The sequence below is a fragment of the Bacillus sp. IBL03825 genome, assembly GCF_024712505.1.
Lineage (GTDB): Bacteria > Bacillota > Bacilli > Bacillales > Bacillaceae_G > Bacillus_A > Bacillus_A wiedmannii.
In genome coordinates this window covers 473,336-531,006 of sequence record NZ_JAMXKE010000001.1, presented here as the reverse complement: position 1 = coordinate 531,006, position 57,671 = coordinate 473,336, and the positions used below count along the sequence as shown (strand labels likewise).

The window sequence follows — 57,671 nt, the reverse complement described above, 5'->3', positions numbered from 1 at the left end:
CCTTTGACTACATTTGTTGACTTATTAGAAGTTATGTCGTCCGCTTTCTTTTCATTACAATGACCCGCACACAAAGAAAACACTTCTCTCGAAATGGAGAAGTGTTTTTCTTTCATTACTCGTTTGAACTAGAAGATTGTGATTGTTTTGCAGCTGATTGTGCATTTTGTTTTTTCACAGCATGCACGTCTGTTTCAGTTGCAAATTCTGTACCATAACTAGCGTTTGCACTTTGTGCACCAGAAGCTTGTGCTTTCTTTGCTTCTGATTGTGCATTCGCTTGTTTTACTGCTTGTACATTTGTTTCAGTCGCAAACTCTGTACCATAACTAGCATTTGTACTTTGAATGCTAGCACCAGAAGTTGCCTTGTTATAACCTTGTTGTTTTTTACTCATCTTTCTCACCTCCACAATCAATAATGTAACCAATTCAACTAGAAGCTATCCGTAATTTTCTTTTGAAAAAATTCCGCATATATCTCTTGTTACTCATTCAAACTATAGAAAATGGAGGTGGAAATATGTATATAGGACGCGATATGACTGAACTAACGATGATTTCAAAAAATGAATGGAAAGAAGATGAATTAGCTTATTTTCATCATTCATTACAACAGATTTTGCCGTATTTAAATGCAGAAGGTCAAAGTATCTATAAAGAAATTGTAATAGAAATCGAATCAAGGGGCGGCTTACAAGAAGGTGATGCTAGTTGGACTCATGGGACAAAAATTTCTTACGATTAAAAAAGTGTTCCCAATCTAGGGAACACTTTTTTTGTTTATTGCATTGTAATTTTCTCAACACAACTCTCATAAATCGTACGATGCGATTTAGAGAAAGGTAACTGTTCAAAAGCTTCTTTCGATACAAATTTCAATGTATCTGTTTCAACAATATCACCGGTTACTTTTCCGTAAAATACAAATATATCCCAAGTACGATGAGTAAATGTATGTTGTACATTCATTGCGTATTCTTCAATAGAAATCGAGAGCTCAAATTTTTCCTTCATATAATCTATAAGCTGCTCTTTCTGATTCCGAATCCCTTCCCCAAGTTCAGCATTTGGAAACTCCCACATGTTAGCTAATAACCCGGTACTTGGACGTTTATTAATGACGTAACGACCATCTTCTGTTTGAAGTACTCCTGCAACAATCGGTACCATTGTAGGAGCTTTCGCTTTACTTTTTACTGGTAGTTCTTTTTGAACACCTTCAGCATATCCCCTGCAATGTTCACGTACAGGACAAAGTAAGCATGCTGGATTTTTGGGAATACAAATTAGTGCACCTAACTCCATCAAACCTTGATTAAAATAAGATGGATTTTCAGCTGAAATAATTTCACGCACAATCTCTTCAAACACTTTTCTAGTCTTTGGTTTTGCAATGTCATCCCATACTGATAAAATGCGAGATAATACACGCATAACATTTCCGTCAACTGCTGGCTCTGGTATACCATATGCGATACTTAAAATAGCACCTTTTGTATATGGGCCAACTCCTTTTAACTTTTCAATTTTCTTTACATCACTCGGTACTATCCCGCCGTATACTTCTTTCACTTCTTTTACAGCCGCATGTAAATTTCGTGCTCTAGAATAATACCCTAAACCTTCCCATGCTTTTAACACTTCTTCATCATCAGCATTTGCCAAAGCCTCTAGAGTAGGAAACTTCCCCATAAAATTCGCGTAATATGGTTTTACAGCTTCTACCCTTGTTTGCTGCAACATAATTTCCGAAACCCAAACGCGGTATGGATCTTTATTTTTACGCCACGGTAAGTCGCGTTGCTCTTTTTCAAACCAACCAATTAAATCATTTTGAAACTGCTCTATGTTAAAATTATTTAATATTTCAAGTGTCAAACTTGATCCCCCTCATTTTTTTGCATATAAGTACTATTATAAAGATTTTAGGAAAAAATTTAAGTAAGATGACATAGGAAATAGAAGGCAAAGGACTTGAGGTATCGAATAAAAAGAGTTACATTAATAAAAAACGGAGGTGAATTTCTATGGACACAGCCACTCACCTTGTTATGGGCGTTACTCTAGGCAGTTTGGCAACGTTAGATCCAGCCATAGCACAAAGTGATATTGGGCCACAAGCAGTTATGTTTGCTACAATTGCCGGTTCCAATATTCCTGACATCGATACAGTTTTAAAATTGCGTAATAACGCTAAATATATAAGAAATCATCGCGGGATTACTCATTCCATTCCTGCAGTGATTCTTTGGTCATTCCTTATAAGTGGCATCTCTTTCGCCTTCTTTTCAGACGCTCCATATTTGCATCTACTACTTTGGTCATTTATTGCCGTCTTTCTTCATGTCTTTGTAGATATTTTCAACGCCTACGGTACACAGGCATTACGGCCCTTCACAAAAAAATGGGTAGCACTCGGCATCATTAATACATTTGATACCGTCATTTTCTTTATCCACCTACTCGCGATTGCTTGTATGCTCGTAGGTTCCCATAAAGGGTATACTGCTTTAGCAGCGTATATATTGATGATTGTTTACTATATCGGACGGATTATGATGCATAGAAACATACGTAGCATCGTATATAAACGTTTCAATCATGTGGAGAAAATAATCATTTCCCCTTCTTACAGATTTTATCATTATCATTTAGCAATCGTTACAACTGACTATTACTACGTTGCTAGATGGCATCGTGGTAACATCATGGTCTATGATAAGTTCGACCGGATACCGTTCCCAGATAATGCTATTATGCGCGCAGCTAAACAAGATGAAAACATCTCAGCATTTCTATCTTTTTCTCCTGTGTATCGCTGGGACATTTTTGATTATGATCATTATTACGAAGTTCGCTTCATTGATTTGCGCTATCGCAGTAAAGATTATTATCCATTCGTTGCAATCGTTCAACTCGACCACAATTTAAATATTATTAGTTCCTATACAGGATGGATTTTTAGTGAAGAAAAACTTCGAAAAAAACTGGAATTACTTCCACATTAAAAAAAGCGACTTAAGTCGCTTTTTTTAATGTTTCAAATGATCTTCTTGATTGATTAAATGGCTATATTTCGGATTATTTGTACGCATTTCATGAAGGCGACCTCCATGATTATTAATCCATGTTCGTACCACTTGTTCAGTCATTTCATCACCTTGATAACGACCTGATTTAGCATAAGTTGTTTGAAAGTCTTCCCACAATAATTCAACCCACGCACGAGCTTGTGCGTAAGAAAGTTTGTCATTTTTGTCTAATAGTTCTTTTGTTAATGTTTCGTGAATATCATTCATATTCCATTCTCCTTTTACCTATTTATTCCCTTAATTTCTAAAGGATAGTTTCTTCTATTTTGCACATTCTATAAGTGATACTTCTTAAAGAGGTATCAACTGATGATGAGGAGGGCGTTCGCAATGGGTAAACAAGCCGAATTTTGGTCTGAGTCAAAAAACAACAGCAAAATCGATGGTCAGCCGAAAGCGAAATCACGCTTCGCTTCGAAACGACCTAACGGCACAATTAACACGCACCCACAAGAACGTATGCGTGCTGCAAATCAGCAGGAAGAATAGTACAGGTACAACCTAAAAAATTAACTTCCTACACGAGGTGATAAAGATGAGCTACCGTGATCGCTTAGATAGTCGTTCTGAATTATTTAACCATACGTGGACTCGTCCGAAACATGCAAAAGCGCAAGTTAACGGACAGACGCAACAAACCCAGTCTCTCATTATACTGGCGAATGAATGTAAAAAACGCCAATTTTAGAATCTCCTATCTCCTGTAACGCCTACCAAAAATGAAAACCAGAGAGATATTCGCTCTCTGGTTTTCATTTTTCTTGTAATAAAGAAATCGGTATTCCAATCTCTTCATTATCATTTTGCTTATGTCCCCAAGCAAATACCCCGTTGAAATACGTAATTTCAAATAATATACCAGGTTCTTCTACTAATTCATATGTCTCACCAATATGAAATTTATTTATATCAGTCATATAAGCACGAGCCATTGCCATCTTTCGCATTAATACATCGAACTCATTTACAATACCAAGCTGCTCTGCCTTTATTGCTTGCTCTTTCAAAACCCCAATTTCTTCCCTTAGCTCATGTGGTGTCATTTCACTGTAGCGCTTTGGCATATTCATCTTATTCCCCTCATCCCTCTTCACGTTTCATCTGCAAAAATATATCTATCTCATCAATAGAGAATCCTTTGCGATATAACGCTTGTTTCATCTTATTTTCAAATGTCCATCCATCATACTTCTTATATTTCTCATAATATTTATTCCCATGATAGTGTAACGCTTCTTGTTGCTGTTCGTCATCTTTTTCGTCTTTCAATTCTTCCAAACAAATTTGAATCACATCTCTAGAATATCCTTTACGAACAAGCATTTCGTCTAACTTTAGCTTCATTTGTAAAAAGGAATGCTTTTGATAAGACCTTTTCTTCTTTTCTATAAGAAGTAAAGCATTCTCAATTTGCTTTTCCTTCGGATATTCTTGTAAACTATGTGTAATGATTAGATCCTGAACACCTTTATTTAATAACTCTCTTTTAATAACAGTTGGACCCTTTCGATTCACATTACTTTGCGTTCGCGTATATAAAACAGCGTACTCTTTATCATTAATATATCGATCATGTAATAATTTCGAAACGACTTCAGAGATGACGGCCTGTCCCACTTCTTTTTTTCGTAAATAGTCTTCTACTTCTTTTTTTGTTCTCATTTGATAGGATAGATAGGAAATTGCTTGTAAATATGCTTTTTGTACCTCTTCATTGTATAAAATATTTCCTAACGCTAGTTCATCAATTTCTAACCCTTTTTGTAATCCATGTTTCATTAAGATTACTTGATCCACACTAAATCCGTATTCTTCACCTTGACCTTTATCAATATAAATATTAAACCGTTCTTTCGATCGTTTTTGCACTTCTATTTTTGTAATGACAGCCATACTCTCACCTCTCTATTATTTTAACATAGTCAAGGAACGTTTTTGGTTTTCAAGAATATATATAATGAGGAGGAAATAATTGTGAGAATCGCAATTTCTGGTGGTACCGGCTTTATCGGTAAATACCTTTCTACTTTTTTTATTCAAAAAGGATATAATGTTTACATTCTTACTCGAAACAAAACTACTGAAACTTCCCACCCTAACCTTCAGTATGTACAATGGACACCAGATTTACAAACCTTCCCCCTCTCTTCTATCGATGTAGTTATTAATCTAGCTGGAGAGTCTATTAATAGTAGATGGACAAAGAAACAAAAGGAATCCATTTTAAACAGTAGAATTCAAACAACAAAAGGACTCATTAAACAATTGCAAACACTTGGTACAAAGCCAAATACATTTATTAACGCAAGTGCTATTGGATACTATGGAACGTCTGAAACTGAGTCTTTTACAGAACAGCATGAGATTCCTGGAAATGACTTTTTAGCAAATACAGTATATTCATGGGAACAAGAAGCATCTAAAGCACGTTCTCATGGAATGCGAACAATCTACGCAAGACTTGGAGTTGTATTAGGCGCAGACGGAGGAGCTCTTCCCAAAATGCTACTCCCCTATCAATTCTATATTGGAGGTACAATTGGATCTGGAAACCAATGGTTATCATGGATTCATATAGACGATGTCGTTCGCCTAATTGATTTCATCATACACAAAGAAGAAATTGATGGCCCTTTTAACATCACAGCTCCCCTACCTATAAAAATGAAGGAATTTGGAGAAACCATTGCAACTATAATGAAAAAACCTCATTGGTTACCTGTCCCTTCATTTATGCTTCACACTTTATTGGGTGAGATGAGTATACTTGTACTCGAAGGACAACATGTATTACCTAGTAAAGCAATTGAACATGGGTATCAATACACATTTCCGGCAATAGACCATGCATTACAAAATGTACTTTCGCATACAATGTAGTACTTCTAAAACACAGTTTTACAGGGCCCCCTTTCAAAACTTTCATTTTCTAGAATCCGGAGCATTATTACACAAATAACCTTTCAGTTACTTTCCCTTAAATTCCATTAACATTGTAAAGTAACAGAAATGAGGTACCTATGAAAATATTGCTCAAACAAGCCATTGTCTATCCTATTACATCCCAAAAATTTCAAGGGGATGTACTCGTTATAGGAGAAAGAATTGCCGAGGTCAAGCCTTCCATTCAACCCACTCAAGATATGACAGTTATAGACGCTCGTGCTCTTCATCTTTTACCTGGATTTATTGATGTCCATACTCATCTTGGTCTCTATGATGAAGGTACTGGTTGGGCTGGCAATGATGCAAATGAAACATCTGAAGTTTCAACACCACATATCCGTTCTTTGGACGGAATCCACCCTTTTGATATTGCATTTCAAGATGCTGTACAAAACGGAATCACAACTGTTCACGTTATGCCAGGAAGTCAAAACATTATCGGTGGTACGACTTGTGTAATAAAAACAGCTGGAACTTGTATTGATCATATGATTATTCAAGAACCTGCCGGCTTAAAGATTGCCTTTGGAGAAAATCCTAAAAAGGTCCATAGTAATGGAACAAAAGAATCCATAACACGTATGGGAATTATGGGGTTACTTCGGGAATCATTCTATGAAGCACAGCACTACGGACATGAAGCTGATTTTCGAATGCTTCCTATCTTAAAAGCATTACGCCGCGAAATACCTGTACGTATCCACGCTCACCGAGCAGATGATATTAGTTCTGCTCTACGCTTTGCAACAGAGTTCAATCTCGATTTACGCATTGAACATTGTACAGAAGGACACTTTATTGTTGAAGAGCTTTCGAAACACAATTTGAAGGTTTCAGTTGGCCCCACTCTTACACGCCGTTCTAAAATCGAACTTAAAAACAAAACATGGGATACTTACCATATATTATCGAAAAATGGAGTGGAAGTTTCTATAACAACAGATCACCCTTATACACCAATTCAATATTTAAATGTTTGTGCTGCTGTCGCAGTAAGAGAAGGATTAGACGAAAAAACTGCACTAGAAGGAATCACTATATTTCCAGCACGAAATTTACGTTTAGAGGATAGAATTGGAAGCATTGAGGTTGGAAAAGACGCTGATCTCGTGTTATGGACTCATCATCCTTTCCATTATTTAGCCAAGCCTGTACTAACCATGATTGACGGAAAAATAATTTACAAAAAAAATAAAAAAAACTAGTTTATTTTTTTGACTAGATAAAGTATTATACGATTATAAACTGAATGAAACCATAATCAATTTGTGTCGTGATTATCATTTTCAAATTGATGAATGGGGAAGGCAAATGGTGCGCCACCAGCGTTAGAAACTGGTTCTAGTGGGTTCGATTCCCACCCCGAAATTTTTTAAAGATTGATATAAAAATTTCGAGGGTGGGGTGTTTTTTCGTCATGCTACCCTCGTGTGAGGAGGAGTTAGTATGTTGAAAAAACGCGACTTACACGACAGCCACGTTCTATACGAGTTAATGGTGGACCCAGCTGTCTTCCCTTTTGTGCGTCAAAAGGCTTATTCTTATGAGGAGTATTTATTTTTAACGAAACAAACGATTGAAGCTGAAGAGCGTGGGGAATTAATTTCACGCACAATTTTAGATGAATGGGGTAACCCTATCGGAACAATTACTTTATTTGATGTGCAAGAAAAAGCCGGATTTCTCGGAACATGGCTTGGCAAACCCTATCATGGAAAAGGCTATAATAAATTGGCGAAAGATTCATTTTTTAGTGAACTTTTCTATGAATTAGATATTGAAACAATCTTTATGCGTATTCGTAAAATAAATATTCGTTCTATTAAAGCTGCCGAAAAACTACAATATGTAAATCTAGCAAACGAAACAAGAAAAGCCGTTTATGATGAAATTAACGCAAATGAAGAAGTATATAACTTATATGAAATCCCAAAAGATCAATATACACTTGCTACAATGCGAGATACAACGTTCCAAGATGCTCACCAATTAAAAGAAGCGTAATCTAAATTTTTAGAAAAGATAATTAATCATTAACATTTTGCCATATACGTATATCACCCCATGTCTTTGGAAACGATAGATAGTGACTTTAGGACACGAGGTGATTTGTAATGGATAAAAAGAAACGTGACAAAACAAAAAACACATTATCTAGTACACAAGAAGTTCTCTACCAACGAGAATTTCGCAAAGCAGATCGCGCAGCGGGTTATCGCTCGAAAAGTATTTAAAGTGAGAATGAATAATTAGACGTTTTCCCCCCTAATTATTCATTCTCATTACATATTTTTTCTACGTGATAGAATAGACAAAAAAGGTTCCTTATAAATAAGGAACCTTTTTTGTGTGGATAACGTTATCCACACAATTTATAGAATTGTGAATAAATTCAACAAACCCTTCACAAGTTTATATGTTGTGTCGCATAGTAAATGTTAGAATTGTGGATAGTTTTCTAAAAATTGTGGATAATGTGGATATAGTTGTTAATATTTCGACTTTACTGTTTAATGAAAGCGTAATCTTCATGTGGATAAGTTACCACTTTATCTTATAAAACAATAAAGAACCCTCTTTAAACATATAAAAGAGGGTTTCATATTAAGTAAATAATTGTGCAAGAGCAGGTGATTTAATAGGTATATGATTCGGTTCTACATGGTTTTCTGTCAAAATTGTATCCACAATATGACCAGCTGGCTCCGGACGATAAATGCTTTTCATCGCTTCTTTCATTTGAAGAAGCTTCATATCATCTTGCAATAACGCCTCTGTCTTTGCAAAAACCTCACTATCATCACGAATGACAACTGCAGCGCCTTTTCTTTCAAAGTACATCGCATTTTCATTTTCTTGTCCTGGAACAGGTTTATATAAAATGACAGGTACTTGCAATGCTGCCGCTTCACTTAACGTAATACCGCCCGGCTTCGTAATCATACAAGAAGTAACACGGAATAATTCATCGATATTTTCAACATAACCAAATACTTTTAATGCATCAGGATTTTTTTCCTGAACCCCTAATAAATCCTGTTTTAACGCTTCATTTTTTCCACAAACGACAACTACTTGTAAATCAGGTACTGACATAAATGATTGGCATAGTTCTTTTACACTTCCTAATACCCCATGAGCACCTGCTACAATTAGTAAAATCTTTTTATTCTTACATAACTGATATTTATTATATATAATGTCTGGATTGATCTTCAGCTCAAAACTACTACGAATCGGAATTCCAGTTTCAACAATTTGCTCCGCGGGCACACCAATATCAATCATAATTTTTTTTACGTGATCAGTTGCTACAAAATAACGATCTACTTCCCGATGAATCCATATTTTGTGCACACAAAAATCCGTTAATACGTTATACACAGGAATTGAAATACCTGTTTGCTTTTTTAACTCTGGTACAGCTATGATCGGAAAAGTATTAATAACAATATCCGGTTTCTCTGCTTGTAAAAGTAATTTCAAACGTTTTCTTCCAAAATTCGCATACCAAGATGCTATTTTTTTATCATAAATTTTTTCTACGCCATAATAAAACAAGCGGTATAATTCTTTTCCTATTGTATAACTTTTTAAATATAAATATTTTGTAATATCGGTTATAACTGGATGTGATTCTCCGAACAAATCGCATACAATTACATCTTTAATTCCTTTTTGGCGAAATGTTTGTTCTAATGTTTTCGCTACTTGCACATGACCATTACCGTAATGTGCAGTTAATATTAAAACCTTGGGGTTTTTTATCAAACAAATCCACTCCTAGCTTATTGTTTCTCCATATTGCATATACGACAATAGGAAAAACATTTTCCTTAAAAATTACATAAACAGATTCTAATACTTCTCTTTCAGCTATGTACCTGTCGTGGATATGCAAAGCATATAAGATTGACCCCTTAATCCTATCTGTGCTCATATCTTTACATTATACTTTCCTATAAGAGCTTTCGCAATAACTTACAAATGTTCTCTATTCCATGATACTCACTCTTTTACTTCTTAATTCTTTTTACTATTTTGATTTCCCTTTACAATTATGTAAATTTCTCCACTTATTCCTTACAAAAATATGGATATTCTATTTTCAGTATACTCTTTTCTATATACATACTCTAGGTTTTATTGTAAAGAAAGCAAAAAGCCTAATCCAATATTTGGATTAGACTGCTTGTAAAATATGTCTTGCTTGCTCTACATTTTTTTCAGTAGGTGGTTCTACATTCGCAAGTGGATACTTATGCCCAAGTGCCTCCCATTTATATACACCAAGCTTATGATATGGTAGCACTTCAACCTTCTGAACATTAGACAGGCTTTGAATAAAGCTAGATAATTTTTGTAGATCCTCTTCATTATCCGTAACACCAGGAACTAATACGTGTCTTACCCAAATTGGTTTATTTTTATCCGATAAATAACGAGCAAATTGTAAAATATGTTCATTTGGTTTCCCTGTTAATTTACGGTGTTTCTTTGAATCAATATGTTTCAAATCCAATAAAACTAAATCTGTGTAATCCATTAAAATATCTAGCTTATTTTGGAATTCTGGTTCTTCAGAATAACAACCACCCGAAGAATCAATTGTTGTATGGATTCCAACTTCCTTACATTTCTTAAATAATTCAATTAAGAAATCTAGCTGTAATAATGGTTCACCACCACTAACTGTTATACCGCCTCCAGAAGCTTCAATAAAAGGAAGGTAACATGTCACATCCTGCATTACTTCTTCAACTGTTATTTCTTTTCCTTTACCGATCTCCCACGTATCAGCATTATGACAGTATTGACAACGTAATAAACACCCTTGTGTAAATATGACATAACGAATTCCTGGGCCATCAACAGTACCACAAGACTCTACAGAATGAATTCTTCCTTTTATCATGTTACTTCCTCCTTTATTGAAGCAGCCTCCCTCTGCTATTTATAAAAAGCAGAGGGACACTTTTTCACTTACATACTTTCATGCATTGTACGATTAATTACATCGATTTGTTGTTCACGAGTTAATTTAATAAAGTTTACAGCGTAACCAGATACGCGAATTGTTAATTGTGGATATTTCTCAGGATGTTCCATCGCATCCATTAATGTTTCACGATTAAATACGTTAATATTTAAGTGATGGCCTTCTTTTACTGCATAACCATCAAGCATTGATACTAAGTTACGTACTTGTACATCATCTTCTTTACCAAGTGCTTTTGGAATAATAGAGAATGTATTAGAAATACCATCTTGTGCATCTTCATATGGTAATTTAGCTACAGATAATAATGAAGCTAATGCACCTTTTGTATCACGGCCATGCATTGGGTTCGCACCTGGTGCAAATGGTTCTCCAGTACGGCGACCATCTGGAGTGTTACCAGTTTTCTTACCGTATACAACGTTAGATGTGATTGTTAAGATCGACATTGTATGAACAGAATTTCTGTATGTTTTATGTTTACGAAGTTTATTCATAAATGTTTTTACAAGATTTACAGCGATTTCATCTACACGGTCATCATTGTTACCGTATTTAGGGAAATCTCCTTCGATTTCAAAGTCAACTGCAATACCGCTTTCATCACGAATTGGTTTTACTTTTGCGTGTTTAATTGCACTTAACGAGTCTGCTACTACAGATAGACCCGCGATACCTGTTGCCATTGTACGAAGAACATTTGTATCATGAAGTGCCATTTCAATACGTTCGTAGCTATATTTATCATGCATGTAATGAATAACATTTAATGTGTTTAAATATAGACCCGCTAACCATTCCATTGTCATATCAAACTTATGCATAACTTCTTCATAATCTAATACTTCAGAAGTAATAGGTGCGTACTCAGGACCAACTTGTGCTTTAGATTTTTCATCTTTACCACCGTTAATCGCATATAGTAACGCTTTTGCTAAGTTTGCACGTGCGCCGAAGAATTGCATTTGTTTACCAATTCTCATTGCAGATACACAACAAGCAATTCCGTAGTCATCACCGTAGTCAGCACGCATAATGTCATCATTTTCATATTGAATTGCTGATGTTTTAATAGACATTTTTGCACAGTAGTTTTTAAAGTTCTGCGGTAATTGTTTAGACCAAAGAACTGTTAAGTTTGGTTCTGGAGCTGGTCCTAAATTATCTAATGTATGCAAGAAACGGAATGAGTTCTTTGTTACTAATGCACGTCCATCTAATGCCATACCACCGATAGACTCAGTTACCCAAGTTGGATCACCAGAGAATAATTCATTATAATCAGGTGTTCTTGCAAATTTCACAAGACGTAATTTCATAATGAAGTGATCCACAATTTCTTGTACTTCTTCTTCTGTCAAAGTACCATTTGCTAAATCTCTTTCAATATAAATATCTAAGAATGTAGAAGTACGTCCAAGACTCATTGCAGCTCCATTTTGCTCTTTAATCGCTGCAAGATATGCGAAGTATAACCATTGGAATGCTTCTTGTGTATTTGTTGCAGGCTTAGAAATATCAAAGCCATGAGAAGCGGCCATTTGTTTTAACTCTTGAAGTGCACGCATTTGCTCAGATAACTCTTCGCGTAAACGCATTGTATCTTCGCTCATTACACCGCCAGTTAAATTCAAATCAGCTTTTTTCACTTCAATTAAATGATCAATACCATATAATGCTACGCGTCGGTAGTCACCGATAATACGTCCACGTCCGTATGCATCTGGAAGACCAGTAATTACACCTGATTTACGAGCCGCTTTCATTTCTGGTGTATATGCATCAAATACACCTTGATTATGCGTTTTTCTCCAGTCTCTGAAAATACTGCTAAGTTCTTTATCCATTTCGTATCCATAAGATTCACAAGCTTGTTCCGCCATACGAATACCACCATATGGTTGTAAAGAACGTTTAAATGGTTTTTCAGTTTGGAAACCAACTACTTTTTCAATATCTTTATTTAAATATCCTGGTTCATGTGATGTAATAGAAGAAACAATTTTTGTATCCATATCAAGAACGCCACCGTTTTCACGTTCTTTCGTTGTTAAATCCATTACTTGATCCCAAAGTTGTTTCGTTGCTTCAGTTGCTCCCGCTAAGAAAGATTCATCCCCTTCGAAAACGTTTACATTATTTAAAATGAAATCGCGAACATCAATCTCTGCTTTCCATTTTTCACCTTTAAAGTTTTCCCATGCGTTTTTAACATTTTCTAATACTTGAGTCATCCTAATCTCCTCCATTTTTGATTAGTACAGGACTAAGATTTTTTATATAACAGCTTACACACTTAGAATACTACTTTTTTGCTAAAGTGAACGAAATAGTTGTGACATGTTTGTGAAAAGTTGAGCAAAATACTATATGCGTAGTGTTAACTTCACTTAAAAGTCTTTATAATTAACCCTTTTCTTAATTGTATTTTTTTGGTATCCTTATATACGAGTCCTATTTTGTAATATAAGAACAATACCCATTGTAGAGCTGTAATACTCTTATCTCCTAATCTGTTATAGTTTTTATAACAGAACAAAAAAGTGTACATATGTTGTACACTTTTTTTGTTACTACTCTAAAACATCTCTTTTTCTATTCCCATCATAGAATCCACCACGGCTGCCTTCTAATACAATTAATTGCTCTAATCCTTCTATATGATCACCTATAATTCGCAAAACAGCTGGAGGATGACCTATTTTTGCAAAATGTTCACTGGGACGAATGCGGTTCATCTTATCGACCTCTACACGACTTACACACGCAATTTCGAATCCTGACAGAATAGCTTTCACTTGGGCTACACAAGGTGACAGTAAAGATCTATACCCGATTTCTTTCAAACACTTACGGCTAAACGCATTCGGTACAGCGATAAGAGAGCCTACTCCTAAATCTTTTCTATCACAAGCTAAATTTAATGCATATTTAAATGCAGTTACAAGATGAAGCGGTACTCTTAAATCTAAATAATGATTTAGATCATTTAATGCGACATCCATTCCATCTGCAATAGCTTTTGCAAATGGATATAGCTCACTAGCTGGAATAACAAAATCACCGTCTATAAATAACAGAATTTCTCCTTTGGCGAAATAAGTTCCAAGTGAACGCCCCACATCGTTACCCAGTGCTTCTTTATATACAATTGTTGTTGCTCCCTTGTCTTTTGCAATCGTTGCTGTTTTATCAGATGAACCATTTACAACAACGATAATTTCAAAAGGTTCAATTTTGCGAAGCTCTTCTATTACGTTTCCAATTGTTTTCTCTTCATCTTGTACAGGAATAATGACCGATAATTGCTTTCCTTTATACAACTTAGATGTAACGCCCCATCCTTGATAAAAATCTTCGAAACTTAAAGTATGATAGACACACTCTCTTTTCCTATTTCCATCATAATACCCTCCGCGCTCATCACTGCCTACTATTCGCTCCGCTACAGCTTCTATATGATCACCTATCATCCGTTTTTCAGATTGAGAAAGACCCGTTCCATACGCAGCATGCTCGGTTGGCCGAAATTTATTCGGCGTAATAACGTCAATTGCACAATGACGACTCATTCTCCATTTGCTTTGTACTAGGCGTAAATGAGCTACAATAGGATTAACGAAACATTCATATCCAATGCTTTGAACAACTTCTTTCGTCAACGCATGAGGTACAGATAATAAAGAATCAATTTTTAACTCTTCACTCTCTAACATTGCATTTAATATTTGGCGCCATACTGTCACAGAGTGCGGTTTTTGTTTCTTTAAAAATAATGCGTCCAAATTATTTAAAACGATGTCGGCTTGATCATGTAAAATTGGATTCAGGAATAATTGTAATTTTGAAGTTTGAATAGCAAAATCTCCATCTATAAATAGTAATACATCACCTATCGCATGTTTTGCACCAACCGCACGGCCAACATCATTCCCTAGTAGCTCTGTATACTTGATTACTTTACACCCTAAACGATCAGCAACCTCTTCTGTACCATCATTACAACCGTTTGCTACTACAATAACCTCTACTGGATTTAATCCTTTTACCGATTGAATAACGTCCGAAATCGTATCCGCTTCATTACATACAGGTATAATAACCGACAGCGACTTAGCCATTGTTTTCTTCACGAAACCATTTAATAGTTTCTTTCAATCCTTGTTCCCACGTTACTGTCGCTTGAAACTGCACAAGTTCTTTTAATTTCGTTACATCTGGTCTTCTATTTGGAATTTCTTCAAAGCCATGTGGGTATACCTCTTCGAAAGGAACTTGGACAATCTTTGAAGAAGATTTCGTTAGCTTTTTAATTACTTCTGCTACATCTTTTATACTCTTTTCGTTCTCAGAACCTATATTAATAATCTCACCATTTACCTTCTCATCCATTGCCCGAATCGTTGCCTCCACCGCATCACTTACATACGTAAAGCAACGTGTCTGCTTTCCATCTCCATATACGAGAATGTCTTCTCCTTGCAGGGCCGCACTGATAAATCGTGGGATTACCCCTGCATACGGACCATCTTTCGCTCTTGGACCATAAATATTAAAATAACGAACAATCGTTACCGGTAAACCTTCTAATGCGTAGCCTAAACATAATGTTTCTTCTAACGTTTTACACACTGCATAACTCCAACGTATTTTAGAAGTTGCCCCGTATAATCGATCCCCCTCTTCAGAGAAAGGTGGGTTTGCCTTACCATATACTTCTGAAGTAGACGCAAAGACTACTTTCTTCTTTCCTTTTAGCGCTGCTTGTAAAATGTTTCTCGTTCCATCAAAATTCGTTTCAATAAGCTCTATACTCTTTTCCATTGTCGTTTTCACACCTAAAATTGCTGCTAAATGAAACACTACATCATGTTGATTTACTAATTCATAAATAGAATTTTTATCTAAAACGCTTATTGGAATAACCCGAATTTCTTTCATTAACTCATCATGATATTTATTTTTTCCTTTATAGAAGTTATCCACAATCGTGACTTCATTTCCTCTTTTCACCAATTCTTCGGCTAGATGCGATCCAATGAATCCTGCTCCACCTGTAATTAAACATTTCTTACTCATACACTCACCTTCTTTATAATTCCACGTGTATCTATTACTCGCTTCATTCCTTTAAAAAGCTTCCAATCGATATTAGAGTGATCAGTTAAAATTAAAATACAATCCGCTTGTTTAATGACTTGTTCATCCAAAGAAACAGATTGGTACAACTTATCTCCAAATTTTGCAGAAGAAATATATGGATCGTGATATTCTATCTCGTATCCTTCTTTTATTAACAATTCAATAATTGGTAAAGCCGGTGATTCTCTCAAATCATTTACATCTTTCTTATACGCAATTCCTACAATTAAAACTGATGCAGGTGATTGCACCATGCCTTTTACTTTCCGGACTATTTTCTCTGGCATTTCTTCATTAATCACATGTGCTGCTTCAATTAATTTACTAATTGTCCCATTCTTTTTTATTCTCCATTGGAAATATAAAGGATCTACTGGAATACAATGTCCCCCTATTCCTGGTCCTGGCCAATATGGGGTAAATCCAAACGGTTTTGTAGATGCAGCTTCAAGCGCCTCATAAAAATCAATTCCTAAACCTTCACATAGTGTGTTTAACTCATTTACTAATGAAATGTTGACTAGGCGCTGAATATTTTCAAATAACTTACACATTTCCGCTACTTTTGGAGAGCTAACAGGAACGACTACATCGAAAATTGTGCTATATAAATCCTGTACCTTTTGTTTGCACTGTTCAGTTTGTCCACTAATAACCTTTGGAATATCCTGAACGGAATATTGACTATTTGCTGGATCAATTCTCTCAGGAGAATATCCGATATAGAAATCTTCTCCTACCTTTTGGCCGCCTTGAGAAACAATCGGAATAATAACTTCCTCGAGCGTACCTGGATATGTGGAGCTTTCGAAAATGAAGGTTTGTCCTTTTTGAAGATTTTGTTGTATATAATGCGAAGCTGAAATGAGGGCACTTAAGTCTGGTTCTCTTTGTTCATTAATTGGAGTCGGGACAGTGACAATAACATAATCACTATTTTGAAAATCAGCAATACCTTGATCCGGTGTATTTACTATTAATTTTTTTTAGCCAATAAACTTTGTAACAATTTAGAAGAAACATCCGGAATATAACTTTCTCCTTTTACAATTGATTCTATTTTTCTAGTATCTTTATCTAATCCAAGTACTGTATGTCCTCTCTCTGCAAAATGGACTGCCAAAGGAAGGCCAACATATCCTAATCCGATAATGGCAACTGTACTACTAACATTCATTTGTATTCTCTTCTTCCTTTCTCAATTGTTGAATTATATTTCTATCCCGCTCTCCATCTGTAAAACTCCCGCGTTCGTCTGTGGATTGTAATAAATGTGCAATCGCCTCAAGTTGATCACCGAAAATACGGTCAAATGCCGGAATACGTCCATTTACAAATTCATGTTGCTCTGGGCGTACTCGATTTGTTTTTATTACATCCACAAATTCTACTGCTGTAATAGAAAATCCCTCCAAAATAGCTTTCATTTGAGCTAATGGAGGAATAACGAGAGAGTCATATCCTATTTGTTCTATTACCTTTTTATGCATAGCATGTGGTACTGCCGTTAATGAGTTATTCCATAAATCTGGTCGTTTTGCTACTAAATTCACAAAATATTTCCCCATGCTAATTGGATCTGCCGGATGAAACATATCTAATAAACACTGTAAGTCATTTAATGCCACATCATACCCATCTTCAATAGCATGTAAAAATGGAATTAGTTTTTTTCCCGGAATAACAAAATCACCATCGACAAATAAACAAATATCGGCCGTGGCATGCATAGCGCCTATCGCTCGGGCCACATTATGCCCGAGAGCTTCCTCGAATTCAATAACGATCACATTCTCTAACTTTGCTTGTTTACTTGTCTCAATATCAGCTCCATTCGCAACCACTATAATTTCATCTACACCTGCTTTTTTTACTTCTTGTATAACAGACCTTATCGTCATTTTCTCTTCTGATACGGGGATGATCGCACTATATTTCGCTTTTTTCTTTTGTAATACAACTGGTTTATACTTTCCTATAAACCCTCTATCCCTATTTCCTTCCGAAAAACCACCACGCTTACCATATATTTCGATTACGTATTGCAAAGCACGTAAATGATCTCCCATAATACGACTAGTCGCTTTCGGATAAGGCGAATCGGGTGATGTACCAGTATGCACAGGACGCACTTTATTTGTATGAATAACATCGACCGAAGCCGTATCGACAATATCTACTCCTCTAGACATCGCCATCGCTTGAAACAGCGCTGGATCTGCTAAATTCCACCAACCAAATTTCTGAATAACTTCCCTACTCATTGCATGTGGAATTGCGATTAAAGATCCAACAACAAGATCTTTTTTATTCAAATAACGATTCAACATACACTTGCCAACTGTCGTATAATGCGGTCTCATCTTTAAATAAACGGACCATGTTAAATTATTCACAAAAATTTGGTGGCCTTGCTGAATTCCTTTTACGAAACGTTGCAACTCTTTGCTATCAATGACGATATCACCATCTAAAAACAAAACAATGTCACCTTTCGCTTCTCTTGCTCCAATTGCCCGTCCAACATCATTGCCAAAAGAATATTGATAATAAATTACTTGGCAATGATGTCGTGACGCTATTTCTTTCGTCCCATCTGTCGATCCATTATCTACTACGATAATTTCATATGGTTCAAGCTTCTCCACTTCTACTAAAACTTGTGATAAAGTACTCGCTTCATTATGCACTGGAATAACAACTGATACTCTCATACTTGTATCACGCTTACCCTTCCAAGCGAACATAAGAAATAATAGGAATACGTACAACTACATCTTCCGGTGGTCCATAAGAAGGAGAAGTACGAACACTTACTACCCCGTCTGTCACAGATAACAGAATACCTGCAACAATTTCAACAGCTGTCACAACTTGCACTAACTCACCAACATGGTTACGCAATTCATCAGTAAATAACATATATAAATCTCCTTTCTTACGCTTCTTTAATTGATATAATACTTGTAAATGGTAATAAAACTTCAGTTCCGATTCCTTCTTGCAGTGTTAAGAAATCATCACCAACTGCTACAATCACACCTGTTAGCTGTCCAACCGTCACAGTAATTTCAACGTTTTTACCTAAATATTGCTTTGCAATTTCTTTAAACGGTGATGTATTACATTCTTTTAATATGTTACAAATAATAGATTGAAATTGACTTGATTCAATAAATTCTTCCGTAGCTTTCTTTGAATTTCTTTGAATAAACCTTGCAAAGTTTTGCGAAAATAAAATTCGTTCCACAGCAGGTAATAATTTGTCATCTAAAAAATAGCCTAATTGTCTATTAAATAATCGAGATAATTTATGCCAATATTTTTTGAACAGACACATATACTTCTCCTCCTATTATTTTTTAAAGTTTAAAAATTACATCCATACATCTTAATGTATACAGAGCAGGCTTTTTTTGTGATAGGTAAGGCATACATTTTCAAAGAAACAATCTTTTCTAGTCACATAAAAAAGATAGATGGTATTCCATCTATCTTTTTGTATATTTTAATTTTCAATTATAACAATAGCAGCTACACTATAATAAACCGCTCGTGGTAATTCTGCCTGCTCACTTATAGAAGCTGTAACAAGTGAACCACCACTTACCGAGAAATACTTAACAGCTTCTAAAGGAATACCATCTTCTTTTACATCAATATGCGTTCCATCTCGCCAATCTATTTTCTGCATTGTTGCTGAAAGGTCCCCAGTCACTTTACCAAATTCTTTACCATCCATCCCTAAAAAGATTCATTCCCACTTTGTTAAACTTAGTACTTGTTTCAACTCTCCAATTTTCTTTCCATCTACATTAGAAAAAGTATAGAAATTGCGTAATCCCTTCTCCTTTTGAACACGCAATAATTTTTCTCCCGAGTGATTATACAAATAAAATTGTTGCTTATGTAGTCCCTTAAAAAGAAACGAAAGTACAGCTTGCCATACACGTTGGATAACCAAATCATACTCTTCTTTTAAAAATCCTAATGCACTGCCATCTAATCCAAAGTACGTTATTACTTGAAATACACCTACCTCTTTGCGAACAACAAATTTTTTTTGCTCAAATAATTCAGAAGTCTCTATATTATAATTTTCCTGTTTAAGCATTTTTGACCTTCGTTTTTCCATAAAACTATATATTAATAATCCAAATGCTGGTAGTACAACACTTATTAATTTCAGATTTTCTTTCTCCGAAGTGAACAGCCTCCCTTTTTTATATTCCATCACTAATACAATTGCGACGATAATCCATACAATGACAGATACAAAAAATATGCGTTTTGCATTACGTGCGTGATGCTTATGTATACTCATGTCCCTCCCCCTTTTCCATTTATCCCGCATTAACTGGCAGTAAGACCCCCACTGATTAAAGTTTCACTTTATTTCATTATCTCATTGCCCCCTACACTTCCTCAATAAAAAAAGACCATCCAATAGGATAGCCTCTTACACTTCAATATTTCGCAACATCGTATAAATGTCGTTATTCACTTTACCAAACGATTTAATGTTGTTTTGAATGTTAGATAATAAAACGACATACACACTTCCGTTTTTACTAAATCCATTTAAGCAATTCCATCCTGGCATTACACCGTGATTTGAATAACTACCTGGGTCTACGTACCAACCAAATCCGTAATCTTTTTTTCCGCCTGTAAACATTTGATCATAGCTCTCTTTTGAAATTAACTTCCCAGAGAAGAGTGCTTCATTAAATAAATATAAATCATGTGCACTTGTATATATATCACCACAACCATATAGTTGTGACATACTTGGAATATTAGGTGTTGTCATATTGTTATTTACTATTTTATAACCTGTCGATGGAAACCTTGTTTGCTCTAACGCTTTACCGAAACCAGAATGTTTCATACCCGCAGTAGCAAAAATATGTTGTTTAATATATTCTTCTAACGGTTGTCCACTTACCTTCTCAGCGATGTAGGCAAGTATCGAATAGTTCGAATCGGAATATTTCCATTTCTCTCCTGGACCCCCAACACGCTTTTGCTTTCCTATTCGTTTTATCAATTCTTCATGAGAAATATCCTCTGTTCCCTGCTCATACTCTGGGATTCCTGATGTATGTGTTAGTAAATGTTTTAACTGAATACCATTACCTTGAGGGAAATCTGGAATATACTTTGCAACCGTATCCTCTACGTTTAATTTATTTTGATCCTTTAATTGCATAATAGCAGTCGCTACAAATGCCTTTGAAATAGAACCAATATAAAAAGTTGTCTCTGAATTATTCGGTACTTGTTTCTCTTTGTTCGCCATACCGTATCCCTTATTTAAAAGAACTTTTCCGTTCTTCACAATAACAGCCGTCCCGCTAAATCCTGCGTTTTGTAAATATTGATCTAATTGAGCGTTTTCATTAATTTCTTGAGGTGGTCCCTCAGCAGGCTTTTCCACAGCTTGTACTTGCTTTACTTGTTCTTCCTGCTCTTTTTGTTTTTGTGCTTCTTGCTTCTTCTTTTCTTCTTTCTTTTTTAGCTCTTCTTGTTTCTTCATTTCTGCTGCTTTTAAAGTTTCTTCTTTCTTATTATGCGCAACAATTTTTGTATACATGAAATATACAACTGAAAATAGTAAGACGAGAATGATTGTTCTTTTTATGTATACAATCGGCCGACGTGCTTTCCCATTCGCATTATTTTTTTCCTGATCCATGATTGCTTTTTTCCCCTTATTTACCGATAATTTAATTCCACTACACAAGATTCATTCCGGATCTTTTTCATAGATTTTTGACATTCCATTCGACGTCATCCCTACTTTATCACGCACTACACATATTACCAACCTATATGTATGAAAAAGAAAAAGAAAATTTACAAAAGTAAGATTCCCGTTAAATTGTTAACAAAAAAAGAGGATATCCTCTAAAAAAATTGATGTTATCAATCTTTTGGGATATCCTCTTATCTCATTATTTATACGTGTTTTTTCATATCATCGGCAACGGATTCAACATTTGTACCTACGATAACTTGGACACTCGTGTTACTTAATTTCATAACACCTTTTGCACCAGCACGTTTTAATGCTGCTTCGTTTACTTGACCAGCATCTTTCACTTGTAAGCGTAGACGTGTTGCACAGTTATCAATAACTGTTAAGTTTTCTTTTCCACCTAAAGCTGCTACGTAAGTTTCACCAATTGAACCTGCAACTGGCGCATCATCCTCTTCAGCTAACTCATCGTCATCTTCACGACCAGGAGTTTTTAGGTCGAATTTCTTAATTAAGAAGTAGAATACTACAAAGTAAATTACTGCGTAAATTAAACCGATTCCCGCTAGCAATACTGGTTTTGTTGCAATACCGAAGTTTAAGAAGTAATCAATTGCACCGGCACTAAATGTGAAACCATCGTGAATGCCAAGTGATGTTGTTACGAATAAAGAAATACCTGTTAACACGGCATGAATACCATATAATACTGGTGATAAGAACATGAATGAGAATTCAATTGGTTCTGTAATACCAGTTAAGAATGAAGTTAATGCTAGACCACCTAACATACCTGTAACCATTTTACGTTTTTCTGGTTTAGCAGCTGCAATCATTGCGAAACATGCTGCTGGTAAACCGAACATCATAACTGGGAAGAAACCAGTCATAAACATACCTGCTGTTTTATCCCCTGCAAGGAAGCGAGCAATATCACCATTTACAACATTACCTGCTGCATTTGTAAAGTCACCAAATACGAACCAGAAGTATGTGTTCATCACGTGGTGTAAACCAATTGGAATTAATAGACGGTTTAATAAACCAAATAGACCTGAACCAACTGCACCTAAATTAACAATTCCATGAGCTAATGCATCGATAGCATTTTGAATTGCTGGCCAAATTTGAGCGAATAGAATTCCTAATATTAGCATCACAACCGATGTAACAATCGGAACGAAACGTTTTCCAGCAAAGAAACCTAACCATTCTGGAAGTTTAATCTTATGGAATTTATTATAAAGGAATCCTGCTATAACGCCGACAATAATACCACCTAAAACTTTCATATCCACTTTAGTCGATAATTCGGCGGCCTTAGATACTTGTGTCATTGTATCTGCCAGCTTAGATGGATCTACATTTGCGCTATTGCCTATTAAATCTTGAACTTTACCTAATTTATCTTGTAATTCTACAGTAGAATATCCCTTACTAAGTGCATCAATACTGTTTTTCATAACCAGATAACCAATTGCACCTGCAAGACCTGCTGCACCACTACCATCAACTGAAAGACCGATTGCAATACCAATTGCAAAAATAAGTGCTAAATTATCAAAAACCGCTGCGCCGGCCTGTGCCATAACAGGAATATCAAATACATCCGGTTGCCCTAAACGAAGCAATAATCCTGCTGCTGGTAGTACGGCGATTGGAAGCATTAACGCTTTACCAATACGTTGTAAAAACTGCAACATTTTAATTCCCCCTATCAAATTTATGAAATCGTTATCATTATAAGTACGCCTTAGAAAACGCTTTCTATTTACATAACCATAATAACATATAGTTGTATAGATGTGTAGTTTTTATTTTCGAATTTTTTATGGATAAATCTCCTATTTCCAAACTGTTATATAAAAGGAAAATTATCCTTTTTTAATATAGAATACTCGAAACGAAATACCTACTATAGTACATATAACTTTCGTTTTATCATTCCACCTTTTCATGTTATTATTTATTTCCGAGCATATCGGGAAAAGTAAACGTAGTTAATTCGAAATAGGAGCGTTGGTACTATGCAGTGCATTGAAACAAACAACTTACAACAGTTGTTAGAACAAGTAAAACCATATACGAAAAAAGGAAAGCTTGCTACTTATATCCCCGAACTAGGAAATGCAAATCCGGCTGATTTAGGGATTGCCATTTTCCATAAAGAAACAGAATACATCCATGCTGGCAACTCACAAACACTATTTACTCTTCAAAGTATTTCAAAAGTAATTACACTTGCACTTGCCCTTTTAGATCGTGGTGAAGAATATGTATTTTCTAAAGTTGGAATGGAACCAACTGGTGACCCATTTAATTCTATTATTAAGTTAGAAACGACAAGTCCTTCTAAGCCACTTAATCCAATGATTAATGCAGGGGCACTAGCTATTACAAGTATGTTAACCGGAAACGATAATGAAGAAAAAATGGAGCGCATCCTTCATTTTGTACGTGAAATAACAGATAATCCTACTATTAATTATTCTTCTAAAGTTGCCAATTCAGAATTAGAGACAGCTTACTTAAACCGTTCACTTTGTTACTATATGAAACAAAACGGAATTATCGATTGTGACATCGAAGAACTTATGGATTTATACACTCGTCAATGTGCAGTTGAAGTAAACTGTATCGATTTAGCGCGTATCGGCTTAATTTTTGCGATGGATGGCTATGATCCATATAAGAAAAAACAAATTATCCCTAAACATATTACAAAAATCTGTAAAACATTTATGGTTACATGCGGTATGTATAACGAGTCTGGTGAATTTGCGATTCGTGTTGGTATTCCAGCCAAAAGTGGTGTAGCTGGTGGTATTTTCGGCTGCGTAAAAGGAGAAATGGGAATTGGTATTTTCGGACCAGCTTTAGATGCAAACGGAAATAGTATCGCCGGTTTTAAAATTCTTGAACTTCTTTCTGCTCAAGAAGGTTGGAGCATTTTTTAATTCAGAGTTATCCTGCTATACTAGCAGGATTTTTTTATTTCATAAAACCCTCAATTTTATCAGCTATCCATATCCTTACAAAAACCGTACTGAAAGTTTCTCTATATCATGCATATTTGCTCCCCCCTCCTGAATAATATAGTACAACCTAGCGCTATATGTGGAGGTGTGAAAGATGAAACTAATATTTCAAATGGAAAAACAGCCTGTTCTTGAAAAAACAATTCTCCTTTTTATATTGAGTATTGTAGAAAGCTTGAAGTTAAAAGTTGTTTCACTCGATGAAGCTCACCGATACATATTCAATTTAGAAGTGCTTGAACTACTAATGGATCGAAACATCGATGATCAAGTACTTGAACTCATCCACTTCGGAATGGGACTTGAAGACATTCATCATGTGCTTCCTGAAGAACTTGAACATACTATTGAAGAATTAAAGTGGCTTTGCATTCAAGTGTTAAGTGAGTACAGTATGCATGAAGAATCGGAACAATTAATTGAAGATATACGTTAAAAAAGCACCTATGTAGGTGCTTTAATATTTATAAAAACAGTAACGTTTCGGTAATTGCGCATCCGGTGTCGATATATGCAATTCATTCGAATATTTCCGAGGAAATGCTCGAACATTGTATGTTACAATAACTGATCTATCCCAATAAAAACTAATAGCATGCCCGCAATAACAGTAGCCCATTTCCCTAAGTATGCTGCTAAAAATCTTTTTCCTACATACGCAAAACCACTAATACAAATAAAACTAAACACCCCAGAAATAGTTGCTGTAAGCCACAGATTCAAGTTTGTTACCCCAGCATCAAATCCACCTGCAATATTATTAATAGACAATGCAATCCCTAAAACAATTGCTTCTGAAAAACTAATTGTTTTAGAACCATCAAAATCTGCTTTTTCTGGATCACGTAAAATTCCCATAAGTACATTACCATCGTTAGAACCTACAGTATTTCTTTGCCCCAAGAAAGGCTGACACAAAATAAACATCCCGATTATTCCTAAAACGATTGCTCCAATCAGGTTTGCAGTAAACTCTGAAATAAGTAACGCTATCCAGTTCCCAAAAAATCCAGCTAACAAAGTAAATAAAAACCCAAAAAATGCGATGATAAAATTGTTAAGCCACGAAATTCGAATTTTACGAATGCCATATGCAATCCCAACACCTGCATTATCTAAATTAGAAGCAATCCCGATTAAAAAAATTGAAAATAGACCTGCCGTACTCATAAACAGCCACCCCTTTTTCTCACTTTTCCATGCATCTTATGAAAATGTTGAGCAACTGTGCCTGTCTGTTTCATATACATGTAATAAATGCTCAACATTTTTTCAACAATAAAAAAGGAGTGCCTTCACTATGCCTAGAGAAAATCCAAATGAGCGGCTTAGTACATTAATAAAAAAACTTTTAAAAGAACGTGCCTTATCCATGCGCCAATTAGGAATGCATACAAATATTGATCCCGCAACAATCTCAAGAATTATGAATGGTAAACAACCGCCAAAACAAAAACATCTACAAAAATTTGCAGAATGTTTGCAAGTTCCACCCCAATTGTTATTTGATGAAATGTATCCTGATTCTCCTCACATTAATAAAGAGAAGACGGATATGTACACGTCTCTTGATACAATTCAGCAAACGCTGCAATCCTCTAACTTATTCGATTTCGACTATACAACAACTCGCGTAAAACAAGAACTTGAAAACTATGAACGCTATGCTCAGACAACAGAAGGCGAAAAACGTATTCATGAAAGTTTCGCCAGTAAATTAGAACAAATTGATAGCGCTGGTCCTTTTATTGAACAATTAACCGATATGTATCAACAATTTTGCAATGAAACTATCTCAAAAGAAGAACGTGCAGTTCTTGGAGGCGCATTACTGTATTTCATTTTATCGACAGATATTATTCCCGACTATCTCTTTCCAATTGGCTATTTAGATGATGCAATTGCTGTTGAATTAGCGAAAGAGAAATTAATCGAACTAAAACGAAAGACATAGAAAAATAAAGAACTATTTCAGTTGTTTCTGTTCAACTCTGAAATAGTTCACTAAAAAATCGTACAAGTATACATACCTGTACGATTTCAACACACTAATCTATTTTTTTGTATGACACCATTCATATATAAATGCTGTTATTACTTTTGTAAATTCAATTAACTGTTCTACTTCAACTTTCTCATTTATTGAATGAGCTTCTTCTAATGTACCTGGTCCGTAAATAACAGCTGGAATATGAAATTCACTAAACCAACCACCATCCGTTACCGTTGCAGACATATCTAAAATTGCATTTTTAGATAGAATTGATTCGTGCACTGAGCTAAGCGTTTTTACTGCTGCATGTTCACAATCTACTTCTAAAGAAGGGAAAATTTCGCCACGATCCACAATCATTGATTCTCCGCCCCACTTAAATTGTGGTGGATTTTCACTTAACCATGGATCGGCAGCCGCTACTTTCTCAATATACTCTTCAATTTCTTTTATTATTTGTTCATATGTTTCATTCGGATAGAAGTGCACCGTTATCCATAACCGGCACTCATCTGCAATAAACGCTGCATGACGTCCGCCTTCAATAACAGCTGGATTAATTGTTGTTGTTCCAGATGGATAGCCTTCATATGTTTTCATGACTGCCCAATGACGCTCTAATTCTTGTAAACTTTGCACAATTTTCATCATTTTTTCAATTGCACTCGCTCCGAATAAACGTCCTCCAGCATGAATCATTTGCCTGCGTGTTGCATCATGAAACGTCTGGGGGCTTTTCACAGTAATCCATCCAGTAATTACGCCGCCCTGTCCTTGCATATGTAAATCACTTGTATCCACTACGACTGCAAAATCAGCATCATAACCTCTTTTGCAGCATTGAAGTGTACCTGCCTCTCCCACTTCTTCCCCAATTACGGATTGAAAGATTAAATCTCCAGGTAATTCAATACCAGCTTCTTGTAAAAGCTGAATAGCAAATAGCGCTCCAGCCAGTCCCCCTTTCATATCTGCCGCACCACGTCCAACTAACCAACCATCTTTTATAAATGGTTCAAACGGATTTGTATCCCACGCCTCATCTGCTGACACTTCAGCTACATCCACATGTCCATTAATAATAAGACTTTTATGTGTGTCACTTTCTATCCCTTTTCTCACCCCAACAACGTTCGGGTCATTCGGATATACATCCCATTTATCAACACTAAAATTTCGTTTTCTTAGAAAATCTGCAACAAATTCTTGCACCTCATTTGTATTCCTCGCCGGCGGTGCTGGTGTTTCAAAGCGAATTAAAGTTTTTGTAAGCTCTAGTAACTCATCTTTTCGTAAATCAATCTGTTCTAATAGCTGTGAAACTTCTTGATTCATCGCTAATTCCCCTTTGCATACATAGTATGTTTCCAGCTTTATTGTCACAAAAAAAGAGACTGTTTACAATTTTACAGTCTCTTTTTTTAGCATAAGTTTCTAATATATTTATAAACTTTCTGCCTCTGTTTTATTTGTTTTTTCAATATGTTCTACCTTACGTGCCTGATTTCTTGTCGCACGGTAAAACAGTAAACAAACAATCATAAATGGAATACCACAATATAATGCCATTCTTTGTTCTGGAATAAAAGCCATACCAACAATTACTGTTACATTTAATACTAACGCAAGCAGTGGTACAAATGGATACAGCGGTGTTTTAAATTTCAAGTCCTTCACATCCCCGCCCTGCTTAATGTATGACCTTCTAGCCAATAAGTTAGATAGAGCAATAGATGCCCAAACTAATATCGCCCCAAACCCAGCAATAGAAAGTAGCCATAAATAAACTGTATCTTCCGCATAAATACCTGATAGTAATGAAAGGCAACCTACAATTGTACTTACAATCAATGCATAAATAGGAACACCATTTTTAGATAACTTACCGAAAATTGGACTAATCATGCCTTGGTTAGACATAGACCATAGCATACGAGAAGTTGCATATAATCCTGAATTCGCAACGGATAGAACCGCTGTAATAATAACGAAATTTATAATATCGGCTGCATAAGGAATGCCAATTTTATCAAATACAACTACGAATGGACTTTCTATCACTCCTGCTTGCTGCCAAGGGAATAAGCCTGCAAGAATGAAAATAGATAATACAAAGAACACAAGTATACGCCAAACTGTATTATTAATTGCCTTCGGGATCGTTTTCTCTGGATTTTCACTCTCTCCAGCTGCAATACCAACTAGTTCCGTTCCTTGGAAGGAAAAATTAACTGCAATCATCGTAATTAAAATGGCTGATAATCCATTTGGAAACAACCCACCATAATCAGTAAAGCTAGAGAACATCGGTGCAGGTTCGTTTCCTTTCATATCTAGAAAACCAAACATTGCTGCCCCGCCTAAAATAATAAATGCAATGATTGTAATTACTTTAATACTTGCAAACCAAAATTCAACTTCTGCAAAACTTCTTGAAGATAACGCATTGATAGCAAAAAGAAGCACCGCAAACACTACACACCAAATCCATGACGGTACATCAGGAAACCATCGTTTCATTAAAATACTAACTGCAATCAGTTCAATACCTATCGTAGCAGACCAGTTTAGCCACGACATCCAGCCGACTACATAACCCGCTGCAGGGGAAATGTGCTTTGTAGCATACGTTTGATAAGATCCTGCGTCAGGCATCGCAACAGCTAACTCTCCAAGACAGAGCATCGTTAAATACATAACAAATCCTCCAACAAGATACGCTACAATCGCTCCTCCAGGCCCAGCTTCATGAATTGTATACCCAGATCCTAAAAAAAGACCGGTACCAATAACTCCTCCAAGTGCAATCATAAATATGTGCCTGCTTTTCAATTCCCGTTTTAACCCTTGGTTTTGATCCATCATATAAATCCCCCCTTTTCCCTTTGGAAACCCATTTCATGTAAGCGTTTTTAAAAATATTCATAATAAGAATAATTATTGAAAAGAGCAAAATACATAGTATCAATCACTACCTGTTATTAAAAGATCATCCCTCACTGTTATTAATAAATTTTTATCAGCGATAGCTTGTCCTTCTACTACTTCTAATGATTCGATATATCCACTGATCCCTACTTTAATTTCTACTTTCTGTTTATCTATTGTTTCAATTAACGCTAATTTCTCCCACTCGTATACGTAAGAACTTTCCGTAACAAATAACTTCTCTACTTTCCCATAACAAGGACTATACACGCCTTCTATAACCATCTTCACTTTATAAACTCCTCCTTCTTATTAATTGGTACTGAAACGTTGCATATCCCTCCTTTAGAGATTTCAACTATTATTTATGCAAAATGCGTACCAATCTCCAATTCCTATTTAAAATGAAGGTTTCTCAAAAAAAAATCTTCATAACCGCAAAATTTTTCTATCATTTGAGAAATTTTAAAGAGAAAATAGCAAAAAAATTTTGCGATTTTATAAGAATTTTAATAAAATTATAAAAAGTCAGTCTTCATAGGGTGAAATGAGGAGAAGATAATCTATGCGTACAGAAGAAATTAATTTTAAACAGATCATTGAAATGAATATGCTATATGAAACTTTACTTAATGAGCTCGATATCGGGATTCATATTATTAATGAGGAAAGTAAAACGATTATCTATAACCGCAAAATGATGGAAATTGAATCAATGGAACGCTCAGATGTGCTATATAAAAGTCCTATAGAAGTATTCGCATTTGAAGAAAATAAAAATAGTACTCTTATAGAGGCATTAAAATTAGGAAAAACAAACAAAAATATAAAACAAACGTATTTTAACAATAAAGGGCAAGAAATTACAACGATTAACAATACTTTCCCTATAATAGAAAACGGAAAAATTAAAGGCGCTATTGAAATTTCAACAGAGATTAGCCATTTCAAACAAACGATGAAAACGAACCTTTCTCGAAAACAAAATAATAAATTTACCTTTGATCACATAATCGGTGATTCTAATGCTCTTCAATCTGTCATTACAGAAGCAAAGAGAGTAATTCGTACATCCTCATCCATACTTCTCGTAGGAGAAACAGGGACCGGTAAAGAACTATTTGCACAAAGTATCCATAATGAAAGTCAACGTTCAACAAAACCATTTATTTCACAAAACTGTGCCGCTATACCTGATACACTCATGGAAAGCTTATTATTTGGTACGAACCGAGGTGCATTTACAGGAGCTATCGATAAAGCTGGTTTATTTGAAGAAGCAAATGGAGGAACTTTGTTATTAGATGAGATCAACTCATTAAGTCCAGCACTTCAAGCGAAGTTACTACGAGCTATACAAGAAAAAACAATACGAAGAATCGGAGGCACACAAGAAAAAGAAATTGATGTTCGTATTATAGCAACTATTAATGAAGATCCTCTTGAAGCTATTACACACAATCGATTACGGAAAGACTTATATTACCGATTAAGCGTCGTTACTTTATGTCTCCCGCCTTTACGTGAACGAAAAGAAGATATTCCTGATCTTGTGCAGCACTTTATCGAAAAGTACAACATTCAATTTGGACTTGGCGTAACGGATCTAGATGTACATGTAAGAGAATTCTTGTATGCATATGATTGGCCTGGAAACGTACGAGAATTGGAACATATCATTGAAGGTTCAATGAATTTAGTTGAAGATGAAAATATCATTACAGCTTTTCATCTTCCCACTCGCTTTCGTGAACAAATAAAAAAAGAATTCAATATGCAACCTTCCCTAACTAATAACGATGCTGATGCACCTAAAACGTTAAAGCACACAATAGAGGCAATGGAGAAGAACTACATCAATCAAATTCTGACAGAGTATCACGGTAATATCTCACAGGCTGCAAAGTTTTTAGGATTAAGTAGGCAAAACTTACAATATCGAATTAAAAAATTGCATTTACACATATGAAATGAAGTGAAGTGAAGCTTTAATCTGTGGAGGTTTTGTCTACCCTCACCAATTGGACTTTTATTGCCTGTTAATGCAGGATAAATCTGCTTCCAAGCGCAAATATAAATTGGAAAAATATGCTACAATAAACATATAACATACTAGAAAGGAACGATATATATGAGTAATGATAACAAATTAAAGTTATTACAATACTTAGCCTTCTTCCCTACCATTGTATGTATGATGTTACTAGTTGATATGAATGCTTATCCTTATGCAAAACTATTAGCAACAATTAGCGGCTCCTTTGCAGCTATTATGCTTGCTGCTTTTTGGAATTTGAAGATACGTATGAAGAAAGAAAAATCTTCTTAATGCCAAAACAATAAAAAAATCGAGCTTACACAGCTCGATTTTTTTACTGTTTATTAAAACTCAACATTCTCCAAATACAAACCACTTGCCTCAGCAAGACAATTAATTTGATTACGTTGTTTTTCCTCTAAAATATTTGGGATTGTGTCCGCATCTAATTGTCCTAATCCAACTTCAATTAATGCTCCAACAATTTTTCTTACCATGTTATGAAGGAATCCGTTACCACTTACTCTAATTTGTACAAATCCTGCTTCTTCCATCACTTCAAGTGTATATACTTCTCGAACCATAGACTTTTTCTTTGATTTCGCATTTGAAAAAGCAGTAAAATCATGTGAACCAACTAAATGTTTCGCAGCTTCTTTCATGCTTTTCACATTTAATTTTTTATTCACATGCATGCTGTATTTACGCATAAATGGATTTGTATGCTCTTCATTCCAAATTTTATAAAGATATGTTTTTGCTTTAGAATTGTAACGAGCATGGAAGCGATCTTGTACTTCTTCTACACTCGTAATGCTAATATCGTTGGGTAAATATTGATTTAAATATTTTTTCACTTTATGTTCCACTAACTTCTCATCACTTTGAAAGTTAGCAACTTGATTCAAAGCATGTACACCCGCATCTGTTCTACTGCAACCGATAATTTCAATTTCTTTTCCGATCATTTCAGATATGACACTCTCGATTTTTCCTTGAATTGTATTATCGTTATTACCGAGACGTTGCCATCCTTTAAAACGTGCACCATCGTACTGAATCGTTAATTTATAATTATTCATTTTACTCTCCTTCATAGAAAATATTCCCTCATATCGTGAGGGAATATGAATACACTTTACTTTCTAACAAGCTTCACTACATTTTCTACATGAGCTGTATAAAGTATAGTACATCATTTAGTGTAACTTGTATTACTGTTGTTCATTCTATCGCAAATGAAATGAAATGTAATGTCTTTTTCGTGCGTTTAATGTATTTAATTTATTTTAAGTGTGTGGTCATCTTTGTGGTCAGTGGTCAAATGAGAGTGAGCATTTTATATGCCACTCTCTTCTTATTTGCATTTCTATTAAATATTTTGATTAAATCAATACAAAATCACACTTTTAAAATATTGTATAAATTGGTATGATTTATTTAATTTAAGGGGGATTATTATATGAAGGTTGTCAAATCAATATTTAGAGGATTTCGTTTGATCAGTAGGATTGTTAATCCAATATTAAAGGCATTATCTAAAAGCAAATTTTAATTACATAAAAATAAAATAGAGCCACATCGTAAAAGATAGGCTTTTTTTTACACCTTCCAAAAGAACAAATGTTCGTGTATAATGAGCATAAATTACACGAATCGGGGGATCATCATGGAAAATCAAAGTTGGGGTACACCTAAGTTACGAGGGAGAGGTATGGTGAAGTGGCAGCCTTTCGCAAGTATGCCGGAGCAATATGAAGTTATCAGAGAAATGATTAGTGATTTAAATAAAGTTCCGAAACCAATAGTTACCAATGATATGAGAGAGCAAATTGAACAAAGTCTCATCCATTCAATGCAAACTCATGAAGAAATATCAATTTCTTACTATCGTGACGGTATGGTGCAAGACATGTACATAAATGTATTACATATTGAACCGATGACGAAAACTGTGTACTGTACGGACGCTTTCGGTTTGAATACTGAGTTTAAATTTGAAGAGTTAGTAAATATAAATTAAAAAAGCCGCCCAACAGGACGGCTCTTATTTTTATTTAACTTCATAATACCAATCTTTTTTATCCAACCATTCTTTTGCGGCTTTCAGCTGTACATCTGATGTTGGATCTGTGACGATATAAGCTAATCCATCCGACTCAAGTATGAACTTACCAGTCATCTTTAACGATGTAAGAGCTTGCATGGCATTAAGTACTTCATACGGCGAAAATGCTCCTGTTTGAATGATGTTTTGTTTTGGTGGTGTAGTTACTTCATTCGCACTTCCACCTACAGTTTGTCCTGTAAGAGCATAAACAATCGAATTAGCAATCTTATCAACATCCCATTTAGCCATATCCGATTCATTATCGATGAATCCAAGTTCGATTAGGATTGCTGGTGCTTTTGTCTCAGCTAAAACATACAATCTTTCATTACCATAACGTCTTTCTTTTGCGCCACGATTTGCCCAACCAATATCCTTTGAAAGTTGTGCAGATACTTTCGCTGCTAAAGCTTGTTGGTCATAATAACAAACTTCCACGCCATTCGCTTTTCCGTCATATGCATTTAAATGGAACGAAATAACAAGGTCAACATCATGAGAATTGCAGTTACGAACGATGTTACTTAAATTTTGTGCTTGAGTAGAACCTGTTTCATCTGTATCGTCATAAACTGTATGTCCTAAAGCTCTTAACTTAGCTGCAACTGCATCCTTAACAAGACGATCCATAATATGTTCTTTGCGACCTCCATAATTAGCACCCTGTACGATATTATTGTGACCACCATGTAAACTATACTTAGCCATTACTCAACATCTCCCTTTTTGATTTCTTGTTTTTGTTTACCGCCTAAAATTTCAACTGCATTCGTTAATGCTGAAGGTAAAGTAATTCCCATACGTCCTGCGTTTTCTAAAAGAGACAACAGCTCATTCCCAATGAATAGAAAGATTGTCGCTTCGCGAACTGCACTATTTGTCCCCATAATCACATCAACTTGAGTGGCTGCTGCAACTAAAAGAAAAAGCACCACCTTTTTGGCGATGCCTTTGAAACCAACTTTACTTTTTAATTCACCGTGGAATCCCGCTGCGATCACCCCTGTTAGGTAGTCAATGATTGCCATCGTAACTAAAACTTTCAATGTTGCATCCCATCCTCCCAAGAAATACCCACAGAAGCCACCGAACGTAGCTATAAATGCTTTCAGTAATACATCAATACGATCCATCTTTTCCTCTCCTTTTTAAGCTACAAAGTAACTTGGATCCATTCCGAAAATGTCTGCAATATCTTCTTCGCTTCTATCCTTTAAATAAGACTGTGTTGTTGATATATCTGAATGATTTGCGAGAGATTTTAACTTTTCTAGTGGTACACCTTGTACTTTTAAATTATCTAATCTGCTATGACGGAAACAGTGAGGATTGATTTTAAATTCTTTACCTTCTTTTTCGTGTAGCATCTTAGCAAATATTTTGCACCAATAATTAAATACGCTCTTATTTAACGTTCTTCGTTGACCATTCTTATAAACTCTTACAAACAAATCTGGAATAGTATCTTTACCTCGTTGATCTATATATAAACGAATACATTCCTGTACTCGGGGATTGTAATACAATCTGAATTTCTTGCCTCGCTTACCACATACTACATTTGTAAAGTAACGTTCTGTTAGTTCCTCTTTTTGAACTTGATAAACTTCATTTTTTCGTGCTGCACTGTAGTAAGAAAGTGCTAAATAAGTTGCTAACATATATTTCTCTTGTGCAAGTAATTCATCGATTAACCACTCAATCTGTTCTTCAGTTATAAAAGTGATTTCTCTAACTGGATTTTTAGGTAATCCTCTGACCCGTGAACCTACATTAAATTCATAATCATAGTCGTCATCATCCGCACAAAATTCTAAAGCGGACCTTAATGCACTCATCAGTCCATTTACACGTGCATTAGATATTCTCAGCTCTTGAAAAATAATAGATAAATTTCGAATATCCTTACGTGTTAATTCAATTAGATTTTTATTTTCGAAGTGTTGATGTATTAGAAACAAAATAATTCGTAAGTCCCAATGATATTGCTGTAAAGTGCTTGCCGCTTTCCCTTGTGATTTCTTTTCAATTAGAAAATCTTTGACTAGGCTTTTATTTTCTTGGCTAACATGCTTTTCATAAATTGCTTGGTCTACTATTCGTTTCACACTGATCATCTCCTCAAAATAAAAAGAGAAGCGAAGTCGCTCCTCTTGATCTATGAATTGAAGTTATTCAAAGCCGTATTTTGTGCAAAATAAAAAACAGCTTATAGCTGTTCTGGTTTCTTATCAATTAAATTTTGAACTAACAATTGTTCTAACACTTCAATTCTACGGTTCATTTGTTTATTCTCTTCTTTTAACTCTTCAATCTCAGCATCTTTAGCATGTTTTTCTTCTTGGAATGCTTTTATTTGAAGTGCTATTGAAGAATATATTTCAGCTGCATTTTTTTCTTTTGTAACAAAGCATTCAGGATTACTTTCATCATCTGCAATCCAACCATATCGAGTTTGAATATCATTAGTAGTAAGTACCGAATCGTTATCTTGACGATTCATTCGCATTTCATATAGTTGTTCCATATCCGTTTTCAAATTGTATTGTTGGATATTTAACGCCATAATTTTTTCTAAAGCGCTAAACTGTACATCTCGAATGTTTGTTTTATACTTACGTTGCGATGATGTTTCAAAATTACTTGCCACTACAGGCGAAAAAGAAGTACCTGAACCGGATTTAACCTGTAATTTACCCGCATAGCTAGAAGGTCCATTTCTAAGCGTTAGTGTTTGGAACCGTAAATCCGTATCTCCATTGTAGTCCACTACATCAAGCATATTTTTATCTTTTAAGCTGAAAATAATAGCTGTTCGACTGTCTATCAATACGTTTTTATTTCCACCTTTTAATCCGATACCACCAGTAGCTTCTACCCAATACGAGCCACCTTGCGCATAATGATTTATACCTATACCAGATTTAACAGTTACATTCCCATTCATTCCTGCGTTAAGGTTCAAATCACCTGATCTTTTGAATATAACTGAGCTTACAAAATAAGGGTCTCCGTTAGAATCTTTTCCGTTTATTACTCCTAAGAATCCTTGTGTTGGTTGTTTACTTAAGACAACCGAACCGTCTTGGAAATCAGAATCTCCCCCTAATACAACTGTTGGTTGAATTTGGCTTGTGCGATCTTTATAGTATCCAAGGTAAACTCTGCTTACATTTGACTCCATTAAACGGATGAATTGCTTTTGAATGTGGACATAATTAACACCATTGTCTGTTCGTATTGTAGTCCCTTTAAGCTCCTGCGCTTCTAGATACTTTGCTATAGTTGTTCCATCTAACTCTATTTTACCTGCTTGAATTTTAATAGTTTCTGCTGTTTGATTGATAGATGAAATAATACTTCCTTTGGTCACCCTCGAATTTATTTCAAAAGCCTGAACATTAAATTGAGCATTCATAGTTTCTACTATTGCATCACTTCTATTATCGACTTCATCTTTTGTATAAACATTCCTCGCTTCTGCTTTTAATTCTAGCGCTTTAGAAGTCTGGGTAAACTGAGTATTCATTTGTGTCATTTTCTTATCGTAATCCTCAGTTAAAACACGACTCGCTATATCATCAACTAACTTGTCATAGTCAGTGTAGTCTTTAGGGTGTAATGTGAAATAACTAGCTACCTCTCCACGTTGTAACATCGGCTTAGAGAACCACAATTCTCCGTTTCTCGTTACGTATACACGTAATTCCATTCTTACAGCGGTGTCTGGAACTGTTACTGTATGGGATGTTTTCGTCCAAGTATTATCTGCTACCTTAGTATTCCACCCCATCGCTGTTAGTTGTTGATTATTACTATCCCAACAAACAACAGCACACGTTAGATAAGGATTGATATGTTCACTTAACTTTTTTGTAAAGAGCGCTACAGAAGCCGTAATTTTTTCTCCTGGCGTAACAGGTATCTTAGTGGTCGATGTCACATTTGTACTAACGTTCGCCGTCTGATTAACCCCTTGTAAACGCATTGATGGACTACCGTTATATAGATTAGTTGCATCTACTTCAGCAGTGAAATTTGCGTTATTAGATTTATACCAATACTTGAATCCATCAGTAAATTCAGCATCCCTTAACAGCTGAGTGCTGCCTAATCCACCTGTATACTCCTCGACAAATTGACTATCAACCTTCGTTTGAATAGCTTTCGCATTGGCTTCTATTTTAGAACTCTGCTGTTGTATTTCAGTTGTATGCCCTTGTTGAATTTTAGAGATATCTGATACATTGACTTTTAATCCGTCTACCGTTTGTGATACGTCAGAAACCTTCTTAATCGTTGTAGTTATTTGTTCATTAGCTGTATCAGCTTTCTTTTCAACTACTACTACTTGTTTATTTGTCTCTGTTAGAGTTGAACTAACCTTATCAACGCTCGTAATAATTTCAGCGGTCTTCTTTTTGAACTCTGTATTAGTTGTGATGTCCCCGGGTGATTTAGACCAATTGTCTTTCATATTACCTTGAGCAAGTTTTACACCTGTTATATAAACAGCCGATCCAACAGGCGTTCCTTGACGTTGGCCAAAATAAACACGTACTTTCCCATGTTCAATTTTGCAATTTAAATGGAACTGATACCATTTACCATCTCTCATTTCTCCTGGTACATTACTTATGAAGTATTTAACACCAGGCTGACCGGTTAACCCATCTGCATTATCCTTAACACCTAAAGCTGGTACGCTCTTAGAATCATTGGTTTGAGACCTTGCCCACATAGAAATAATTCCATCTCCAAGTGGCGTTTGTAAATCTTTATAAAACCATATATCACCTGTCTCACCTGTTCTTTCAATCTTCACATATTTATTAAAACCAGGCATCTCAGAATTATTTACCTCAGCAAACGTACCAACAGTAACTTTAACATTAGCTCCACCCATGAGCTTCCAGCCTTCTAAATCAGCTTCAAAATCTGAGTTATCTAGTAAGTTTCGCGATGTAGCTAATTGATTTTGCATTGTAGTTTGTATTTCAGTAATCGTTTGCTTTGTCCCATTAGCATCTTGAACAATTTCATTTGTTTTCTTTTGAACTTCATCAATCGTATTTCCTTGCAAATTAACTTTTTTATTCGTAACACTCAATTCTTCAATTTGTGTTTTGATCTCTTTTTCTGTTTGAGTAATCTTAGATTCATTTTCAGTAAAACGTTTGATATAGTTCTTATCATTTGCGGTAATTATATTGGCATTATTTGTTATGCCTTCCTGTAATGCCTTTTTATCAATCTCATACGACTGTACTTTGACATGACCCTCTAAAGCTTTATCAATTTCAGTTTTCTTGTAAACATCTTTGATATCAGCTTTATTTTGGATGTCAGTTTGAATTTGTTCCTTAACCCATTGCTGATTAACTTTAGAGCCAACTTCAATTTGGAGATTCTTAATCTCTTCCTCAATACCTTTTATATCAGCGTCTATAATAGAAGTGTCAGGGGTTAATCTGTCCCACTTCGTTCCATTCCACAGATAAAGGATCGGCTTTTCCGAGTTACTTATGTCTAACCATAATGTCAAATCTTTAATAGGATTAGAAGGCGGTGTTGTACTTTTTATAATTTTCGTTTGAAAATCTTTTTGTTTTATTAAAACAGCATCTGCGATATCCTTTGCTATTTGCGCTGCTGCGGACGCATCGTCAGCAGTCTGTTTAGAATTGTTAGCCGTTTCTTTAGCTTCTTTCGCCAGTTTTTCGAGTTGTTCAAGGGTTTCTTTACTTGCTTTACTACCTAATGATCCAAGAATTTTATTATATAATTTTCTTAATTCCTCATTCGGATCAATAATTTCATGATAATCACCAAATACATATTTATCTTGTAATGGATTTTTAAATGATTCATCACCTGCAATTGCTCTTGCTTCTAGATAAAGTTTAGGTGTGAATCCAGTATCTTTAATTCGAATCGTATCGCCCTCATTAATTAACTCATGAGCTAATCCAAAAACACGACCAATTGATTGTGCTTCAACTTCATAAGAGACAGATGTATTTACACGCTTTTGCAACTCCGTCTTCATAAGAGTCATTAAACGTTTTGGATCCATGTCTTCATTTTCTGTCTCGGGACTATAGAATCCAAATTTATGTTGCCCTTTCTCATTCCACCTTTGAAATGCATCGCTGTCCACAAGATAAGGGACACCACCATTTATTTCTGTAATAGTAACAAACTCTTCGCCTTCTTTTTTCACGAAACCTAGTAAAGCTGTACAGATGTTTTGAGAGTTTTCAATCCTTTTAATCCCCATCAAATCTTTACCAAGGGTTATTTCTTTTCCTGTTTCTCTACCACGCTTCTTTACCATATCTACATAACGCCCAACGATTTGAGAGCCTACAACTTCAGCGCGGTATTGTATTTCTAGTTCAAATAATGATGCTATCTTTTTTAGAAAACTTAATGGATCAATGAATTCATCAATAGTCATGGAACGGAAACTAGCATATTCTAAATTTCCTTTTTTCCACTTCGTACCCGCAAGAGCTATATCCATCATTTCTATTAAGGTCTTACCTTCTAATTTTTGTGGAGGGATAATTCCAGCTTTAGCAAGTTGAATCCATTCACCAGATGCATAAGCGATTACTGATCTATCATCAGAATTCTTTTCAATTTCAGTAATTACATAAGGAACGATACGACCATCGCGCACTTCTTTTAATACTAAGTTTTGCTGCATAAGTGTGGATGAATGCCTTGTATTATCAAATACTCGAAACTCTAATGTATCAATGTTATTTTTGATTTCCCAATGTCGTTTATCATCCCAATAATCTGTGGGTTGAATAGATGCTACAATTTGTTCTGTTTTAAAATCAACAACATGCAATTCACCACTTGGCGTTCTCATCTGTATCGCTCCCTGTAACTAATTGTTGCTCTAACATCTGGTGGCGTAATATCAATACGATTATCTCCACGTATGATCTTAGGAAACTCACTAAATATATCTTTAATATTGATAGCATCTTTTCCGTTAATCGTAACAAGGCTTCTTTCTGTATCGATAATTACTTTATCACCTGTATCGAAAATATAAGGCTTTGTATTAGAAGGGACCTTGTTTACCTTCCAAATCTTTAAATCATCAAATTGCATTTCGTTAATAGGTTGGTGATTGTCCCACTTACAAAGTGCAATCATAACTTGTGCAATTTTTCGGTTTGTCATTGGATTACTGTTGTCAACATCGTTCCATTGTTCAACTAGGGATGCTCCGTCTATCTCTTTACCATCTATAAATTTAGCTACATATACAGACCATTGTGTCCCTCTTCTAGCAATACGCAGGCGCCCCCGAAATTGATTGAAAGTAGATGAGTAAAAGCCGCTTGTATCTACTAATTTCTTAATACTATTAGGCGTTCCGCTATTCCCAATTTTCATATGCGCTTTTGTAATTTCGGCAGTGACATATAGATCATTCATGTTAATACGAGCTACCAGGTTGCTTGCATCATCTAACAGGAGAACCTCACACCGCCCCATTTCTTCAATATTTTTGGACTTTAAAGTCATCCATGCTTCCATTTCAAAATCTTGTAATGGACCGCCTGGAATACTTTTCTTAGCTATTGCGCCGTAAAATCCTTTCTCTTCTCCGTATTCTTCACAATATAGTGCGTAACCGCCTCTTGATTTAAAACTACCTGTCCCTTTCATATCATCAAATTGTCCAGTAACAGGAGTCCAACCAATAGGTGAAGCCATTTCATCCCATAGCACACGCTCACGCTCTTGTACCGTTGTTTCCTCCACAGTTAGGGGATAACCAATACGGAAATAGTTTCGTTCTAAAGGATATTTACCAAACCATACATCTAAAAAAGTGCTTGGTTCTTTTACAGTCATTTCAATTAACGCTGGAGCTTCTACACTTCCTTTATTCGTGAACTCTGAGGTAATCTCAGTTGACCAACTTTGAGTGAATGTGTGAGTCTGTACTTTCCCTAATTTATATGGTGTGGGACAAACAAATTTAATTGTACCGATGCCAAGCGTTACAAATTCATCTGGATCAAAACTATCATCCACTACTGCTAAATATGTTCTATTTGGTTCTACATCGAAAGTAAGCTCTGCTGCTTGATCTGTAATTAACCAATCTGCAATTTCTTCTTTTATGATTTCTAAATCTGATCCATCAGGAACGATAATTCCTACAGGGATTGATAAAACACGCATTTCCGTTTGTGTGTTTAATAATCTTGCACCTGGATATCCAGGAACACTTAAAAAATTCCTTTTTAACGGTGCCCAAGCTGGTCTTTTCCATCCTTTTGCAATTTGAATAAAGTTTTTACGTTCCTTGTTAAATGTAAAAGAGCTCACTTTAACACCCCATTTCTTAATAAAATAAAAGAAACCCAAACCTAAAAGTCTGCGTTTCTTTTTGCTTCTCTTTCTTGATATTCGGTTGTATAGCGATAAGTACCGCGTGCTACATCTCGCCCATCTAAAACAACAGGAACTTCTACTACTAATTCGCTGCCCTGCATTGGACTTACCCTGTTATCACCGGATGATCCAGGAGAGTAATTGAATACTTGATTTGCAACGCCGCTGGTCATAGCTTGTCTACTATTTGACATATTTCCATATACACCACTCATAACAGTCTTTAGACCTGACAACTGACTCATAGAACTAGCCATCATACGACTCATATCCCCCATCAATTGATTCATTGTTCCTGTTATACCAAGCGATTTTTCTTTTGATGATAAAGGTGTAACCGTAATGGAATTACCTTTCTTAGTAAATAATTCTGGTCCGGCTTCTCCGGTAATAAATGAACCATCGCCTACAGGTTTTCCACCTTTAGCAAGCATCGGAACATATGGAATCGTTGGGGCGCTCACTCCAGGGATTTGATTTAATAATTGTGCTGGTGTATTGAATGCGGCAATAAATTTATTTATCATATAAATAATTCCGTTAATAGCTGATTTTATACCACTTTTAAGACCACTCCATACACCAAGCACAGCCGATTGCATACCGTAAAAAGCTCTGTTAACAGCGTTAGTAACCCAATACACAGGAGTCATTATTGCGTCTGTCAACCCAGTCCAAATCGATGATGCTGTTGATGTAATACCACTCCAAATACTAGAAAGCGTGTATTTAATTCCATTCCACACGCTGCTACTCATACTACTAATCACATTCCATATAGATGAAATAACTTCTTTAATATTATTAAAAATAGACCTTGCTGTTGAAACCATTGAGTTCCATAAACTAGATAAGTAGTTTGTAACAGCGCTCCATACTGCACTTGTAGTAGAACTAATCGTTTTCCATGTATTTATAATCCATTCTTTTATTGAATTAAAAATTGGTACCACAAAAGCAACTATTCCGTTCCAGCATGATTGCAAGAAACTCTTAATTGCATTCCATACATTTACTGTTGTTGTACTAATTGTATTCCACACCGCAATGATCCAAGTCTTGATTTGTTCAAAAATCGGCACAACAAATGCTACAAGCCCATTCCAACAGGAAACTAAGAAATTCTTAATCGTTTCCCACACAAAACTTGTAGTAGAACTAATCGTATTCCAACATTCAGTAATATAATTCTTGATACTTTCAAATATTGGAGTAGCAAAGTATAAAATAGCTGTCCAAATTGCTTGCAAGTATTGAGTAATGAAATTCCATACAGTTTGAATAACTGTTGTAATTCCATTCCAAATAATAGAAAAGAAATCAGCAATTCCTTGTAGTACAGGAGTTATAAAAGCAACTAGTCCATTCCAGGTGCTAATGAAAAACTCACTAATCGCTGTCCACACTTCAGAAGTTGTTTGTTTAATACTGTTCCAAGCTGCTGATAATGTCTCAACTACACCATTCCAAACTCCGGTTAAGTATTCGACAATTGAACTCCATATTTCTGTAGTATTTTCAACCATCGTATTCCATGTTCCAGTTAATAAATCCCTGATTCCATTCCATAGCTCTATTAAATATTCTTTAATTGAATTCCATATGGATGATGTGGATTCACTGATACTATTCCATGTATCACTCGCCCATTGTGCTATACCTTTCCATATTCCTACTAAGAAATCTCCAATTGCCTTCCAAGTATCAATGGTCCATTTCGTGATAGAATCCCAATTTTTATAAATAACTACACCTAAAGCAACTACAGCGGCTACAATCAAAGCGATTGCTGCTATCCATCCCATCATTGCGGCCCCTATGGTCGATATGACAACAACTATTGGTGCTAAAGCCATAAACGCTCCTGAAATTACACCTATAGCTACTGCTATAGCTGCTAATGTAGCTGCTAACTTTGGATTATTAGAAATCCAATCCGCAATTTTAGCAACAACATCAGCTATAACTCCAAGAACAGGTTTGAGGGCCATTTGTAAATCTTGCATTGCTTTTTGGAATTTAACTGCTGGGTTTGCATCCATTTTCTTAATGGAATCATTCAATTTATCCTGTTGCTTTCCAAAATCAACTGTTTTCTCTTTCGCACCTAGCAAAGTATTAATGATGTTTTGCCCTTGATCTTCATACATTGTCATTTTGTTATCGTAAAGGCTTTTTATCCTCTACTTCCGGGGATTTCTCCGCATTATAGGATGTTAACTCATCCTCGGCTCAGCATATATTTTCAACCTATAGGGTTGTCGTTCACTCGTGGGAGTATTTTATTCTGTAATACAGGTTCAACTCCTATGCGTTACGGTGAGCCACATCTTTTAAAATGTGCTTTACCACGGTATTAGCACCACCTTTACATGCTGAGCTTTCACCGTTTTTGAACGATTTTATTTCGGCACAATTTATCATCTACCGAAAAATTTAACACCTAATTCATTTCGTTTTGTTTCATCATCAACCTCTGATAAAGCTTGTGCGATTTCAGTCATAGCTATTGAACCTGCTTTACCACCGTTAGCTACAGCTTTCCCCCATACCTCAACTTGTTCTGCTGAAATTTTTGTACCTTCAAGAGCTTCTGTCATAGCTTTATCGACACCTTGACCGAATTCAGCCGCTTTGATACGACCTTCTTTCAAACCGTCTAAGAGATTATCAATCATTTATATTCAACGTGATTCGCAACGTCACGCCCGTTCTCTTATGAACTGCTATACGTCACCGCATAGATTAGACTATATCTTCAACTACTTGAGTTGCTCCCCATTTCGAGTGTCATTTGCTTACACCCTACGTCTTTCGACTAGTCGTTGCACGTTCCTTAACTAAAAGGCTTCGCTCAGTATTGTCTCATTTGAGAGTTTCACTGAATTAAAGGAGTTTTTCATTGTACGTCGCCATACAAGGGAACTATAATCTAATTCCAGGTTCCTGTATCAACACCAGCTTCCATAATTGCCTGTACTTCTTCAGCGCTGTATCCTGCCCTTGTAAGCTGCCCTCCATATTCGGCAATAATGTCTAGCTGTTCAGGCGGAAACCCTATGCCTAACAAAGTATTCGTCATAGATAGGGCATGCTCTTGGGATAGCCCCAACTCATTGCCAATTTCATTTGTCTCTTGAATTAACTCAGTAAAATCAATACCTGCATATGATTGAGAAATAACAGCTGCGCTTTTTACAAAAGAAGCATTAGCTTCATCACTAACACCTTTATTTAATGCCCATTGTCTCCTTACACCTTCAAGAGCTTCTTCAGCATCTAATCCATAGGCTGAAATACCTCTTGTGGCTTCCTCTACTGATTTTTTTGAGGACTCAGGAACATTGAAGCTTATGTCAATTTTGGTTTGCAATTTTGACATATCCATCGATTTTTCAATAGCGGCCGCAATTCCGCCACCTGCTGCCATTCCACCGATGACATTTTCTAATCCTATTTTTAACCCCTCAAATTTTTTCTCTGTTCTACCAGCTTCTTGCTGTAAGTCCCTTAATTCATTTCGTACTTGTTGAATGGAATTACCAGAATCTACAGAGCGTAGCGCTCGCTGTAATTTTTCAATGTCACCTTCCGCTCCTAACGCCTCACGACCAATAAGGCCAATCGCTTGGTCTAATTGTCTACTTGTTGCTGTGCCGCTTTTAATCGCATTCACAAGACGATTCCCTAATGCTCCTGCAAAATCATCAACACTTTTCCCAGTTGCGCTAAACAATGTTTCTAATTGCCTTGTGGAACTCGCTACATTATCTTGTTCAGCCTTCATGTTTCCAAGCTTATTTTTCAGACCATTAAGAGACCCTTCTGTAAATTCAATCTCACGCCTAAAAGCACGATATTGTTCTTCAGAAATTTTACCGTTTTGAAATTGGGCTTGTACTTGTTGTTCCGCTGCCTTTAATTTATCTAATTTCTGCGTTGTATTTTCTATTTGTTGTGTGAGTAACTGTTGTTTTTGCGCTAATGCTTCCAAATTACCAGGATCAAACTTTAGTAACCGTTCAACATCTTTCAACTCTTTTGTTAAATCATTACTACGTTTATTTACGTCTTTTAAAGCATTTTGAAGACCTGTAGTTTCACCAGCAATTTCAATCGTAATACCTTTAATTCTTCCCGCCATTTTCTCACCCCTTTCTTAGAATGAATCGAAGTCTTTTTGATTTGCTTTTCTAACTTCTTCTTTGTCCGGATTCTCCATTTCGGCGAATTCAGCAATGTAGTCAAAGCAATCACCAATTGTCATATCTTCTAAATCCCAACTTGTTAGTTTCGCTTTATAACAAAGAGCAAGGAACGTATCAGTGGTTAATTCTTCATCACTGAAAGTCCCTTGCTCTCCATTACTTTTCTTTATTTTTTTTTTGCGCCCATCGTACTTTGAATCATGTCCATAATTTCTGGAAGAATCTCAGAGATAGGGAACTCGTCAAAACCATCTAACCATGTAATTGGATCAGCAATTTCTGGATTTGCTGCTTTCGCATATAACCAAACTAGATCATAAACAACCTCAAAATCTACTTTACTTAAATCTGCATTTGCTAAATCAATAGTAGCGTCAGCTTGAGGATTTGAAGGAGCAATAACTCCTAATTTGAACATATCTGCAAATAAATCACGTCTAAATTGTGCTTTATACTTTTTAACTGTTGCCGCTGTACTTTTTAATCTGACTTGTTTTCCGTCTATTGTAATTGTCTTTTCCATTTATTTACGCTCCTTTTGATGCTGCTGTTTTCTTTACGTACACTTCTTTGTACCAGTTATCGTAAAGAGCTTGAGTTGTTTTAGAAGTTGTTTTTGTTTTAACCATACGTTTTCCATTAATATCAATAGGGCTTGATACAAATTTAAGTTCATTTGTATTTGGCTCCGCTGAATTGGTTTTAGTTTTAGATGCAATAGTTGGTCGGCTTGCTGAATTATTGTACATAACGTGTCGAGTCGCATTTACATCACCATCAAACTCAAACAATAAGGCGAATGGATTACCTTTCGCATCAGCTAACTCATTTAATACCCCATCTGTTTCATCTAACTGTTCACCTAACGCATCAATAGCAAATTGTTCAGGAACAGTCGCAATAGATAACGTTCCATCATACCCCTGGTTATTACTCGCTGCATAGTAAAGCATGTCATCCGCATAGAATTCAATTAAATCTCCGCGTGGATCAAATGTTAATTCAACAGCACCTGGAATCGGTATTGGTGTTTTAAATGTAACAACCCCATCCGTAACGTCATAAAGTGCGTAATAAACATTTTTCAAACCAAATGCGACTTTATTTTCTTTAGTCATTTACATCAACCTCGTTTCATATATTTTTTGAAATAATTTCTCAGATTCAATAAAAGTCCCATACGATTCATAAGGAATATCATGATCGTCTAGGACTTTTTCAAGTTTTGCTTCTGCAACTAAATCTTTTTTAGTTGTGTAAAGCTCAATATTTGCATCGTCTATCTTGTGATAAACCTTGTTATCAGCCATTAAATTTGCTGATCCATCCACAAGGATACAAATATAAGGTGGTGCTGGCACTGACTTACCTGGCGTTGCTATGAAATGCGAATAAGCCACAGGATAACCTGTAGCTTCAAGGATTTTTGTTAATTCACCTAATGTCATTATTCAAGCGCCCTTTCAATCTGTCTCGGTAATTCATTAATTACATACTCTTCAACTGGACGAATATGTACTTGAGCCGGAACACGTCCACCACCAGCCTTTGCATGGCCATTTTCCAAAAGATGCGTTAGTTGTCCTTTGGTATTGTGGACGACAACGCTATTACCTTCTTTTTTCTTACGCCACCCTTTACGATAAGCACCTGTTTTTTTAGGACCACTTTGTCTTAATTTACTTACAGCAAGATCGGCTACTTCTTCTTGTGCTGTTAGCAATTCTTCTTCTACAACATTTGCATACCTTTGTAATTCTCTAGCAAGATCGCTCGCAAAATCGTTCATATTAAACATGCTCCTTTGCGATAATAGTCAATGTTTGATACATTTCATCATCATTCATTGGAGGTTCGATAATGTCAAAGATACGACCATTCATTTTAATTCGCATTAATTCTGTAATACCTGTCGTATGAGGAATTACAAACCGATAAATTCTTGTAGACTGTGAAGCCGAAGCTTCAATGTATTCCGAACCTTTTACCGTTTTTATCATCGACCATGCCTTTTTTACTTCTTGCCAAATACCTGTTTCGACTTCTTGATTCAATTCATCTTTTATTACTTCAGGTTGTTCGATGATAATTCGATTTCTAAAATCACCTGTATTTAGTGGTTTTTTATACTGAAAGGGACGCATATTAATCACCGTCCAATTTAATTTCTTCTAATGCTTTATCGATGCCTAAACTATTAATCTGACTTAAAAAATTCTTGTCAAAATACTCTAATGCATCGTTATAAACATAACGAGAGCGTTCAAAGACTAATTCTTTGAACTCCTCGTCATTATTTAAATCATAATCCCCACAAACCCTAAGTAACGCCTTATTAGACGTAGAAAGGATGCGCTTTAGGTTATCATCTTCCTCATCACCTAAGTGCATCCTCTCTTTAAACTCCTGTATAGTTACATCTGAAATTACTGTATTCATTCACATCATCCTTGTGTCGGTGGCGTTACTTCCTCAATTTTCAATTCATAAACTTGTGCTGCATATTTATCTTTTGGTTTACCTGTAGCATATTGTTTAGCGATATAAAGTGTTGCATCCTCTAACGCTAACGTTTGATCAAACTTTTTAATCGGCTCCGTTCCACCCATTGCTGCAATATACTGCCCTTTAACAAAAAACAACACTTTCCCTTGAGGTACAAACACTGATTCTGTAGGTGTTGGATTAAATGGTAAGCTCGTTACATAAACCCCAGCTGCATTTAAAGTTGTTGCATTTGCTTGAACATCAAATGTGTCAAAGGGATTCGTCACCATAACTACTTTTCCAGCAATATTCTTCGGCTTATCTGCATCTTTACCATCAGCTTTTAATTTTTTAGCAAGTAACTTAACAACATTTTTTAATTCATTAATTGTTTTACAACCTGGCTCAAACGTTAAAGTACCAGCAACTTTTTTATCTGGATACACTCCACCCGTAACACTTCCACTGGGATCTTTTAATAATCCAATAGGTTCATTTTTACCTGTACCTACTACAAATCCTCTTTCTAATCCAACTGCCATTGCTTCTGTAATCATTGCACGTACATAACGTTCTACCCATACTGGTCCTAAATTTAACATATCATTTGATAATGGAATAAATGCTGTTAATTTAAGTTGCGTAATAGGTTCTTTTCGGAATGTAGCATTTAATTGTCCTTGAATATCACCAAATAATGGTCCCCATACAGCTGCACCTTCTGGATCTCCATAGATAAGTTCTGTAACAGCTCCTAAATTTTCTAACCCAATATGTTCTAAGAATGGATGTCCACTTACTAAATCATCAAAGATTCTCTCCTGCGTTGTTTTAGATAGAATCTCAGTATCTTTAAATCCACCATCTTGCACAACCGCGTTAAAGAACTTCATTTCCTCACTCGTTAATACATTGGAACCACGAGATTGCATAATAGAACGGTCTACCATAGATTCATTTACTTGATTTAAAATATCTACTCGCACATCTGTAGCAAGCGCTTCAATCATCGAATTTAACGCCGCTGATTGCTCTTCTGCTGTTCCCTCTTGTGTTGCTTTCGCAAATGCTAATTTCTTTTCTTCAAAATTATTAAATTTAATCACCATATTTTATTTTCCTCCTAAAGTTAAAAAGAGCGTACTCAGATTCTGTTTTGTATTAACAGGCTCTTGAATAGGCTCTTTTAGATTTTGATTATTTGGTTGTTTTGTATATTTAGCTACTAAATCTTCTTTGAAATTTTCTACAACTTCCACTTCTTCATCTTCTTGCGTGTCATCAATTTCAATTTCATCCGCAATTTCATCCGCTAAACCAAGAGCAACTGCTTCCTCTGCTGTTAGCCAAGTTTCATCTTTTAAAAGTTGTTTTAGCTCTTCATCTGTTCCAACAAAACGTTTCTTATAAGATGCTGCTAAAGCTGAATCAATCTTTCGTAAATCTCGTGCTGTTTTTTCAAAAAGATCTGCATTTCCATATTCAAAGGTACTCGCTTGATGAATCATCATCATAGTATTACTAGGCATAATGATTTTATCACCAGCCATTGCAATTACAGATGCGGCACTAGCTGCCCAACCATCAATATGAACTATAATTTCTGCACTATGCTGCTTTAACTGATTACAAATTGCTACACCATCGAACGCGGAACCTCCACCCGAATTAATATGAACGTGAATTTTTTCTGCTTTAACATCTTGAATTTTTCTTCTTACTGCTTCAGCATTATTTTCACTAAACCATCCGCCAATTGATCCATAAACGGTTAATTTGTACTCATTTTCACCTTTAGCTTCAAAACGAATATCTCGTTTTAAATTCAAAAGCTTATTCATATTCACCTGCTCCATCATTCCTCACCTCCTTTTTCTCCATTCATTTGAGTATAGTTTTTTGTAATATAGTGTTTATCCAAGTTCGGATCATTTGAAGCTTCATATCCTCCCTCCAATCTAATTTCATTACCTGTAAAGGCACCAGAAGAAATAAGTTTATCAATGCTTGTTGCAAGATCAAAAATACTTTGATAAGAAATAGATTTAATTTCTATCCTTTGTCCTCCAAGATAATCTTTCATCTCAAAAAATTTCACATTTGATTCATCGGATAATTTCTTTAGTAAAGGATTTACGGTGAATAGCATGTAGTTTTTCGTTTGCTTTTCTACATCAGCCATTTCCCCATATATCAAAGCAGTAGGAATACCCATCGCCATTGCTACTTGATTTAAGAAACCATTTGTTACTTTATTGATTTCTTCCACACTCGGACCATTAGCGGAGCCGTTATATACTTCATCGTATTTTATCCCTTTTTGTTGCGGCACAATAGCTATATCTTTCGTACCTATCGCCTTATACATGTTGTCTATGAATTCTTGTAACTTTGTTATTTGTTCCTCAGTTTTAGCACCAATCATATCCATGTCAACTGTTCCGCGAACTTGGTTTTTACGTTTTTGAGAGTTCAATATCCTACCGAACAAATCCCCATAATCTGCAAATAATCCATCAATAAGTGGAGATAATTTATCATTCCGATACTTCAAATGAATAACTTCGCTTTGCTTAAAACTTCTCTTAAACGTATAATCTTTTACTATTACATCGGTAAAATTATCTTCAAACACAGCATATTCATTATGTTGAAATCCATCTGCAATGAGTAAATCACCATCATCTGCTTGTATAACTAAACACTCATTATCATAAATAAGTTTACGAATAAATCTTTCCCAAAAGGTGCTCGCGGTCATATTTTTGTTTGGTCTTACGTTTAATCGATAATAAAGCTCATTCTTCTCAAATGCTTTACCATGTCTTACTCTGAATTCAGATTGACTAATGGTTCTTCCTAAAAATGATACACATGTATCAATTGCCAATCGTTTCATATGAACCCTGTTTGCTGTATCAGCAATTAAGTCCAGATCAAGCATAAATTCCAGCTCTTTATTTCTTTTAAATACAGAACCTAACCAACCAATGATTATCACCCCCTTTTTTAGAATTTTATATCGCTTAGTATGAAGTCGGTTGCTTCTTGTATTTCATCTGCTCGATAAAGAGCATGAACAAAACACTGAAATCCATCTGTTTTTCTACGAACAGGCTCTTTCTTTTCATATATTTTATTTCCATCACCTTTTATAACAACCAACACGTTTTGAGTATACCAACGCATTAGCGGATTATCATCAAATATAATTTGTTTATTCGCAAATGCCATTTCAATACGTGGAGCTAATAAACTATGAATTGCTTTTGGATTTCGTATTACTTCTATTTCAAACCCTTCCGCTATTAATAATGGTCTTATTGCTTCCATTCTGAAATTATCAGCTATAATCTTTTTAACCCCATATTGTTCTCGCATTTCTACAAACCAATCAACAATATGCTGAGGATTAATAGTTGGTTCATCCACAACAGTTAGTAGTCCTTGCTCTTCCCACTCTTTTATAGGAGCAAATTTCTGCTTTTTAAATTCACCTGCTTTTTTAGAATATCCGTAATAGATATCAACAAATTCTTTCCGAACAAAGGAATGAGTTTTAAAAATGTATTCACCATTTTGTCTAAATAAAAGACCACATGCTGCAAAGTCTCGAATACTTGCAAAGTCTAATGCCCCTATACATTCTTGAGCATATAAATCAGGAAATGGACGATTTGTAGCAAGAATTTCTGACCATTTCGCAACAGATCGCTCCAAATTTGTAACTGGCAAGTTCATTCGTTTTGTCATGAACTCCTCTCGGTTGCTTGGATCATCCTCTAAATCCTCGTATTCTTCTTTTATCGTTTCAAGTAACCCCTCAGCATACTCACTTAAAGGATGAGATAACATTGGATTCGCCATTTCCCAATTATCGATATCATCGACTTCTTTTTCATCATTTAATTTACAAATGAACGGAAATATAGCATTGGGACGGGCTTCACCATTTAAAACTTTCATTGCTTTTTCTTTTTGCTTATCTAGAAATCCGTCTCTTACATACCCGTCTGTACCAATGTAAAATTCACGAGGGTTTTTCTTTTTCCCTAAACCGCTAATGTGGACTCGAACATCTTTATTGCTTTCATATTGATGTATTTCATCAAATACAACCGCGCCATCACGCAAACCATCCTTTGTATCTCCATTAGACGTTCTAAACTTCAATATACTTCCTGTAGCTTTAGAAACAGTTTGGGTTAATGTGGTTTTAAATGCTCGTTGCAATATTTCATTTCGTTTGACGCATTTATGAACTTCATCTGGACTGGTTTTTGCTTGCTCTTCACTGTTTGCAACAACAGAAATGTTATACTCCGTGATACCATGCATTTCACTAATTAAAAAATGAATGATGACTGATATTAATCCGTTTTTACCGCCACCACGTCCTAGCATCCACAAGAATTTACGATAAAATACACGTCCGTTTTTCTTATAAAACAAAAAAACGAATGCTATTAAGAATCTCTGAAATGATTGTAGCGGGAAGTACCATTTCTCCCCAAAGCGGATACACTTCTCAATCATTTCATCATCAAAATACAAATCGTCTCTGTTTAAAACATACTTTTCTAGATAGTCAATTAACAGTTCTCTTTCTTTGTTGAATTTAATTTTTCCACTTCTATAAAGCTTAATGTATTCATCTACATACTTTTGCCTGATCATATTAAATCACTTGGACTGTATCCCGTATTAGAAGCACCAACTTTAGGAACAAATTTTATATCTCTTCCTAAAGCAATTAAAGAACTGTTAATTTTGTTCCGCTCACTTATAAGAGGGTGGGCTTTAACAAAAACTTGAGAACCATTTTTTACTGTTACAGATTCACCTTCTTTATTAATGGTTTTATTTATTTTTCTAAACGCTTTGACCAGATCAATATATCTTTCTACTTTTTCAACTTCGATTAAATCTGTAATATCAATATTATTCATGAGCTGTTCTTTTAACCTCACAATACTAACAGCCATCTACCCACCCCCCCTTACGTGCGTAATTTCGAAAAAAACCTGACAGTTAACCCCTCCTCCGGTGCCCCTTAGAGCATTTTTTGATGAAATTTTTTAAGGGGGGGTGTTATTATCGAATCATTTTTACCACTTTTCATCGTTTTCCCATTTATTCGGTCTCTTTTCAAAGAATCTTCCATGTTCTTTATTATGGCAATCCACACAGACTGTTTCGAGATTATCCATTTCTAATGCAAGTTCTGGATGATGTTCAAGCTCTTTGATATGATGGACAACGAGTTGTATCTTCTTACGCTTGGCACTCTCACTGTATTCATTAGTGTCCACACGAACACTACCATTGCGCTTACACTCTTGGCATTCATAGTTGTCACGCTTCTTTACTTGTTCACGTATACTCTTCCACTCACCACTGTCATAGAACTTACGCTTCTGTTGTTTAGTTTTATATTCATTCATCTGTCTTTACCCAACGTATTTGATTCTCTCTATCTCTTTCCAATAAATCTTTTATTGGCGTTTGCGTGAGATATTCTATCGAGTAAAGCATAGGTTCCTGTCCGTACAGTTTGTAATACTTGAATCGATTAACATCAATACCAGCCTTCTTATTTACTTTCTCATGTGGCTTAAGGTATTTGATATATGCTTTCTTATCAATAGGCATAAGACCAAGCGCGGCAATCTTACCGTTTAAAACGCTATTCAATTCCCTTCACTCCTTTACTTTATTCTTATAAACCTTACCAGCAATCCTCATTGTTACTAACGCTGGCCACACAGGTGTGAAGATACAAATAAGAAATAACATTACCGCAATTGTTATCATCTCCTGATTAGGATCACCCTTATCATCTTTTAACAACTTGCGTACAGTTGAATGCATCCCTGAAGAAATGTAAACCATACCTACAATAAGATAAGCTAATAACCATAGCATTCTATCTCACCCCTTGTTGTTTAATAAATCATCCATCAACTTACTAATTAAACTTGTTATAGCTTCTTTCTTCTCTTCCGTCTTTGTTCTCTTGTTTAATCTATTTAATACTTTAACTACTGGTCGCAACGTTTCTAATTCCACATACTCTTCAAGCTTGTCTTCATCAATAGCATTAAGGGTTGTACCAAGAACGATTGCCTTCTCGAGTTTCGTTAATTGCATCTCTTCTTTTCTCCTTCCTCAATCTTTCCACGGAATTGAATATCAAGACATTTTTCGCAATAGAAACTCCCAAAGATATGGATAGATACTTGTCTGTTATCAGCTTGTATCTGTGTTGTTTTACTATCCATCAATCGATATTTATGTTCACATTCCTTATGCTGATTGATGTGTTTCTCATACTTCCCTAACTTCCACATATCTACAAAAGCACCGTTACATTTCGGACAAACAGTTACTTCTTGATATTCTTCTTTGGATGAATGATGCACTTTGTCTTGATGCCCACACACTAGACATACAGCTTTATTAAAATATCTTGTTTCTGTACGTACCTCACACATCTATACTCACTCCTTAATCTCAAGGAATTCATCTATCACTTTATCTAATACATTAATAAGCGCTTCACGCGTTTGCTTTGGTGTCGTAATATCATTTATTTCGTTATGCAAAGCTACCGCCTTTTCAAATTTCTGTGGATCAATGTTCTCCTTGGCTAATTCCAATCCAAGAACGTTATTAATCAACTTACCAAAAACAGCTGTTTGTTCTTGTTTAGTTAGTTTCATTTGTTCTCACCTACAATAGTAATTTTCTCCGCTTTAATTAAAATTCGTTCCGCACTCTGATCCACGACCGAAGTTTTACCATCTTTGCTAATAGTAGTGACTAAATTTGTTTTCATCCTTCATCCTCCTCAAAAAAAGCACCCGAATGGATGCTTTTTTCATCATTTTCTTATTTACTTTTTAATTACGGTATGTGAAGTTTTATTCTTCTCTCAGCTAACAACCACGACAGACACCATCGGAAAACTTATCAGGTTCTCCTAATTCTGTCTACCTAGGATGTTGTTAGCTCAAAGAAGAGCAAAAGCTCTCCTCATTCACGGTAACATTCAATCAGTACCATCTGCTGGTTTCGGATTTTATGTGCCGCATAATGAAGCCGTTTAGAAAATTAGAAACAACATAGTGAGTTGTGTTTTCCGCCACTTCTCACAATACAAATATATCACGTTAATTCCAAAATAACCGGCACATTTCCTGCCAAAAAGCGGTCACGACTCTGCCACTTATTTTATATTTCCTAACTATCTCTCACTCTTATGTATTTTTTACTAATGAGTTACCCATATCTTGTATTGTGTGTAACTGACCCCTTCGCTAAATCCCTTGGTATTATTGACTTAATTAAACTTTCCCTTTTGAGTTACACAGTACGAAATTTATGAGTAACTGTATAGATTTAAAAAGAAAAAGCAATGCTTAGATTTTAAACCTAGTCATTGCTTTGTCCATTGCATCTTGATTTACCCCTATATAACGTAATGTAACCTTCTCTGACGAGTGATTGAATATCTCCATGAGTAATGCTATGTTTTTCGTTTGCATGTACATATGATACCCGTACGTCTTTCTCAATGTATGCGTGCCTATTTCATCTAATCCAAACTCTGATGCTGCTCCGCTTAGTATCTTATATGCCATACTACGACCAATAGGACGATTCCTACCTTGTCTACTTTGCAATAGGTACTCATTATCTTCTCTTTCTTCAATAAACCATTTAAGTTCTCTTTTCAGTGCTGCAGTAATTTGTATTCGTTTCTGTTTCCCTGTTTTCTTTTCCCTCATAGATATATGACTGCCTTTGACATCCACTACCTTCAATTTCAAAATGTCCGAGATTCTCAGGCCTGTATTGATTCCCATAATGAAGAGAATGTAATTACGTAAGCTCTTTTCCTTAAAATAATCTTTTAGCTGCTGTATTTGCTCCGGATCACGTATCGGTTGAACAAAATTCATTATTCATTCCCTCCCGTTTCTTCTGTCTCGTAAACTTCTAATCCAAGTGCAAAAGCAAGCTTATAAAACGCTTTAGACTTCCAACGTCGATAAGTACGCTCTGACATCCCTATTTCGTTATAAACCATGTAATCGCATACGTCCTCTTCTTCTAAATAACGTTTATAAATAATATCTCTTTGAATGCTTCCTGCACGTCCGTTCCCTAATCGTTTTAGAAACTGCTCAATACGTACTGACATTCTTTCAAGCCACTCTTCTCGTTTACTTTGTTGGATATTTGCTATAGCAACATCTTCTAATGGTTTTCCAACTGTATGTGTAGGACCATGCTCACGTATTTCATAAGAAGGAGTGACTTTCATTTCTTTACGCATCATCCCAAATTGTCTATGTATGCGTACGCTTTCCAACACACCTTCTAATTCCTCTTGTGTTGCTACTCTATCGATTTTTGGTAAGAAAGATAATTGTTTAGTCATGTAAGACCACTCCTTTTTATTTTTAAATTACTTTTGTCTTAATGCTCCACG

The 57,671-nt window shown here is 35.5% G+C and carries 62 protein-coding genes and 3 pseudogenes (1 of these 65 cut by a window edge); 14 read left to right on the top strand and 51 right to left on the bottom strand.

What is annotated here, in order from left to right; translation table 11 throughout:
• Window positions 1-115: 115 nt before the first annotated feature.
• Complete coding sequence (locus NHG49_RS02840; protein WP_000039038.1) at window positions 116-397, bottom strand: gamma-type small acid-soluble spore protein; 282 nt, start codon at window positions 395-397, stop codon at window positions 116-118.
• 125 nt (window positions 398-522) lie between these two features.
• Between NHG49_RS02840 and NHG49_RS02835 the strand changes: the two genes are divergently transcribed.
• Window positions 523-747 (top strand): hypothetical protein, encoded by a 225-nt coding sequence (locus NHG49_RS02835; RefSeq protein WP_000275431.1) that lies wholly within the window; start codon window positions 523-525, stop codon window positions 745-747.
• A gap of 35 nt (window positions 748-782) precedes the next feature.
• On the opposite strand, the gene mutY is transcribed toward NHG49_RS02835, so the two are convergent.
• Window positions 783-1,880, bottom strand: a complete 1,098-nt coding sequence (gene mutY, locus NHG49_RS02830; protein ID WP_064477268.1) for an A/G-specific adenine glycosylase — start codon at window positions 1,878-1,880, stop codon at window positions 783-785.
• A gap of 149 nt (window positions 1,881-2,029) precedes the next feature.
• Here mutY and NHG49_RS02825 point away from each other — a divergent pair, with 149 nt between their 5' ends.
• Entirely contained in the window at window positions 2,030-3,010 is a 981-nt protein-coding gene (locus tag NHG49_RS02825) for a metal-dependent hydrolase (RefSeq protein WP_064477267.1), read from the top strand.
• Between the two features lie 24 nt (window positions 3,011-3,034).
• Here the strand turns inward: NHG49_RS02825 and NHG49_RS02820 are convergent, their stop codons facing one another.
• A complete protein-coding gene (locus NHG49_RS02820; RefSeq protein ID WP_000997857.1) occupies window positions 3,035-3,301 on the bottom strand; it encodes a YfhJ family protein in 267 nt (88 codons plus the stop codon).
• Between the two features lie 123 nt (window positions 3,302-3,424).
• On the opposite strand from NHG49_RS02820, the gene NHG49_RS02815 reads away from it, so the two are divergent.
• Both NHG49_RS02815 and NHG49_RS02810 read left to right on the top strand, forming a co-directional pair.
• A complete protein-coding gene (locus tag NHG49_RS02815; protein WP_000517891.1) occupies window positions 3,425-3,583 on the top strand; it encodes a small, acid-soluble spore protein K in 159 nt (52 codons plus the stop codon).
• Window positions 3,584-3,629: 46 nt separating this feature from the next.
• On the top strand, window positions 3,630-3,782 hold the full coding sequence (locus NHG49_RS02810; RefSeq protein ID WP_000122093.1) for a YpzG family protein: 153 nt from the start codon (window positions 3,630-3,632) through the stop codon (window positions 3,780-3,782).
• 64 nt (window positions 3,783-3,846) lie between these two features.
• Here the strand turns inward: NHG49_RS02810 and NHG49_RS02805 are convergent, their stop codons facing one another.
• Window positions 3,847-4,164: a YfhH family protein gene (locus NHG49_RS02805; protein ID WP_001057030.1), complete on the bottom strand. Its 318-nt coding sequence runs from the start codon at window positions 4,162-4,164 to the stop codon at window positions 3,847-3,849.
• A gap of 10 nt (window positions 4,165-4,174) precedes the next feature.
• Window positions 4,175-4,987, bottom strand: a complete 813-nt coding sequence (recX, locus tag NHG49_RS02800) for a recombination regulator RecX (RefSeq protein ID WP_088046950.1) — start codon at window positions 4,985-4,987, stop codon at window positions 4,175-4,177.
• A gap of 81 nt (window positions 4,988-5,068) precedes the next feature.
• On the opposite strand from recX, the gene NHG49_RS02795 reads away from it, so the two are divergent.
• The 4 genes from NHG49_RS02795 (at window position 5,069) to NHG49_RS02780 (ending at window position 8,274) form a co-directional block, all read left to right on the top strand.
• Window positions 5,069-5,974 carry a TIGR01777 family oxidoreductase gene (locus NHG49_RS02795; RefSeq protein ID WP_064477265.1) on the top strand — a complete coding sequence of 302 codons (906 nt, stop codon included), beginning with the start codon at window positions 5,069-5,071 and terminating at the stop codon, window positions 5,972-5,974.
• A 140-nt stretch (window positions 5,975-6,114) separates the two neighbouring features.
• On the top strand, window positions 6,115-7,245 hold the full coding sequence (locus NHG49_RS02790; RefSeq protein ID WP_000698308.1) for an amidohydrolase: 1,131 nt from the start codon (window positions 6,115-6,117) through the stop codon (window positions 7,243-7,245).
• 241 nt (window positions 7,246-7,486) lie between these two features.
• Window positions 7,487-8,044, top strand: coding sequence for a GNAT family N-acetyltransferase (locus NHG49_RS02785; protein ID WP_000914737.1), 558 nt, complete (start codon window positions 7,487-7,489; stop codon window positions 8,042-8,044).
• Between the two features lie 110 nt (window positions 8,045-8,154).
• Window positions 8,155-8,274 carry a YfhE family protein gene (locus NHG49_RS02780; RefSeq protein WP_000358487.1) on the top strand — a complete coding sequence of 40 codons (120 nt, stop codon included), beginning with the start codon at window positions 8,155-8,157 and terminating at the stop codon, window positions 8,272-8,274.
• Between the two features lie 370 nt (window positions 8,275-8,644).
• On the opposite strand, the gene NHG49_RS02775 is transcribed toward NHG49_RS02780, so the two are convergent.
• The 13 genes and pseudogenes from NHG49_RS02775 to NHG49_RS31415 form a co-directional block, all read right to left on the bottom strand.
• Window positions 8,645-9,811 (bottom strand): diglucosyl diacylglycerol synthase, encoded by a 1,167-nt coding sequence (locus NHG49_RS02775; RefSeq protein WP_064477264.1) that lies wholly within the window; start codon window positions 9,809-9,811, stop codon window positions 8,645-8,647.
• A gap of 412 nt (window positions 9,812-10,223) precedes the next feature.
• A complete protein-coding gene (gene pflA / locus NHG49_RS02770) occupies window positions 10,224-10,955 on the bottom strand; it encodes a pyruvate formate-lyase-activating protein (RefSeq protein ID WP_000589742.1) in 732 nt (243 codons plus the stop codon).
• Window positions 10,956-11,023: 68 nt separating this feature from the next.
• A complete protein-coding gene (gene pflB / locus NHG49_RS02765; protein ID WP_154131344.1) occupies window positions 11,024-13,273 on the bottom strand; it encodes a formate C-acetyltransferase in 2,250 nt (749 codons plus the stop codon).
• A gap of 339 nt (window positions 13,274-13,612) precedes the next feature.
• Window positions 13,613-15,160, bottom strand: a complete 1,548-nt coding sequence (locus NHG49_RS02760; protein WP_258125533.1) for a glycosyltransferase family 2 protein — start codon at window positions 15,158-15,160, stop codon at window positions 13,613-13,615.
• Window positions 15,153-16,118 carry an NAD-dependent epimerase/dehydratase family protein gene (locus NHG49_RS02755; RefSeq protein ID WP_103655469.1) on the bottom strand — a complete coding sequence of 322 codons (966 nt, stop codon included), beginning with the start codon at window positions 16,116-16,118 and terminating at the stop codon, window positions 15,153-15,155. The genes NHG49_RS02760 and NHG49_RS02755 overlap by 8 nt, the downstream gene beginning before the upstream one ends.
• A pseudogene (locus tag NHG49_RS02750) lies at window positions 16,115-17,358 on the bottom strand (nucleotide sugar dehydrogenase). The gene NHG49_RS02755 and the pseudogene NHG49_RS02750 overlap by 4 nt, the downstream one beginning before the upstream one ends.
• Complete coding sequence (locus tag NHG49_RS02745; protein ID WP_258125532.1) at window positions 17,348-18,895, bottom strand: glycosyltransferase family 2 protein; 1,548 nt, start codon at window positions 18,893-18,895, stop codon at window positions 17,348-17,350. The pseudogene NHG49_RS02750 and the gene NHG49_RS02745 overlap by 11 nt, the downstream one beginning before the upstream one ends.
• 13 nt (window positions 18,896-18,908) lie before the next feature.
• Window positions 18,909-19,103 carry an LSm family protein gene (locus NHG49_RS02740; protein ID WP_064477260.1) on the bottom strand — a complete coding sequence of 65 codons (195 nt, stop codon included), beginning with the start codon at window positions 19,101-19,103 and terminating at the stop codon, window positions 18,909-18,911.
• Between the two features lie 16 nt (window positions 19,104-19,119).
• Entirely contained in the window at window positions 19,120-19,521 is a 402-nt protein-coding gene (locus NHG49_RS02735; RefSeq protein WP_064477259.1) for an LSm family protein, read from the bottom strand.
• Between the two features lie 168 nt (window positions 19,522-19,689).
• Window positions 19,690-20,505: pseudogene (locus tag NHG49_RS02730) on the bottom strand (sugar ABC transporter ATP-binding protein).
• A 135-nt stretch (window positions 20,506-20,640) separates the two neighbouring features.
• Window positions 20,641-21,879 (bottom strand): serine hydrolase domain-containing protein, encoded by a 1,239-nt coding sequence (locus NHG49_RS02725; protein ID WP_088046945.1) that lies wholly within the window; start codon window positions 21,877-21,879, stop codon window positions 20,641-20,643.
• Between the two features lie 263 nt (window positions 21,880-22,142).
• Complete coding sequence (gene nagE, locus NHG49_RS02720) at window positions 22,143-23,645, bottom strand: N-acetylglucosamine-specific PTS transporter subunit IIBC (RefSeq protein WP_064477256.1); 1,503 nt, start codon at window positions 23,643-23,645, stop codon at window positions 22,143-22,145.
• A gap of 171 nt (window positions 23,646-23,816) precedes the next feature.
• Window positions 23,817-23,900 carry a transcriptional regulator gene (locus NHG49_RS31415; RefSeq protein ID WP_081257449.1) on the bottom strand — a complete coding sequence of 28 codons (84 nt, stop codon included), beginning with the start codon at window positions 23,898-23,900 and terminating at the stop codon, window positions 23,817-23,819.
• Between the two features lie 69 nt (window positions 23,901-23,969).
• Here NHG49_RS31415 and glsA point away from each other — a divergent pair, with 69 nt between their 5' ends.
• Both glsA and NHG49_RS02710 read left to right on the top strand, forming a co-directional pair.
• Window positions 23,970-24,899: a glutaminase A gene (glsA, locus tag NHG49_RS02715; protein WP_001149843.1), complete on the top strand. Its 930-nt coding sequence runs from the start codon at window positions 23,970-23,972 to the stop codon at window positions 24,897-24,899.
• 175 nt (window positions 24,900-25,074) lie between these two features.
• On the top strand, window positions 25,075-25,416 hold the full coding sequence (locus NHG49_RS02710) for a DUF3969 family protein (protein WP_000766602.1): 342 nt from the start codon (window positions 25,075-25,077) through the stop codon (window positions 25,414-25,416).
• Window positions 25,417-25,538: 122 nt separating this feature from the next.
• Here the strand turns inward: NHG49_RS02710 and NHG49_RS02705 are convergent, their stop codons facing one another.
• Entirely contained in the window at window positions 25,539-26,150 is a 612-nt protein-coding gene (locus NHG49_RS02705; RefSeq protein ID WP_064477255.1) for a manganese efflux pump, read from the bottom strand.
• Window positions 26,151-26,280: 130 nt separating this feature from the next.
• Between NHG49_RS02705 and NHG49_RS02700 the strand changes: the two genes are divergently transcribed.
• Window positions 26,281-26,934, top strand: coding sequence for a DUF1232 domain-containing protein (locus NHG49_RS02700; protein ID WP_001136878.1), 654 nt, complete (start codon window positions 26,281-26,283; stop codon window positions 26,932-26,934).
• 99 nt (window positions 26,935-27,033) lie between these two features.
• Here the strand turns inward: NHG49_RS02700 and NHG49_RS02695 are convergent, their stop codons facing one another.
• The 3 genes from NHG49_RS02695 to NHG49_RS02685 all read right to left on the bottom strand — a co-directional run bounded on the left by NHG49_RS02695 (window position 27,034) and on the right by NHG49_RS02685 (window position 30,192).
• Entirely contained in the window at window positions 27,034-28,308 is a 1,275-nt protein-coding gene (locus NHG49_RS02695) for an acetylornithine deacetylase (RefSeq protein ID WP_149173990.1), read from the bottom strand.
• A gap of 108 nt (window positions 28,309-28,416) precedes the next feature.
• Window positions 28,417-29,838, bottom strand: a complete 1,422-nt coding sequence (locus NHG49_RS02690) for an amino acid permease (RefSeq protein ID WP_149173991.1) — start codon at window positions 29,836-29,838, stop codon at window positions 28,417-28,419.
• 99 nt (window positions 29,839-29,937) lie between these two features.
• Entirely contained in the window at window positions 29,938-30,192 is a 255-nt protein-coding gene (locus NHG49_RS02685; protein ID WP_258125529.1) for a biotin/lipoyl-containing protein, read from the bottom strand.
• A gap of 274 nt (window positions 30,193-30,466) precedes the next feature.
• Between NHG49_RS02685 and NHG49_RS02680 the strand changes: the two genes are divergently transcribed.
• Both NHG49_RS02680 and NHG49_RS02675 read left to right on the top strand, forming a co-directional pair.
• Window positions 30,467-31,870, top strand: coding sequence for a sigma-54 interaction domain-containing protein (locus NHG49_RS02680; RefSeq protein ID WP_064477252.1), 1,404 nt, complete (start codon window positions 30,467-30,469; stop codon window positions 31,868-31,870).
• Between the two features lie 162 nt (window positions 31,871-32,032).
• A complete protein-coding gene (locus tag NHG49_RS02675) occupies window positions 32,033-32,230 on the top strand; it encodes a hypothetical protein (RefSeq protein WP_000063919.1) in 198 nt (65 codons plus the stop codon).
• Between the two features lie 53 nt (window positions 32,231-32,283).
• Here NHG49_RS02675 and truA read toward each other — a convergent pair whose 3' ends face one another.
• Window positions 32,284-33,021, bottom strand: coding sequence for a tRNA pseudouridine(38-40) synthase TruA (truA, locus tag NHG49_RS02670; protein WP_064477251.1), 738 nt, complete (start codon window positions 33,019-33,021; stop codon window positions 32,284-32,286).
• Between the two features lie 587 nt (window positions 33,022-33,608).
• Here truA and NHG49_RS02665 point away from each other — a divergent pair.
• A complete protein-coding gene (locus NHG49_RS02665; protein ID WP_258125527.1) occupies window positions 33,609-33,962 on the top strand; it encodes a YolD-like family protein in 354 nt (117 codons plus the stop codon).
• Window positions 33,963-33,992: 30 nt separating this feature from the next.
• Here the strand turns inward: NHG49_RS02665 and NHG49_RS02660 are convergent, their stop codons facing one another.
• From NHG49_RS02660 to NHG49_RS02525, 28 genes and pseudogenes are all read right to left on the bottom strand, one after another.
• Complete coding sequence (locus tag NHG49_RS02660) at window positions 33,993-34,757, bottom strand: N-acetylmuramoyl-L-alanine amidase (RefSeq protein WP_258125526.1); 765 nt, start codon at window positions 34,755-34,757, stop codon at window positions 33,993-33,995.
• Complete coding sequence (locus NHG49_RS02655; RefSeq protein WP_258125525.1) at window positions 34,757-35,182, bottom strand: phage holin family protein; 426 nt, start codon at window positions 35,180-35,182, stop codon at window positions 34,757-34,759. Before NHG49_RS02655 ends, NHG49_RS02660 begins: the two co-directional genes overlap by 1 nt.
• A gap of 15 nt (window positions 35,183-35,197) precedes the next feature.
• Entirely contained in the window at window positions 35,198-36,157 is a 960-nt protein-coding gene (locus NHG49_RS02650; protein WP_258125524.1) for a tyrosine-type recombinase/integrase, read from the bottom strand.
• A 101-nt stretch (window positions 36,158-36,258) separates the two neighbouring features.
• Window positions 36,259-40,932: a phage tail spike protein gene (locus NHG49_RS02645; protein ID WP_258125523.1), complete on the bottom strand. Its 4,674-nt coding sequence runs from the start codon at window positions 40,930-40,932 to the stop codon at window positions 36,259-36,261.
• On the bottom strand, window positions 40,929-42,413 hold the full coding sequence (locus NHG49_RS02640; RefSeq protein ID WP_258125522.1) for a distal tail protein Dit: 1,485 nt from the start codon (window positions 42,411-42,413) through the stop codon (window positions 40,929-40,931). Before NHG49_RS02640 ends, NHG49_RS02645 begins: the two co-directional genes overlap by 4 nt.
• A gap of 41 nt (window positions 42,414-42,454) precedes the next feature.
• Window positions 42,455-44,635 carry a phage tail protein gene (locus tag NHG49_RS02635; protein WP_258125521.1) on the bottom strand — a complete coding sequence of 727 codons (2,181 nt, stop codon included), beginning with the start codon at window positions 44,633-44,635 and terminating at the stop codon, window positions 42,455-42,457.
• A gap of 264 nt (window positions 44,636-44,899) precedes the next feature.
• Window positions 44,900-45,157 (bottom strand): hypothetical protein, encoded by a 258-nt coding sequence (locus tag NHG49_RS02630; protein WP_098198824.1) that lies wholly within the window; start codon window positions 45,155-45,157, stop codon window positions 44,900-44,902.
• Window positions 45,158-45,414: 257 nt separating this feature from the next.
• Window positions 45,415-46,623 (bottom strand): annotated as a pseudogene (locus NHG49_RS02625) (DUF2207 domain-containing protein); the annotation flags it as partial.
• Between the two features lie 230 nt (window positions 46,624-46,853).
• On the bottom strand, window positions 46,854-47,210 hold the full coding sequence (locus tag NHG49_RS02620; RefSeq protein WP_258125519.1) for a hypothetical protein: 357 nt from the start codon (window positions 47,208-47,210) through the stop codon (window positions 46,854-46,856).
• A 4-nt stretch (window positions 47,211-47,214) separates the two neighbouring features.
• Window positions 47,215-47,805, bottom strand: coding sequence for a major tail protein (locus tag NHG49_RS02615; protein ID WP_258125518.1), 591 nt, complete (start codon window positions 47,803-47,805; stop codon window positions 47,215-47,217).
• Window positions 47,806-48,135 (bottom strand): hypothetical protein, encoded by a 330-nt coding sequence (locus tag NHG49_RS02610; RefSeq protein ID WP_258125517.1) that lies wholly within the window; start codon window positions 48,133-48,135, stop codon window positions 47,806-47,808.
• On the bottom strand, window positions 48,135-48,476 hold the full coding sequence (locus tag NHG49_RS02605) for an HK97 gp10 family phage protein (protein WP_098111310.1): 342 nt from the start codon (window positions 48,474-48,476) through the stop codon (window positions 48,135-48,137). Before NHG49_RS02605 ends, NHG49_RS02610 begins: the two co-directional genes overlap by 1 nt.
• A 1-nt stretch (window position 48,477) precedes the next feature.
• Window positions 48,478-48,831, bottom strand: coding sequence for a phage head closure protein (locus tag NHG49_RS02600; protein ID WP_063221082.1), 354 nt, complete (start codon window positions 48,829-48,831; stop codon window positions 48,478-48,480).
• Window position 48,832: 1 nt separating this feature from the next.
• The gene (locus tag NHG49_RS02595; protein ID WP_258125516.1) at window positions 48,833-49,126 is read right to left on the bottom strand and encodes a hypothetical protein; all 294 of its coding nucleotides are present in this window, start codon (window positions 49,124-49,126) and stop codon (window positions 48,833-48,835) included.
• Between the two features lie 5 nt (window positions 49,127-49,131).
• Window positions 49,132-50,283 carry a phage major capsid protein gene (locus tag NHG49_RS02590; RefSeq protein WP_258125515.1) on the bottom strand — a complete coding sequence of 384 codons (1,152 nt, stop codon included), beginning with the start codon at window positions 50,281-50,283 and terminating at the stop codon, window positions 49,132-49,134.
• Between the two features lie 3 nt (window positions 50,284-50,286).
• On the bottom strand, window positions 50,287-51,030 hold the full coding sequence (locus tag NHG49_RS02585; protein ID WP_258125514.1) for a head maturation protease, ClpP-related: 744 nt from the start codon (window positions 51,028-51,030) through the stop codon (window positions 50,287-50,289).
• The gene (locus NHG49_RS02580; protein WP_258125513.1) at window positions 51,030-52,175 is read right to left on the bottom strand and encodes a phage portal protein; all 1,146 of its coding nucleotides are present in this window, start codon (window positions 52,173-52,175) and stop codon (window positions 51,030-51,032) included. Before NHG49_RS02580 ends, NHG49_RS02585 begins: the two co-directional genes overlap by 1 nt.
• Window positions 52,176-52,183: 8 nt before the next feature.
• Entirely contained in the window at window positions 52,184-53,851 is a 1,668-nt protein-coding gene (locus tag NHG49_RS02575; protein WP_258125512.1) for a terminase TerL endonuclease subunit, read from the bottom strand.
• Window positions 53,848-54,159 (bottom strand): P27 family phage terminase small subunit, encoded by a 312-nt coding sequence (locus NHG49_RS02570; RefSeq protein WP_258125511.1) that lies wholly within the window; start codon window positions 54,157-54,159, stop codon window positions 53,848-53,850. Before NHG49_RS02570 ends, NHG49_RS02575 begins: the two co-directional genes overlap by 4 nt.
• A 123-nt stretch (window positions 54,160-54,282) precedes the next feature.
• A complete protein-coding gene (locus tag NHG49_RS02565) occupies window positions 54,283-54,618 on the bottom strand; it encodes an HNH endonuclease (RefSeq protein WP_258125510.1) in 336 nt (111 codons plus the stop codon).
• A complete protein-coding gene (locus NHG49_RS02560; RefSeq protein ID WP_258125509.1) occupies window positions 54,611-54,868 on the bottom strand; it encodes a hydrolase in 258 nt (85 codons plus the stop codon). The genes NHG49_RS02565 and NHG49_RS02560 overlap by 8 nt, the downstream gene beginning before the upstream one ends.
• A 6-nt stretch (window positions 54,869-54,874) precedes the next feature.
• Window positions 54,875-55,099, bottom strand: coding sequence for a hypothetical protein (locus NHG49_RS02555; protein ID WP_258125508.1), 225 nt, complete (start codon window positions 55,097-55,099; stop codon window positions 54,875-54,877).
• 6 nt (window positions 55,100-55,105) lie between these two features.
• A complete protein-coding gene (locus NHG49_RS02550) occupies window positions 55,106-55,324 on the bottom strand; it encodes a hypothetical protein (protein ID WP_258125507.1) in 219 nt (72 codons plus the stop codon).
• Window positions 55,315-55,668: a hypothetical protein gene (locus NHG49_RS02545; protein ID WP_258125506.1), complete on the bottom strand. Its 354-nt coding sequence runs from the start codon at window positions 55,666-55,668 to the stop codon at window positions 55,315-55,317. Before NHG49_RS02545 ends, NHG49_RS02550 begins: the two co-directional genes overlap by 10 nt.
• A 6-nt stretch (window positions 55,669-55,674) precedes the next feature.
• Window positions 55,675-55,896 (bottom strand): hypothetical protein, encoded by a 222-nt coding sequence (locus NHG49_RS02540; RefSeq protein WP_258125505.1) that lies wholly within the window; start codon window positions 55,894-55,896, stop codon window positions 55,675-55,677.
• Window positions 55,897-56,595: 699 nt separating this feature from the next.
• Entirely contained in the window at window positions 56,596-57,138 is a 543-nt protein-coding gene (locus tag NHG49_RS02535) for a site-specific integrase (RefSeq protein WP_258125504.1), read from the bottom strand.
• A complete protein-coding gene (locus NHG49_RS02530; protein ID WP_258125503.1) occupies window positions 57,138-57,620 on the bottom strand; it encodes an ArpU family phage packaging/lysis transcriptional regulator in 483 nt (160 codons plus the stop codon). The genes NHG49_RS02535 and NHG49_RS02530 overlap by 1 nt, the downstream gene beginning before the upstream one ends.
• A gap of 27 nt (window positions 57,621-57,647) precedes the next feature.
• Window positions 57,648-57,671, bottom strand: the 3' portion of a protein-coding gene (locus NHG49_RS02525; protein WP_242289963.1) for a hypothetical protein. 147 nt of this gene lie beyond the right edge of the window; 24 of the gene's 171 nt are visible here — the last part of the coding sequence; its start codon lies off the right edge, out of view; the stop codon is at window positions 57,648-57,650.

Bases quoted from the DNA above. Each gene is read 5' to 3' on its own strand.
- NHG49_RS02570 (WP_258125511.1), bottom strand. From the start codon at position 54,159: ATGGCTGTTAGTATTGTGAGGTTAAAAGAACAGCTCATGAATAATATT.
- NHG49_RS02760 (WP_258125533.1), bottom strand. From the start codon at position 15,160: ATGGCTAAGTCGCTGTCGGTTATTATACCTGTATGTAATGAAGCGGAT.
- recX (WP_088046950.1), bottom strand. From the start codon at position 4,987: ATGGCTGTCATTACAAAAATAGAAGTGCAAAAACGATCGAAAGAACGG.
- NHG49_RS02700 (WP_001136878.1), top strand. From the start codon at position 26,281: ATGCCTAGAGAAAATCCAAATGAGCGGCTTAGTACATTAATAAAAAAA.
- NHG49_RS02565 (WP_258125510.1), bottom strand. From the start codon at position 54,618: ATGAATGAATATAAAACTAAACAACAGAAGCGTAAGTTCTATGACAGT.
- nagE (WP_064477256.1), bottom strand. From the start codon at position 23,645: ATGTTGCAGTTTTTACAACGTATTGGTAAAGCGTTAATGCTTCCAATC.
- NHG49_RS02815 (WP_000517891.1), top strand. From the start codon at position 3,425: ATGGGTAAACAAGCCGAATTTTGGTCTGAGTCAAAAAACAACAGCAAA.
- NHG49_RS02780 (WP_000358487.1), top strand. From the start codon at position 8,155: ATGGATAAAAAGAAACGTGACAAAACAAAAAACACATTATCTAGTACA.
- NHG49_RS02810 (WP_000122093.1), top strand. From the start codon at position 3,630: ATGAGCTACCGTGATCGCTTAGATAGTCGTTCTGAATTATTTAACCAT.
- NHG49_RS02535 (WP_258125504.1), bottom strand. From the start codon at position 57,138: ATGAATTTTGTTCAACCGATACGTGATCCGGAGCAAATACAGCAGCTA.
- NHG49_RS02595 (WP_258125516.1), bottom strand. From the start codon at position 49,126: ATGAATACAGTAATTTCAGATGTAACTATACAGGAGTTTAAAGAGAGG.
- NHG49_RS02690 (WP_149173991.1), bottom strand. From the start codon at position 29,838: ATGATGGATCAAAACCAAGGGTTAAAACGGGAATTGAAAAGCAGGCAC.
- NHG49_RS02725 (WP_088046945.1), bottom strand. From the start codon at position 21,879: ATGGATCAGGAAAAAAATAATGCGAATGGGAAAGCACGTCGGCCGATT.
- NHG49_RS02635 (WP_258125521.1), bottom strand. From the start codon at position 44,635: ATGACAATGTATGAAGATCAAGGGCAAAACATCATTAATACTTTGCTA.
- NHG49_RS02740 (WP_064477260.1), bottom strand. From the start codon at position 19,103: ATGTTATTTACTGATGAATTGCGTAACCATGTTGGTGAGTTAGTGCAA.
- NHG49_RS02605 (WP_098111310.1), bottom strand. From the start codon at position 48,476: ATGAACGATTTTGCGAGCGATCTTGCTAGAGAATTACAAAGGTATGCA.
- NHG49_RS02610 (WP_258125517.1), bottom strand. From the start codon at position 48,135: ATGACATTAGGTGAATTAACAAAAATCCTTGAAGCTACAGGTTATCCT.
- glsA (WP_001149843.1), top strand. From the start codon at position 23,970: ATGCAGTGCATTGAAACAAACAACTTACAACAGTTGTTAGAACAAGTA.
- NHG49_RS02655 (WP_258125525.1), bottom strand. From the start codon at position 35,182: ATGGATCGTATTGATGTATTACTGAAAGCATTTATAGCTACGTTCGGT.
- NHG49_RS02645 (WP_258125523.1), bottom strand. From the start codon at position 40,932: ATGAGAACGCCAAGTGGTGAATTGCATGTTGTTGATTTTAAAACAGAA.
- NHG49_RS02825 (WP_064477267.1), top strand. From the start codon at position 2,030: ATGGACACAGCCACTCACCTTGTTATGGGCGTTACTCTAGGCAGTTTG.
- NHG49_RS02735 (WP_064477259.1), bottom strand. From the start codon at position 19,521: ATGTGTCTGTTCAAAAAATATTGGCATAAATTATCTCGATTATTTAAT.
- NHG49_RS02755 (WP_103655469.1), bottom strand. From the start codon at position 16,118: ATGAGTAAGAAATGTTTAATTACAGGTGGAGCAGGATTCATTGGATCG.
- NHG49_RS02665 (WP_258125527.1), top strand. From the start codon at position 33,609: ATGGAAAATCAAAGTTGGGGTACACCTAAGTTACGAGGGAGAGGTATG.
- NHG49_RS02600 (WP_063221082.1), bottom strand. From the start codon at position 48,831: ATGCGTCCCTTTCAGTATAAAAAACCACTAAATACAGGTGATTTTAGA.
- pflB (WP_154131344.1), bottom strand. From the start codon at position 13,273: ATGACTCAAGTATTAGAAAATGTTAAAAACGCATGGGAAAACTTTAAA.
- NHG49_RS02545 (WP_258125506.1), bottom strand. From the start codon at position 55,668: ATGTGTGAGGTACGTACAGAAACAAGATATTTTAATAAAGCTGTATGT.
- NHG49_RS02790 (WP_000698308.1), top strand. From the start codon at position 6,115: ATGAAAATATTGCTCAAACAAGCCATTGTCTATCCTATTACATCCCAA.
- NHG49_RS02660 (WP_258125526.1), bottom strand. From the start codon at position 34,757: ATGGCTAAGTATAGTTTACATGGTGGTCACAATAATATCGTACAGGGT.
- NHG49_RS02680 (WP_064477252.1), top strand. From the start codon at position 30,467: ATGCGTACAGAAGAAATTAATTTTAAACAGATCATTGAAATGAATATG.
- NHG49_RS02695 (WP_149173990.1), bottom strand. From the start codon at position 28,308: ATGAATCAAGAAGTTTCACAGCTATTAGAACAGATTGATTTACGAAAA.
- NHG49_RS02675 (WP_000063919.1), top strand. From the start codon at position 32,033: ATGAGTAATGATAACAAATTAAAGTTATTACAATACTTAGCCTTCTTC.
- NHG49_RS02840 (WP_000039038.1), bottom strand. From the start codon at position 397: ATGAGTAAAAAACAACAAGGTTATAACAAGGCAACTTCTGGTGCTAGC.
- NHG49_RS02705 (WP_064477255.1), bottom strand. From the start codon at position 26,150: ATGAGTACGGCAGGTCTATTTTCAATTTTTTTAATCGGGATTGCTTCT.
- NHG49_RS02590 (WP_258125515.1), bottom strand. From the start codon at position 50,283: ATGGTGATTAAATTTAATAATTTTGAAGAAAAGAAATTAGCATTTGCG.
- pflA (WP_000589742.1), bottom strand. From the start codon at position 10,955: ATGATAAAAGGAAGAATTCATTCTGTAGAGTCTTGTGGTACTGTTGAT.
- NHG49_RS02710 (WP_000766602.1), top strand. From the start codon at position 25,075: ATGAAACTAATATTTCAAATGGAAAAACAGCCTGTTCTTGAAAAAACA.
- NHG49_RS31415 (WP_081257449.1), bottom strand. From the start codon at position 23,900: ATGAAAAGGTGGAATGATAAAACGAAAGTTATATGTACTATAGTAGGT.
- NHG49_RS02585 (WP_258125514.1), bottom strand. From the start codon at position 51,030: ATGGAGCAGGTGAATATGAATAAGCTTTTGAATTTAAAACGAGATATT.
- truA (WP_064477251.1), bottom strand. From the start codon at position 33,021: ATGAATAATTATAAATTAACGATTCAGTACGATGGTGCACGTTTTAAA.
- NHG49_RS02615 (WP_258125518.1), bottom strand. From the start codon at position 47,805: ATGACTAAAGAAAATAAAGTCGCATTTGGTTTGAAAAATGTTTATTAC.
- NHG49_RS02620 (WP_258125519.1), bottom strand. From the start codon at position 47,210: ATGGAAAAGACAATTACAATAGACGGAAAACAAGTCAGATTAAAAAGT.
- NHG49_RS02785 (WP_000914737.1), top strand. From the start codon at position 7,487: ATGTTGAAAAAACGCGACTTACACGACAGCCACGTTCTATACGAGTTA.
- NHG49_RS02820 (WP_000997857.1), bottom strand. From the start codon at position 3,301: ATGAATGATATTCACGAAACATTAACAAAAGAACTATTAGACAAAAAT.
- NHG49_RS02555 (WP_258125508.1), bottom strand. From the start codon at position 55,099: ATGCTATGGTTATTAGCTTATCTTATTGTAGGTATGGTTTACATTTCT.
- NHG49_RS02630 (WP_098198824.1), bottom strand. From the start codon at position 45,157: ATGATTGATAATCTCTTAGACGGTTTGAAAGAAGGTCGTATCAAAGCG.
- NHG49_RS02540 (WP_258125505.1), bottom strand. From the start codon at position 55,896: ATGAAACTAACTAAACAAGAACAAACAGCTGTTTTTGGTAAGTTGATT.
- NHG49_RS02805 (WP_001057030.1), bottom strand. From the start codon at position 4,164: ATGAATATGCCAAAGCGCTACAGTGAAATGACACCACATGAGCTAAGG.
- NHG49_RS02835 (WP_000275431.1), top strand. From the start codon at position 523: ATGTATATAGGACGCGATATGACTGAACTAACGATGATTTCAAAAAAT.
- NHG49_RS02550 (WP_258125507.1), bottom strand. From the start codon at position 55,324: ATGCAATTAACGAAACTCGAGAAGGCAATCGTTCTTGGTACAACCCTT.
- NHG49_RS02530 (WP_258125503.1), bottom strand. From the start codon at position 57,620: ATGACTAAACAATTATCTTTCTTACCAAAAATCGATAGAGTAGCAACA.
- NHG49_RS02575 (WP_258125512.1), bottom strand. From the start codon at position 53,851: ATGATCAGGCAAAAGTATGTAGATGAATACATTAAGCTTTATAGAAGT.
- NHG49_RS02745 (WP_258125532.1), bottom strand. From the start codon at position 18,895: ATGAGAGTATCAGTTGTTATTCCAGTGCATAATGAAGCGAGTACTTTA.